The organism is Lysobacter sp. Soil_N_51, from assembly GCF_057655755.1.
This window is the reverse complement of record NZ_JBDGLR010000004.1, coordinates 115,344-173,014: the sequence shown is the minus strand read 5'-3', so window position 1 is coordinate 173,014 and position 57,671 is coordinate 115,344. Positions and strand designations below refer to the sequence as shown.

The 57,671-nt window shown below is 66.5% G+C and carries 42 protein-coding genes and 1 pseudogene (2 of these 43 cut by a window edge); 23 read left to right on the top strand and 20 right to left on the bottom strand.

Annotated features, from left to right (window positions below; genetic code table 11):
- The 4 genes from AC3A4T_RS08500 to AC3A4T_RS08485 form a co-directional block, all read left to right on the top strand.
- Nucleotides 1-169, top strand: partial view of an ABC transporter permease gene (locus tag AC3A4T_RS08500; protein WP_487674984.1) — the 3' portion only. 878 nt of this gene lie to the left of the window's left edge; only the last 169 of its 1,047 coding nucleotides appear in the window; the start codon falls outside the window, past its left edge; the stop codon is at nucleotides 167-169.
- Between the two features lie 109 nt (nucleotides 170-278).
- Nucleotides 279-1,055 carry a DUF4097 family beta strand repeat-containing protein gene (locus AC3A4T_RS08495; RefSeq protein ID WP_487674983.1) on the top strand — a complete coding sequence of 259 codons (777 nt, stop codon included), beginning with the start codon at nucleotides 279-281 and terminating at the stop codon, nucleotides 1,053-1,055.
- A 77-nt stretch (nucleotides 1,056-1,132) separates the two neighbouring features.
- Nucleotides 1,133-1,696 carry a YggN family protein gene (locus AC3A4T_RS08490; protein ID WP_487674982.1) on the top strand — a complete coding sequence of 188 codons (564 nt, stop codon included), beginning with the start codon at nucleotides 1,133-1,135 and terminating at the stop codon, nucleotides 1,694-1,696.
- 86 nt (nucleotides 1,697-1,782) lie between these two features.
- Nucleotides 1,783-2,691, top strand: a complete 909-nt coding sequence (locus AC3A4T_RS08485) for a DUF6708 domain-containing protein (protein WP_487674981.1) — start codon at nucleotides 1,783-1,785, stop codon at nucleotides 2,689-2,691.
- Between the two features lie 87 nt (nucleotides 2,692-2,778).
- Here the strand turns inward: AC3A4T_RS08485 and yiaA are convergent, their stop codons facing one another.
- A complete protein-coding gene (gene yiaA / locus AC3A4T_RS08480; RefSeq protein WP_056113936.1) occupies nucleotides 2,779-3,189 on the bottom strand; it encodes an inner membrane protein YiaA in 411 nt (136 codons plus the stop codon).
- Between the two features lie 336 nt (nucleotides 3,190-3,525).
- Entirely contained in the window at nucleotides 3,526-4,266 is a 741-nt protein-coding gene (locus AC3A4T_RS08475; protein WP_487674980.1) for a FadR/GntR family transcriptional regulator, read from the bottom strand.
- Nucleotides 4,267-4,586: 320 nt separating this feature from the next.
- Here AC3A4T_RS08475 and AC3A4T_RS08470 point away from each other — a divergent pair, with 320 nt between their 5' ends.
- Nucleotides 4,587-6,803 (top strand): alpha-galactosidase, encoded by a 2,217-nt coding sequence (locus AC3A4T_RS08470; RefSeq protein WP_487674979.1) that lies wholly within the window; start codon nucleotides 4,587-4,589, stop codon nucleotides 6,801-6,803.
- A gap of 112 nt (nucleotides 6,804-6,915) precedes the next feature.
- Here the strand turns inward: AC3A4T_RS08470 and AC3A4T_RS08465 are convergent, their stop codons facing one another.
- The 11 genes from AC3A4T_RS08465 to AC3A4T_RS08415 all read right to left on the bottom strand — a co-directional run bounded on the left by AC3A4T_RS08465 (nucleotide 6,916) and on the right by AC3A4T_RS08415 (nucleotide 23,317).
- Entirely contained in the window at nucleotides 6,916-7,743 is an 828-nt protein-coding gene (locus tag AC3A4T_RS08465) for an aldose 1-epimerase (protein WP_487674978.1), read from the bottom strand.
- Nucleotides 7,744-7,994: 251 nt separating this feature from the next.
- Nucleotides 7,995-9,557 (bottom strand): sodium:solute symporter family transporter, encoded by a 1,563-nt coding sequence (locus AC3A4T_RS08460; protein ID WP_487674977.1) that lies wholly within the window; start codon nucleotides 9,555-9,557, stop codon nucleotides 7,995-7,997.
- Between the two features lie 112 nt (nucleotides 9,558-9,669).
- Nucleotides 9,670-10,554, bottom strand: a complete 885-nt coding sequence (locus AC3A4T_RS08455; protein WP_487674976.1) for a 2-dehydro-3-deoxygalactonokinase — start codon at nucleotides 10,552-10,554, stop codon at nucleotides 9,670-9,672.
- On the bottom strand, nucleotides 10,551-11,480 hold the full coding sequence (locus tag AC3A4T_RS08450; protein WP_487674975.1) for an SMP-30/gluconolactonase/LRE family protein: 930 nt from the start codon (nucleotides 11,478-11,480) through the stop codon (nucleotides 10,551-10,553). Before AC3A4T_RS08450 ends, AC3A4T_RS08455 begins: the two co-directional genes overlap by 4 nt.
- 17 nt (nucleotides 11,481-11,497) lie before the next feature.
- The gene (gene dgoD, locus AC3A4T_RS08445) at nucleotides 11,498-12,646 is read right to left on the bottom strand and encodes a galactonate dehydratase (protein ID WP_487674974.1); all 1,149 of its coding nucleotides are present in this window, start codon (nucleotides 12,644-12,646) and stop codon (nucleotides 11,498-11,500) included.
- Nucleotides 12,643-13,275 (bottom strand): 2-dehydro-3-deoxy-6-phosphogalactonate aldolase, encoded by a 633-nt coding sequence (locus tag AC3A4T_RS08440; protein ID WP_487674973.1) that lies wholly within the window; start codon nucleotides 13,273-13,275, stop codon nucleotides 12,643-12,645. The genes dgoD and AC3A4T_RS08440 overlap by 4 nt, the downstream gene beginning before the upstream one ends.
- A gap of 11 nt (nucleotides 13,276-13,286) precedes the next feature.
- Nucleotides 13,287-14,066: an SDR family oxidoreductase gene (locus AC3A4T_RS08435; RefSeq protein ID WP_487674972.1), complete on the bottom strand. Its 780-nt coding sequence runs from the start codon at nucleotides 14,064-14,066 to the stop codon at nucleotides 13,287-13,289.
- On the bottom strand, nucleotides 14,063-17,278 hold the full coding sequence (locus AC3A4T_RS08430) for a glycoside hydrolase family 2 TIM barrel-domain containing protein (RefSeq protein WP_487674971.1): 3,216 nt from the start codon (nucleotides 17,276-17,278) through the stop codon (nucleotides 14,063-14,065). Before AC3A4T_RS08430 ends, AC3A4T_RS08435 begins: the two co-directional genes overlap by 4 nt.
- Nucleotides 17,278-20,022, bottom strand: a complete 2,745-nt coding sequence (locus AC3A4T_RS08425; RefSeq protein WP_487674970.1) for a TonB-dependent receptor — start codon at nucleotides 20,020-20,022, stop codon at nucleotides 17,278-17,280. The genes AC3A4T_RS08430 and AC3A4T_RS08425 overlap by 1 nt, the downstream gene beginning before the upstream one ends.
- A 1,060-nt stretch (nucleotides 20,023-21,082) precedes the next feature.
- A complete protein-coding gene (locus AC3A4T_RS08420; protein ID WP_487674969.1) occupies nucleotides 21,083-21,262 on the bottom strand; it encodes a hypothetical protein in 180 nt (59 codons plus the stop codon).
- A gap of 564 nt (nucleotides 21,263-21,826) precedes the next feature.
- Complete coding sequence (locus AC3A4T_RS08415) at nucleotides 21,827-23,317, bottom strand: class II fumarate hydratase (RefSeq protein ID WP_487674968.1); 1,491 nt, start codon at nucleotides 23,315-23,317, stop codon at nucleotides 21,827-21,829.
- A 374-nt stretch (nucleotides 23,318-23,691) separates the two neighbouring features.
- Between AC3A4T_RS08415 and purB the strand changes: the two genes are divergently transcribed.
- The 3 genes from purB (at nucleotide 23,692) to AC3A4T_RS08400 (ending at nucleotide 26,735) form a co-directional block, all read left to right on the top strand.
- On the top strand, nucleotides 23,692-25,068 hold the full coding sequence (gene purB, locus AC3A4T_RS08410) for an adenylosuccinate lyase (protein ID WP_056113902.1): 1,377 nt from the start codon (nucleotides 23,692-23,694) through the stop codon (nucleotides 25,066-25,068).
- Between the two features lie 255 nt (nucleotides 25,069-25,323).
- A complete protein-coding gene (bla, locus tag AC3A4T_RS08405) occupies nucleotides 25,324-26,268 on the top strand; it encodes a subclass B3 metallo-beta-lactamase (RefSeq protein ID WP_487674967.1) in 945 nt (314 codons plus the stop codon).
- A 68-nt stretch (nucleotides 26,269-26,336) separates the two neighbouring features.
- Nucleotides 26,337-26,735: a VOC family protein gene (locus AC3A4T_RS08400; RefSeq protein WP_487674966.1), complete on the top strand. Its 399-nt coding sequence runs from the start codon at nucleotides 26,337-26,339 to the stop codon at nucleotides 26,733-26,735.
- Between the two features lie 13 nt (nucleotides 26,736-26,748).
- Here the strand turns inward: AC3A4T_RS08400 and AC3A4T_RS08395 are convergent, their stop codons facing one another.
- Nucleotides 26,749-27,429: a YoaK family protein gene (locus tag AC3A4T_RS08395; RefSeq protein WP_487674965.1), complete on the bottom strand. Its 681-nt coding sequence runs from the start codon at nucleotides 27,427-27,429 to the stop codon at nucleotides 26,749-26,751.
- A gap of 253 nt (nucleotides 27,430-27,682) precedes the next feature.
- On the opposite strand from AC3A4T_RS08395, the gene AC3A4T_RS08390 reads away from it, so the two are divergent.
- The 9 genes from AC3A4T_RS08390 (at nucleotide 27,683) to AC3A4T_RS08350 (ending at nucleotide 39,489) form a co-directional block, all read left to right on the top strand.
- Nucleotides 27,683-28,954 (top strand): JmjC domain-containing protein, encoded by a 1,272-nt coding sequence (locus tag AC3A4T_RS08390; protein WP_487674964.1) that lies wholly within the window; start codon nucleotides 27,683-27,685, stop codon nucleotides 28,952-28,954.
- Nucleotides 28,951-29,853 (top strand): GNAT family N-acetyltransferase, encoded by a 903-nt coding sequence (locus tag AC3A4T_RS08385; protein ID WP_487674963.1) that lies wholly within the window; start codon nucleotides 28,951-28,953, stop codon nucleotides 29,851-29,853. Before AC3A4T_RS08390 ends, AC3A4T_RS08385 begins: the two co-directional genes overlap by 4 nt.
- Before the next feature lie 477 nt (nucleotides 29,854-30,330).
- Nucleotides 30,331-33,165: a 2-oxoglutarate dehydrogenase E1 component gene (locus AC3A4T_RS08380; RefSeq protein WP_487674962.1), complete on the top strand. Its 2,835-nt coding sequence runs from the start codon at nucleotides 30,331-30,333 to the stop codon at nucleotides 33,163-33,165.
- 66 nt (nucleotides 33,166-33,231) lie between these two features.
- Nucleotides 33,232-34,446 carry a dihydrolipoyllysine-residue succinyltransferase gene (gene sucB / locus AC3A4T_RS08375; RefSeq protein ID WP_487674961.1) on the top strand — a complete coding sequence of 405 codons (1,215 nt, stop codon included), beginning with the start codon at nucleotides 33,232-33,234 and terminating at the stop codon, nucleotides 34,444-34,446.
- A 184-nt stretch (nucleotides 34,447-34,630) separates the two neighbouring features.
- Nucleotides 34,631-36,055 (top strand): dihydrolipoyl dehydrogenase, encoded by a 1,425-nt coding sequence (gene lpdA / locus AC3A4T_RS08370; RefSeq protein WP_487674960.1) that lies wholly within the window; start codon nucleotides 34,631-34,633, stop codon nucleotides 36,053-36,055.
- 129 nt (nucleotides 36,056-36,184) lie between these two features.
- Nucleotides 36,185-36,778: an LOG family protein gene (locus AC3A4T_RS08365; RefSeq protein WP_487674959.1), complete on the top strand. Its 594-nt coding sequence runs from the start codon at nucleotides 36,185-36,187 to the stop codon at nucleotides 36,776-36,778.
- Nucleotides 36,779-36,913: 135 nt separating this feature from the next.
- On the top strand, nucleotides 36,914-37,900 hold the full coding sequence (locus AC3A4T_RS08360; protein WP_487674958.1) for a hypothetical protein: 987 nt from the start codon (nucleotides 36,914-36,916) through the stop codon (nucleotides 37,898-37,900).
- Between the two features lie 164 nt (nucleotides 37,901-38,064).
- Nucleotides 38,065-39,057: a YhdH/YhfP family quinone oxidoreductase gene (locus tag AC3A4T_RS08355; RefSeq protein WP_487674957.1), complete on the top strand. Its 993-nt coding sequence runs from the start codon at nucleotides 38,065-38,067 to the stop codon at nucleotides 39,055-39,057.
- Nucleotides 39,058-39,117: 60 nt separating this feature from the next.
- Entirely contained in the window at nucleotides 39,118-39,489 is a 372-nt protein-coding gene (locus AC3A4T_RS08350; protein ID WP_036104242.1) for a response regulator, read from the top strand.
- A gap of 719 nt (nucleotides 39,490-40,208) precedes the next feature.
- Here the strand turns inward: AC3A4T_RS08350 and AC3A4T_RS08345 are convergent.
- A complete protein-coding gene (locus AC3A4T_RS08345) occupies nucleotides 40,209-41,117 on the bottom strand; it encodes a DnaJ C-terminal domain-containing protein (protein WP_483589160.1) in 909 nt (302 codons plus the stop codon).
- Between the two features lie 161 nt (nucleotides 41,118-41,278).
- Here AC3A4T_RS08345 and AC3A4T_RS08340 point away from each other — a divergent pair, with 161 nt between their 5' ends.
- Together AC3A4T_RS08340 and AC3A4T_RS08335 are read left to right on the top strand one after the other, a co-directional pair.
- A complete protein-coding gene (locus AC3A4T_RS08340; protein WP_487674956.1) occupies nucleotides 41,279-41,755 on the top strand; it encodes a redoxin family protein in 477 nt (158 codons plus the stop codon).
- Between the two features lie 82 nt (nucleotides 41,756-41,837).
- Nucleotides 41,838-42,074 (top strand): annotated as a pseudogene (locus AC3A4T_RS08335) (ferritin-like domain-containing protein); the annotation flags it as partial.
- A gap of 103 nt (nucleotides 42,075-42,177) precedes the next feature.
- On the opposite strand, the gene AC3A4T_RS08330 reads toward AC3A4T_RS08335, so the two are convergent.
- Nucleotides 42,178-43,230: an adenosine deaminase gene (locus tag AC3A4T_RS08330; RefSeq protein WP_487674955.1), complete on the bottom strand. Its 1,053-nt coding sequence runs from the start codon at nucleotides 43,228-43,230 to the stop codon at nucleotides 42,178-42,180.
- Nucleotides 43,231-43,451: 221 nt separating this feature from the next.
- Between AC3A4T_RS08330 and AC3A4T_RS08325 the strand changes: the two genes are divergently transcribed.
- A complete protein-coding gene (locus AC3A4T_RS08325) occupies nucleotides 43,452-44,111 on the top strand; it encodes a site-2 protease family protein (RefSeq protein ID WP_487674954.1) in 660 nt (219 codons plus the stop codon).
- 48 nt (nucleotides 44,112-44,159) lie between these two features.
- On the opposite strand, the gene pbpC is transcribed toward AC3A4T_RS08325, so the two are convergent.
- From pbpC to AC3A4T_RS08305, 4 genes are all read right to left on the bottom strand, one after another.
- The gene (gene pbpC, locus AC3A4T_RS08320; RefSeq protein WP_487675191.1) at nucleotides 44,160-46,553 is read right to left on the bottom strand and encodes a penicillin-binding protein 1C; all 2,394 of its coding nucleotides are present in this window, start codon (nucleotides 46,551-46,553) and stop codon (nucleotides 44,160-44,162) included.
- Nucleotides 46,554-46,728: 175 nt separating this feature from the next.
- Nucleotides 46,729-47,733 (bottom strand): hypothetical protein, encoded by a 1,005-nt coding sequence (locus tag AC3A4T_RS08315; protein WP_487674953.1) that lies wholly within the window; start codon nucleotides 47,731-47,733, stop codon nucleotides 46,729-46,731.
- 110 nt (nucleotides 47,734-47,843) lie between these two features.
- Complete coding sequence (locus tag AC3A4T_RS08310) at nucleotides 47,844-48,938, bottom strand: hypothetical protein (RefSeq protein WP_487674952.1); 1,095 nt, start codon at nucleotides 48,936-48,938, stop codon at nucleotides 47,844-47,846.
- Entirely contained in the window at nucleotides 48,935-53,848 is a 4,914-nt protein-coding gene (locus tag AC3A4T_RS08305) for an alpha-2-macroglobulin family protein (RefSeq protein WP_487675190.1), read from the bottom strand. The genes AC3A4T_RS08310 and AC3A4T_RS08305 overlap by 4 nt, the downstream gene beginning before the upstream one ends.
- 246 nt (nucleotides 53,849-54,094) lie before the next feature.
- On the opposite strand from AC3A4T_RS08305, the gene AC3A4T_RS08300 reads away from it, so the two are divergent.
- The 3 genes from AC3A4T_RS08300 to AC3A4T_RS08290 all read left to right on the top strand — a co-directional run.
- A complete protein-coding gene (locus AC3A4T_RS08300) occupies nucleotides 54,095-54,478 on the top strand; it encodes a hypothetical protein (protein ID WP_487674951.1) in 384 nt (127 codons plus the stop codon).
- 458 nt (nucleotides 54,479-54,936) lie between these two features.
- Nucleotides 54,937-56,853 (top strand): M4 family metallopeptidase, encoded by a 1,917-nt coding sequence (locus AC3A4T_RS08295; protein ID WP_487674950.1) that lies wholly within the window; start codon nucleotides 54,937-54,939, stop codon nucleotides 56,851-56,853.
- Between the two features lie 737 nt (nucleotides 56,854-57,590).
- On the top strand, nucleotides 57,591-57,671 hold the beginning of the coding sequence (locus AC3A4T_RS08290) for a M4 family metallopeptidase (protein WP_487674949.1). Its footprint extends 1,812 nt past the window's final position; only the first 81 of its 1,893 coding nucleotides appear in the window; it begins with the start codon at nucleotides 57,591-57,593; the stop codon falls past the right edge of the window.

Sequence of the window (57,671 nt, the reverse complement as noted above, 5' to 3'; positions counted from 1 at the left end):
CGCCCAGCGCGCCGCCGTCGACGGGCCGCAGGCACTGACCCAGTCGTCGATCGACTTCACCACCAACCTGCATGCCCTGACCACCATCGACTTGTGGGTCGGCGCGGCGATCGGCGCGGCGATGGTCTACGGCGCGATCCGCCTGCGCCGCTGGCGCGACGAAGGCTGATCCGATGTCCCCGCCCGTCGCTGCGATCACGGCGGCGGGCGGGAGATCGATTGCAACCATCACCGCTTCGCGCGCATCAAGACCTCGACCCTTTCATTCGGAGCACACGATGCGACACGCCCTTCTTCTGCCGGCCACCCTGCTGCTCGCCGCCGCGGCGGTACTGCCGCTCGCCGCCCAGGCCGGCGAACGCTGCGAACATTCGCAGCCGCGCAATCTGCAACTGGACCTGGCCGGGGTCAAAGCGGTGGTGTTCGAGATCGGCTCCGACGATCTGGTCGTCACCGGCGCGCCCGGCGCCCGCGCCGCGGTCACTGGCCGCGCCTGCGCCTCGGACGCCTCCGACCTGGACGGCATGACTCTGATCCAGCAGCGCGTCGGCGACAAGCTGGTGGTCCGCGCCGAACATCGCTACGGCATCAACTTCGGCTTCAACGGCTACCGCTACATGAAGCTGCAGGCCAGCCTGCCCGACAGCATGCGCGTCCAGCTCAAGCTCGGTTCCGGCGACGCCCGGATCGACAACGTGGCCGGGCTGAGCATCGACCTGGGCTCGGGCGATGTCGAAGCGCGCAACGTGCGTGGCGTGACCACCGCCGACATCGGCTCGGGCGATGTCGATCTCGAACGCATCGGCTCGCTGCAGGTGATCTCGGTCGGTTCGGGCGATCTCAAGGCCAAGCACATCGGCGGCGGCGCCAAGCTCGGTTCGATCGGTTCGGGCGATGTCGAACTGAGCCAGGTCGGCGGCTCGGTCGAGCTCGACCGCCTGGGCTCGGGCGACCTGGTCGTCGACGACGTGCGCGGCGATCTGACCGTGCGCAAGGTCGGCAGCGGCTCGGTCGATCACCGCGGCGTCAGCGGCCGCGTCGACGTGGACAAGTGAAGACGTAAACAAGTGATTTCGCGCGCGGTGTCGTGCCGCGCGCTTTCTTCCTCCGCACCACCTCTCGGGATTCCGCCATGAAGGCCATGAACGCTTCGATGTCGCCGCTGTTGCCGGGCCTGCTCGCCGTAGCGCTCGCGGTGGCGTCCGCCGCCGGTTGTTCGCCGGCGCCGACCGCGCCGGCCGACGTGCAAGGCTCGCCGCTGGGCTTTCTCAAGATCGACGACCAGCAGGTGCAATTGCGCAACGGCGATGCGGTGGCGCGGATCGCCGCCGACGGCGCGCTCAGCATCGACGGTCGCGCGATCGCCCTGACCGCCCCGCAACAGGCGCTGAGCAAGAGCTACTACACCCACGCCACGGCGATCGGCCTGGAAGGCGCGGCGATGGGCAAGGCCGGCGCGCAACTGGCCGGCAAGGCCGTCAGTGGCGCGATCGAAGCCGCGTTCAAGGGCGGCGATCCCGATCAGGTCGGCAAGGACGTCGACGCGCAGACCGCGGAGCTGGAGAAGAAAGCCCAGGCCATGTGCATGCACGTCGCCGAGTTGCACACCACGCAACAGGCCCTCGCCGCCAGTCTGCCCGCGTTCCAACCGTTCGCGCGTCTCGACGCGACCACGTCGTTGGATTGTCAGAAGTAGTAACCGCCCCGCTCCATTCGCCTTGCGGCGATCGCGACCGAGCCGAATACTGCACGCCATTCGGTGTGGACAAGGATCGATCGGCCATGGAGCGAACGCAGGGACGGCTGTTGCCGCCGGTGGAGTATTGGTACGAGGATCAGCCGCGCGGCGACGCACCGCCGCGCGACGGGCTTTCGGCCAACGGCAATCTCCGCCATATCGACGCCAACTATCTGGAGCTGTCGCGCACCGAGGTCCTGATCAGGGGCCTGGGGATTTTCGGCGGCTGCTTCGCGCTGTGTATTTTTGCCTACGGCCTGTTTCCGGGCTCGTGGCGCGACTGGACCGTGTGGGACATCGCGCTGTCGATCGCCTCCCTCGGCGTGGTCGCACTCGCGGTGTTTTGCGTTCGCCTGGACACCACGGTGCCTTCCGACACGCCGGTGCGCTTCAATCGCGCCCGCGGCAAGATCTACATTTACGAATTCGCCTGGAAGGCCAATCCCTTCGTGCGCTGGCCGCAAACCATCAAGGTTTTCGACTGGGCCGACACCCACGCCGAAATCACCCGCCAGGCCGGAAACAGCGTGCGTTACGCGTTGTTTCTGAGCCACTGCAAGCCGGGCACGCTGGAGGTCGTCGACCGCATTCAACTCGGCGGTCAGAGCATCGACGAAGCCGATATGCGGCGCATGTGGGATTACTGCCGCGCCTACATGGAGCACGGCCCAGACAACCTGCCGCCGCAGACGCCGCGGCTGGACGACGTCAATTTCCGCCGCAGCGCGTTCTTCTTCATGCCGTTCCTCGATCCGAGCGCGGAAGGTGCCGCTTATCGCCAGCAGATGCATGTGCTCGAATGGATCGCCAGCCTTGCGTTGATGCTGCCGATGTTCTGGCTGTTGCTGCCGCTTGGCCTGATGCGCTACCTCGCCGTGCGCCTGGCGCCCAGGCCGCAATGGCCGGCGGAACTGGACGCGCAATCGCGCGGCGCGCCGACGGCGGCCGCGTGACTGTTTGCCAAGCACGCGCCTGACAGGCGTCGGCCGCGGCGACACCGCGATCCGCCGCGGATCGCGGCGCAGGCCAGCCGCCGCGACTTACTCGTACTCGTCGGCCGTGCCGCTGTCGCGGGTGTTCTTCTGCACCGCGATCGCCGCGAACAGGCTCAACGCATAGGCCATGCCGTAGAAGCCTTTCTCGCTCAGGCTGATGCCGGCGTTCCACAGGCCGATGCACAGCAGCACCAGTGCGCTCATCACCGAGGTCCAGGCCAGACCGTAGTAGATATTGGTGACCGGGATGCCTTCCATCCGGTCGCGCACCGCCTTCTGCACCGACACGGCCGCGAACAGGCCGTACAGCAGCAAGGTCAGGTAATACCCTTTCTCGTTGAGCAGCATCTGCGTGTTCCACAGGCCGACCAGATAGGCCAGCGCGCCCAGCATGAGCGCGGTCCACGAAGCGCCGACAAAAGCCGCGGTGGGCTTATGGGAGATGGCACGGTTCATTTTTGCTTTCCTTGTCGAAAGTAATCGGCTGACGTAAGCCACTCTGCGCCGGCCCATGACGCGGCCGGCTCACCGTGCGAGCGCTCCCAGCTCGCGCGGTCACTATGCCGATTACCGTGATCGCTGTCACCTGCGCATGGCGTTGCCGCCCGCCCTTGAAAAGGCTCGGAACATGCCTCATGCCGGACGATCGATAGCGTGGGTTTCGCCGATTCGGCCGCGCTCCCGGCGCGTCGTCGCTATCGACCGGCCAGGCCGGAATTCGCCGCGATAACGGCTCGACCGAACCGAGACGAGGCCGCGCGCCTTACCGCCGCGCCGCGCATCGCGGCTAGCTCACTTGCCGGATCGGACCGGCGTCTTGGCCACCCGCTTGCGCGGCTTGCCCTGGTCGGCTTCGCGCGCCTGCGCATCGGCGATCAACACCAGCACGTCGTTGATGATGCTCGACATCGTCGCGTGCGCGGCCACCGCATCGCCGGCCTTGATCGCATCGAGCACGCGCCGGTGCGCGGGAATGCTCGCGGTATGGCCCTTGATGCGATTGGTCAGCTGGATCGAGATGCGCAGCGCGGTGTTCACCAGTTCGTGCAGTTGCACGTAGAACGGGTTGCCGGTGGCATCGAGGATGGCGACGTGGAAGGCCACATCGGAGGTCAGATGATCGTCCTCGCCGCGTTCGGCCGCGATCATCCGTTGCAGGCCGCGCTCGATGCCCTCGATGGCCTTGGCGTCGGCGCGACGCGCGGCCAGGGCCGCCGCGGTGGGCTCGATGCCCAACCGCATCTCGGTGAACGACTGCAGCAATTTGTAGGAGAACTTGCGCTCGAGCATCCAGCGCAGCACGTCGGCATCCAGCAGGCTCCAACTGCGCTCGGGCTGGACCACGATGCCGCTGCGCGGGCGCGCCGACAGCATGCCTTTGGAGGTGAGCATCTTGATCGCTTCGCGGGTGACGCCGCGGCTGGTCGAATAGGCCTCGGAAATTTCCGCCTCGGTGGGAAACCCGCTTTCGGCGAAACGGCCCAGCACGATTTCCCTGCCCAATGCATCGAGCAGCTGTTCCGTCAGCGTCATGCGGCCGCTCAACTGCGATCGTCCGGCGGACTCGATAGGAGGCATCTTCCGAAATGCTCGATGGGGGGTGGGTACGATCTTCGCGACGCCGAACCGTTCCGGCAAGCACCCAGGCCTTGTTCGCCGACACGATAGCACGCGGCCCGACATCGGCAGACGCGCTGGCGAAGAGGTTTTGGTTCATCTCGCCTCGCCCTGTTTCGACGCCGACGCTCGTGCGATCCACGGTGCACGCTCTGCATGAGCGCGATCGTCGTGGCCGGGTCGACATCGCTATATTTATATGATAAATACGACAATGGTCAGACGGAGGGGTCTGCATGGGTTCGTTTCTGCTTCGCGCCGCGGTCGGCGCGGCGTTCATCGTGTTGTGCTTACTTCCCGATCCGGCGCGGGCGTCGGTGGGTTTCGATGCGCGGACCCGGGTGTTTCGCCTCGACGGCGGTCAGGTCACCTACGCCTTCGGCATTAACGAGAACGGCCAGTTGCAGGCCGTGCACTGGGGCGGACGGCTCACCGACGGCGACCGGCTCGGCCCGGTCAAGGCGCTGCCCGGCCATGCCAGTTTCGACCTGTCCGCCTCGGTCACGCCGCAGGAATTTCCGGCCCAGGGCGGCGGCATCTACAGCGAGGTCGCGCTCAAGGTCGCGTATGCCGACGGCAACCGCGACACGGTGCTGCGCTATGTATCGCATCGCATCGAAGGCGACGCCCTCGTCATCCGCATGAAGGACATCGCCGCGCCGCTGCAGGTGAGCCTGCGCTACACCATCGATGCCGACACCGGCGTGGTCGGGCGTTCGGCCTCGATCGAGAATCAGGGCGACACGCCGGTGCGCATCGATCAGGCCGCATCGGCTTCCTACACTCTCGCGCCCGAAAACGACTACCGGCTGCATCACCTCACCGGCCGCTGGGCCGGCGAATGGACCCTGCAGCAGCGCCCGGTCACCGAAGGCGCGACCGTACTGGAAAGCCGGCGCGGTTCCACCGGCCAGCAGAACACGCCGTGGTTCGCGATCGGCCGCGACGGCGTGTCCAGCGAAGAAAGCGGGCCGGTGTGGTTCGGCGCGCTGGCGTGGTCGGGATCGTGGCGGATCAGCATCGACAAGGATCAGCTCGGCGCGGTGCGCGTGGTCGGCGGCTACAACCCCTATGATTTTGCCTACCGCCTCGCGCCCGGCGAAACCCTGGATACGCCGGTGTTCTACGCCGGCTATTCCGAGCAAGGCATGGGCGGCGCCTCGCGCCTGATGCATCGTTTCCAGCGCGAACGCATCCTGCCCGGCAACGGCAAGCCGCGGCTGCGTCCGGTGCTCTACAACAGTTGGGAAGCCACCGAGTTCGCGGTCGACGAAGCCGGTCAGATGGCTTTGGCCGAAAAAGCCGCGCGCATCGGCGTTGAACGTTTCGTTATGGACGACGGCTGGTTCGGCGCGCGCAACAGCGACAAGGCCGGACTGGGCGATTGGACGGTCAATCCGAACAAATTCCCGAACGGGCTCAAACCGCTGATCGACAAAGTGCATGGCCTGGGCATGGAGTTCGGGCTGTGGGTCGAGCCGGAAATGGTCAACCCCGACAGCGATCTGTACCGCGCGCATCCGGACTGGGCGATCCAGTTTCCCGGCCGTCCGCTCACGCCGGCGCGCAATCAGCTGGTGCTCAATCTCGCCCGGCGCGATGTGCGCGATCACCTGTTCAAGGTGCTCGACGACCTGGTCACCCGCAACGACATCCAGTTCCTGAAATGGGATTACAACCGCAACTGGTCCGAGCCGGGCTGGTCGCAACTGGCGCCGGAAGACCAGCCCAAGCTCTACGTCGAGTACGTGCGCAACCTGTACTGGATTCTGGCCGAGCTGCGCCGCAAGCATCCGCATTTGGAGATCGAATCGTGTTCCGGCGGCGGCGGCCGCGTCGACATGGGCATCATGGCGTTCACCGATCAGGTGTGGCCGTCGGACAACACCGATCCCTACGACCGGTTGAGCATGCAGGACGGTTTCAGCCACGCCTATGCGCCGGCGGTGATGATGGCCTGGGTGACCGACTCGCCCAACTGGGTCAACAAGCGCGAAACCTCGCTCGACTATCGCTTCCTGTCGTCGATGCAGGGCGGCCTGGGCATCGGCGCCAACCTCAATCATTGGAAGGACGCCGATTTCGCCACGGCCACGCGCATGGTCGAGGCCTACAAGGGCATCCGCCGCACCGTGCAGCAGGGCGATCTGTATCGCTTGCTGTCGCCGTGGGACGGTGGCCGTCGTTCGGCCACGCTGTCGGTTTCGCCCGATCGAAAGCAGGCGGTGTTGTTCGCGTTCTTGCACAGCTCGACCAAGGCGCTGCCGGATCCGGCGATCCGCTTGCGCGGGCTCGATCCGGCCAGGCGCTATCGCATTGCACGCGTGGGCGGTGGCGAGCGGCCTGAATCAGCACCAGCCGAAGCCAGCGGCGCGTACTGGATGGCGCATGGCGTGCCGGTGAGTTTGCGTGGCGATTTTCAGGCGGCCGCGTATGTGTTCGAGGCGAAGTGACAGGCGGTTCGATACGCAACAGCATTCGCGCCTTTGGCGCTCAGGCCCTCACCCCTGCTCTCTCCCGCCGTGCGGGAGAGGGAGTTCGAATGGCGTTGGGGTTTCAATCGCGCTAGCACTCAACAGCGGTAAAACGAAAACGCCGCTGCAGACGCGCTCCGGGCGCCAATGCGGTCATGCCGTGGGCGAGCGCGCCGCCGGGCAGATGAACCGCGTCGATCGCATGATCCACTGGCTCGAAGCAGAAGAAGTCCGCGCTCACCGGCGTGTACAGCACGAAACGGTCGACGTCGCTGTCGATGTCCAAACCCAGTCGGCGACGCGGCCAACGGATGTTCGCCCGGCCCGACCAACCGACGAAACCATGATCGACGCAATCGGCGGGCAGCATGCGCATATCGTCGAATCGCCAGGGTTCGGGAATGTCCGCCAACTCGGTCGGCAGCGGCGTACGGCCATTGTTGAGCCAGATCCGGTCCGCCGGGGCGCGCAGACACGTGTCGGCATCGCGCGGGAAGAACGGGTGCAGCCCCAGTCCGAATGGCAGACTCTTCAGGCCGATGTTGACCACGCTCAGCGACACCTCCAACGCGCGTTCGCGCAGCCGGTAACGCAGGTTTGCGCGATAGCGATAGTCGCGAGCAGAGGTTTCATCCAACGCCAGCAAGGCCTCGTCCGCGGCGGCGTAGGCGACGCGCCAGGCGCGTTGCCAACCGCTGCCGTGAATCGGCCAGGGCTCGTCGTCGCGGTTGCGCGGCAAGTCGATGCGGCGTCCGTCGAAATCGAAGCCATCGTCGGAGATGCGGTTCGACCAAGGCAGCAACGGATAGCAGGCCAACTGGTTGGAGTCAGGAACGACACCCTCCGGCGACGGCGCGAACGCAGTGGTGCGCATCAGCGGCCCCAACTGGCCATCGATGACGGCGTCCAGGCCGAGCAACGCGCCGCCCCACTCGGGCGCGATCCGCGCGCGCAACCCCGCACTGGCCAGCATCATCGCCTGCACCGCCGTGCGCGCGGGTCAGCGCGCGCTGATCCGGCACATCGCGGTCGCATGCGGTGCCAGGGCGCCCATCGACAAACCGTCGCTCGAATGATGTTCGCGGCTGCATGGATCGCGCACAGCGAACGCGGACAGCTTGCTCAAGCGTGTGGATCGCATGCGAATTCTCCCGGGAAGATCGGCCGTGATCACCAGAACACGGCGTACAACACAGCCACTATCACCACCACGACGAGCGAGCCGATGTTGAAACTGGTCGGGGTCCGATAACTCACGTCGTCGGTGCGGATCAGATCGCTGCCGGTCCGCGTCTTGCTCAACAACGAAACCACCACCGCCAGTACCAGCGCGAGCAAGAACACCACGCCGACGCGATTCATGAACGGATAGTCCGGCCACATCACCCGCACCGCGATCGACAACAGCACCGAGCCGATCGCCGCGGCCAGGGCGCCGGCTTCGTTGGCGCGTTTCCAGAACAGGCCCAGCAGGAAGATCACGGTGATGCCCGGGGTGAAATAACCGGTGAAATCCTGGATGTACTGGAAGGCCTGATCGAAACTGCCCAGCAGCGGCTTGGCCGCGAGCATGCCCAGCGCGACCGCGATCAGCGAGGCGATGCGGCCGACCCGAACCAGTTTCGCCTCGTCCTGATCCGGACGTAGCTTGGCGTAGAAATCCAGGGTGAAGATGGTCGCCACCGAATTGATCTTGGACGCCAGCGACGCCATGATCGCCGCGATCAGGGCCGCGAACACCAAGCCCAGCACGCCGGTCGGCAGCAAACCCATCATGGTCGGATACGCTTGATCGGGCTTGCTCAATCCCGGCGCCAACACCACCGCGGCGATGCCCGGAATCACCACGATCACCGGCACCAGCAACTTCAGGAACGCGGCAAACAGCACGCCCTTCTGCGCCTCGGCGATGTCCTTGGCCGCCAGCCCGCGCTGGATGATGTATTGATTGAAGCCCCAGTAGCTGAAATTCATGATCCACAAACCGCCGAGCAACACGCCCAGGCCCGGCAAATCCTTGTAATAGGGATTGTCGCGACTGAGGATCATGTGGAAGCGCTCGGGCTGGACCTCCAGCAGGTGGCGGAAACCAGCGATCACGCCCTGCCCCTCGCCGATGCGGTTCAAGGTCAGCGCGGTGATCATCAAACCGCCGAGCACCAGCAGCGACACTTGCACGATGTCGGTCAGCGCCACCGCCTTGAGCCCGCCGTAGATCTGATACGCCAGGGCGAAACCGCCGAGCAACAGCAAGGCGTAGAGCTGGTCCATGCCGGTGACCTGGCTTACCGCGATCGAACCCAGCCACAGAATCGAGGTGAGGTTGACGAACACGTACAGGATCAGCCAGAACACCGCCATGACGATGCGGATCGTGCGGCCGTACCGGTTCTCCAGAAACTGCGGCATGGTGTAGATGTTGTTGCGCAGAAACACCGGCAGGAAGAACTTGCCGACGATCAGCAAGGTCAACGCGGCCATCCATTCGTAGGACGCGATCGCCAGGCCCAGCGCATAGCCCGAGCCGGACATGCCGATGATCTGCTCGGCGGAGATGTTGGCCGCGATCAGCGAAGCGCCGATCGCCCACCACGGCAGGGACTTGCTGGCCAGGAAATAATCCTGCGCATTCTTGCGGTGCCCCTGTTTCTCGCGCGACACCCACTGCGCCAGCAAGAAGATACCGGCCAGATAACCCAACACGATCACGACATCCAATACCGACAGCATCATTCGCCTCTCTTCCTGGGTCCGGCGATGCGGCGTGCCGGTGATTGACTGCGAAACCACGGGAACCACGAAAAACTAGATTCGCGCGCGGCCACGGTCGCGACGCGATGAATCTTCACTCCATTGGCAGACCGCGCTGTCGCGCGAGCGCGTACAGGCCGCGCGCGGAGACCTGCTCGTCGTGTACCTGCACGCGGTGACCGCGACGGGTCAGCGCGGTCGTGTACGGCTCCAGCAAGGCCGGTGGCGCGATCAGATGCACGGTCTGCGCCGATGCCGGCAGCCGGCGAAGCTCATGGCCGATCAGCAGGCCGGACAGGAACGAGCGCAACGCCGGCGCCGGCAGCACGTCGAACAATCCGTGCGTACGCACCGCGAACAGATGCTCGATCAGATCGCCATCCAGGCCGGCGTGATCCAGTCCTCGCGCGAAGCCCTGCGCATCGTGCGGCCCGGGCTGCATCAAACGGCCGAGGATGCTGTGCTCGCTCAACACCTGAAACAGTTCGCCGGTCATGGCGGTGGAGAAATCGCGGATGCGGCCATCGTCGATACGCAGATGCTTGCAGTGAGTGCCGGCCAGGCAGGCCAGATGCGAACCGGGCCCGAGCCGGTCGAGCAATCCGCAGATCTGAGTCTCCTCGCCGCGCATCACATCGTGGACGCCATCGGCATGAGTCACGCTCAGCCCCGGCGCGATCCACACTTCGCGATCGCGCGGAACCGACGATTCGATCCGGCGCATGCCCTCGGCGATCTCGTCCAGCCCCGCCGGACACGCCACGTAGGCGACCTCGTGCCAGCCCTGGCGGCTGCCGACCATGCCGGCCATCGCCACGACGCGGTCGTCCCAACCTTGCGCGATTTCGTCGAGCACCGCTTCGAAACGACCGGCGGACGCGAGCACGCCTTGATCGGAGCGGCGCGAGTCGATCACCCTTCCCTGCTGATCGAGCCGGAACGCGCGCAGGCTGCTGGTGCCCCAATCGATCGCGATCATCGGTCGTCGAACCTCGCTTCGGCCAACCCGCGCACGCCCGGCATCGAAGCGACGAACAGGCCGCCCGCCTCGGGTTGGAGGCTCAACTCGGCGTCGTCGAGTTCGTCGCTCGCGGTGGTGATGTAGATCCGATCCAGCGCGGGGCCGGCGAAACTCAGGCAGCTGACGTTCGAGGTCGGCACCCGCACACTGCGATCGACATGGCCATCGCGAGCGTAACGCACCACACGCCCGGCGCCCCAATGCGCGCTCCACACCTGACCGTCGCGATCCACCGCCGCGCCGTCCGGAGAAGCCGGCGCGTCCACCCGCGCGAACAGCCGCGGCTCGCCCACCCTCGCCGTCTCGCTGTCGTAGGCCGCGCGCATGATCCGGCCGCTGCGCGAATCGCAGTAGTACAGGCCGCGCCCGTCCAGGTCGAAACACAGGCTGTTGGGAATCGCCACGCCGGGCAAATCCAGCACGCGCAAGCCGTGGCTCAGCGAATACTGATGGAACCGCCCGATCGGCGCGCGCCGCGGATCTTCGTTGAGGGTGCCGAACACGAAACGGCCGTTGCGGTCGGCGCGGCCGTCGTTGATGCGCAGCGTCGGCTGGTCTGCATCGACCGGCACCAGCGCCTGCACGGGGAGTTCCTCGGCGTGCTCGGCCTGACGCGGGTCGGCGAAGTACAGGCCTTTCGCCAAACCGAGCAGCAATCGTCCCGATTCGCACAACGCGAACGATCCCAGGCGATCCGGCAAACGCCACTGCCGGACCTGTCCGAGTTGTGGCCGATAACGCCACAAGCGCGCGGCATGGATATCGGTCCACCACAGCGCCTGCTCGCGTTCGCACCACAGCACGCATTCGCCGAGTCTGCAGCGGCTGTCGACGGCGAGCGTCGCCACGGATTCATGCCCGGACTCGCGCATGGACTCAAGCATCGGCGCAACCATCGCCCTCACCACTCCGCCACGCTGCCGTCGGCGTGGCGCCACAGCGGGTTGCGCCAGTCCGACGCCTCGCGGCTGCGTTCGATCACCCGCGCTTCGTCGATCTCCAGTCCCAGCCCGGGCAACACGAACGGACGCACCGAGCCCTGCTCCATCGCGAAGGCATCCTTGTTGACGATGTAATCGAGCAGTTCGCCATCGGCGTTGTAATGGATGCCGATGCTCTGCTCCTGCAGCACCGCGTTCCAACTGGCGAAGTCCACGTGCAGGCACGCGGCCAGCGCGATCGGTCCCAGCGGGCAATGCGGCGCCAGCGCGACATCGTAGGCTTCGGCCATCGCGGCGATCTTCATGCATTCGCTGATGCCGCCGGCATGCGACAGATCGGGTTGCACGATCGCCAAGCCGCCGGCATGCAGCACGTTCTTGAATTCGAACCGCGAATACATGCGCTCGCCGGCGGCGAGCGGAATGGCGGTCTGCGCGGCCAGGCGCGGATAGTATTCGGCCTGTTCGGCCAGCACCGGTTCTTCGATGAACAACGGCCGGTAGGGTTCGAGTTCGCGGATCAGGGTCTTCGCCATCGGCCAGCCGACGCGACCGTGGAAGTCCAGGCCGAACTCGATGCGGTTGCCGAACACGGCGCGGATCTCGGCGACCTTGGCCACCGCCGCGTCGATCGCGCGGCCGCTGTCGAGCAGGCCGAGCTCCTCGCAGGCATTCATCTTGAACGTATCGAAACCCAAGGCGACGCGATCGTGGATCTGCGCGATGATGTCGGCCGGCCGATCGCCGCCGACCCAGCAATAGGTCTTCATTCGATCGCGCACCAGACCGCCGAGCAGCTGATACACCGGCACGCCCAGGGCCTTGCCCTTGATGTCCCACAAGGCCTGGTCGATGCCGGCGATGGCGCTCATGAACACCGCGCCGCCGCGGTAGAAACCGCCGCGGTACATGCTTTGCCAATGATCGTTGATGCGCGCGGGGTCCTGGCCGATCAGCAGTTCGCCGAGTTCGGCGACGGCGGCTTCGACGGTACGCGCGCGACCTTCCACCACCGGTTCGCCCCAACCAACGAGGCCTTCGTCGGTCTCGATCTTGAGGAACATCCAGCGCGGGGCGACGCGGTAAGTGCTGAGTCGGGTGATTTTCAAGGGCGCGCGCTCTGGTAGGCATCGACAAAAAGACCGCCGCGTTCGCGGGTGACCGCGGGCGATTGACCCGGGGTGTACAGATCGCTGCCCAGTCCGGCGCCGACGCAGCCGGCTTGCAGAAAACCGGCGAGGTTGTCCGGCGTGACGCCACCGACCGCGAACACCGGCACCTGCGGCGGCAACACCGCCTTGATCGCGCGCACGTAAGCGGGGCCGAAGTGGCTCGCAGGAAACAGCTTGAGTGCCTGCGCGCCCGCCGCCAGCGCGGCGAAAGCTTCGCTCGGCGTGGCGAAACCGACCGCGCAGCTCAGGCCGCGTTGCACCGCATGGCGGATCACCGCGACATCGGTGTTGGGGGTGACCATCAATCGCGCGCCGGTCGCCGCCAACGCATCCACGTCGGCCAGGTTCAACACGGTGCCTGCGCCGATCAGCGCGCGGTCGCCGGCGACGGCGAGCGCGAGTTCGACGCTGCGCAACCAATCGGGTGAGTTGGTCGGGATCTCGATCAAGCCGATCCCCGCATCGATCAATGCCAGCACATGCGCCTCGACCTCGGCCGGCGCGATGCCGCGCAGGATCGCGATCAAGGGGCGTCGGGCGCTCCAGTCGATGGACGGTTCGGTCATGGGCGAGGTGATCATTCGTGATACAGCTGGGTGCGTCCGCCATCGATGACGATGTCGGTGGCGTTGATGAAACGCGCTTCGTCGCTGGCGAGGAACAAGGCGGTGTAGGCCACCTCGTCGGGTTCACCGATCCGCCGCGGCGGCAGCAGTTCGGTCTGACGGCGACGCGTGGCCTCGGGATCGGGCTGCGATGACAACCAGCGCTCGATGCGATCCGTAAGAATCAGCCCGGGCGAGATCGAATTGAAACGCAGGCCCTGCGCCGCGTACTCCAGTCCCAGCGCTTTGGTCAGCCCGATCAGCGCGTGCTTGGCGACCGGATACGGGAACGCGCCGGGAATGATCTTGTGGCCATGCACCGAAGCGATGTTGACCACCGATCCGCGTCCGTACTCGAGCATGACCGGCAACGCGGCGCGGCTGAAATTCCAGGCACCGCCTAGGTTGATCGCCAGATTGCGCCACCAGTCGTCCGGCGCCAGGGTCAGCGGATCGCTGAACACGTCCACGCCGGCGTTGTTGATGACGACATCGATGGTGCCGAAGGCCTGCGCGGCGCGGTCGACGAAGGCCGCGACCGCATCGGCATCGGCGACATCGCCGGCGACGAACAGTTCGCAGGCCGAGATCTGCCCCGCTGGCGGCGGCGCGCGGTCGTAACCGGCCACGCGCGCGCCATGTTCGACGAACAGGCGCGCGATCGCCGCACCGATGCCGTTGGACGATCCCGAGACCAGGACCGATTTTCCGGCCAGGCGTTGCCCCGGTGCGGAGGAAGTGCGCTCGCTCATCGATTCGCCTCGGTGCCGGCCTGGGCCGGCGTTATGCGGAACTGGTAGCGCGAAGGCGCCACCGGAATACGGTACTGCGAATGCGGCTGGCCGACCTTGCTCCACGAATCGTCGCCGCCGACGCCGATCTGGCGTTCGTCGATCATCAGCGAAACGTGCTCGCGCGCGACGATGTCGCTGCTGTGCGCCTGCCCGATCGGCTTGCGATCCAGATCGGCATACGGAAAGGCCAAGGCATTGACCGACAGCGGCTTGGCCCCGGTCACCCGTATCCCGGCGCCGTCCTCGGCGGTCAGCGCGAGCCAGCGCACGTCGATCTTGTTGCCGGTTTCCTGCGGGCGGATGTAGTCGTGGTTCTGCTCGGCGATCTTGCCGGCATACACGCCGATCTCGGCGCCGGTGTAGCGATCGGCATAGTTCTCGTGCGGGCCGCGGCCGTACCAGCTCAGCTCGGTGATGCGGCTGGGCATGGTGAACATCAGCCCTAGGCGCAAGGGGTCGGGCAAGCCAGCGTACAAAGGCTTGAACTCGCCGCTGACGTCGACCGAACCGTCGCGCGCCATCGCATAGTCGACCGTGTACTGCACATCCGGTGTCGCGGGTTCGCCACCGATATCGAATTCCACCCGCACGCTTGCACTGCCGTCGTCGTCGCGTCGCACCTGGATAGCACGCACTCGACGAGATTCCGACAGTGGCTTCCAGATCTGATGGCTGGCGTAAAGCCCGGTGCCGATGTCGTTATCGGTTGGCGCACGCCAGAAGTTCGGCGCACCGCCTTGCAACAAGGTCTGATCGTTATAGGCGTAGCGCTGGATCAGGCCGGTGGCGCGATCGATGCTGAGTTCGACGCCGGCGGCGCGCAGGATCGCGGTCTGCGCCGTATCACTGACCGCGACTGCGGCACCCGAGCGCGCGACAGACGGCAACGACGGCGGCGGCGACAAGGCGAACTGTTCCCACGCCACCACATGCCCGGCCGGCACCAGCGGCACCGTGCCGGCGCGGGTGCGCGCACGCAGCGTCAGCAGATACTCGGCGCCGGGCCGCTTGCTCAGCGATGGCAGAGCGAAGTCGACCGTCTGGCTGCCGTCGGCGGGCGTGGACAACGCCGGCCCCTTGCCTTCGCGCACGATCCGGCCGTTCTCGCGCAGTTGCCAGTCGAAATCGAAACCGCTCAGGTCGATGAAGTTATGCCGGTTGCGCACGGTGAAGCGGCCGGCCGCGGCGTCCACGGCTTCGAACTGGATCGGCCCGTACACCTTGCTCAACTCGTGCAGATGCGGGTTGGGCGTGCGATCGGGTTGCAGCAGGCCGTCGCCGAATTCGATCGCCTCCGCGCCGGACGGATTGGGGCCGTAATCGGCGCCGTAGGCCCAGTACGCGCGGCCGTCGTCGGTGCGCTTGAGCATGCTCTGGTCGACCCAGTCCCAGATGAAGCCGCCCTGCAGCCGGTCGTGAGCGTAGATCGCATCCCAGTACAGCTTGAGGCCGCCGAGGCTGTTGCCCATCGCATGCGCGTACTCGCACAGGATCAGCGGCTTGCCCGCGAACTCCGGGGCGGTCGCGTAATCGACGATGCGCTCGGCCGGGTCGTACATCGGCGCGTAGAAATCCACGTATGGTTCTGGCAGATGCTGGGCGTAGATGGTGCCGTGGCCGAGATAGCTCACCAACCGCGTCGTGTCATGCGTGTGCAGCCAGTTGGCCGCGTTGGCGAAGTTCGGCCCGGTGCCCGCTTCGTTGCCCAGCGACCAGAAAATGATCGAAGGATGGTTCTTGTCGCGCTCCATCATGCGCTGGACCCGCTCCAGATGCGCGCGCTCCCAGCGCGGGTCGTAGCCCAGTTGGACCTGGTCGCGCGGCCGCATGCCCTCGTCGCCCTTCTGCATGTAGCCGTGCGATTCGATATTGGCCTCGTCCATCACGTACAGGCCGTATTCGTCGGCCAGCGCATACCAAAGCTCGGCGTTGGGGTAATGCGAGGTGCGCACCGCATTGACGTTGTTGAGCTTCATCAACTCGATGTCGCGCCGCATCGACGCTTCCGATATCACGTGGAAGCTGACCGGGTCGTGCTCGTGCCGGTTGACCCCACGGATCTTGATCGGCTTGCCGTTGACCCGCACCAGTCCGCCGGACACTTCGACCGTGCGAAAGCCGATCTTTACCGCGCTGGCCTGCACCAGTCGGCCGCCGGCATCGTGCAGTTCCAGCAGCAAGGTGTATAGATTCGGCGTTTCCGCGGTCCACGGCCGCACGCTTTCGATCGTGCCCGCCAGACTCAAGGTGCGCGGTTTCGACGACGGCTCGACCGCCGCCTCGCGCGTCAGCACGACGCGGTCGCCATCGAGCACACTGGCCTTGACCCGACCCGCCGCGGCCGCGCCGGTGACGCTCAGGTCTAGATTCAATTCGCCGTTGCGATAATTCTTGTCCAAGGTGGTGCGGGCGAAGAAGTCGCGCAACCAAGTGCCAGGCGCGGCGAGCAGATAGACATCGCGCTCGATGCCGCTGACCCGCCAGAAATCCTGATCCTCCAGATAGCTGCCGTCGGACCAGCGATACACCTGGATCGACACGTTGTTGCTGCCGGCGCGCAGATGGCGGGTGATGTCGAACTCGGCCGGCAGCTTGGAGTCTTCGCTGTAACCGACCTGTTTGCCGTTCACCCACACGTAGTACGCCGCGCCGGCCGCGCCGATGTGCAACAGCACCTGGCGCCCGTCCCAACCCTGCGGCACGGTGAAATCGCGCCGGTAAGATCCGACCGAATTGATCGCGTGCGGAATGAAGGGCTGATTGGCCGGAAACGGATACGTGATGTTGTTGTACAGCGGCTGGCCGTAACCCTGCGCCTGCCACATCGACGGCACCGGGATGGTTTTCCAGGCCGATACGTCGAAATCGTCGCGATAAAAATCCAGCGGCCGCTGGTCGACGCTCGGCGCGAACGCGAAGCGCCAATCGCCGTTGAGGTCGAGGAAGTAACGCGAATCGGCGATCTTTCCGGCGCGCGCAAGCGGCACCGACTCGAACGGGAACGAGGTGGCGCGCATCGGTTCGCGATCGATCGCATTGACCTCCGGCCGCTCCCATTCGGCCGCTTGCGTGGACGCTTGCGGCGCGGGTGCCGCCTGCGCGCCCGCCAGAGCGCACAGCGCCAGCAGCATCAGCAAGCCGCGACCGACGTGGCGTATGGGCGTACGCATCACCATGATCCGCGGATGCCGAAGGACAGCGCGCGACCGTTCGCCGCGACCCACTGCGGACGGCTCTCGTAGCGCGAATACGCCGCTTCGGTCTCGTCGTTGACGTTGCTGGCTTCGGCGAACAGCGAGACGTGGTCGTTGAGCTTGAAGTTGGCGCTCAGATCGATCTGCCCATACGGCTTCACCGTGGTCGGCTCGCCCTGCGATCCGCGCACCGCCGACAGGTATTCGTCGCGCCAGTTGTAGGCCGCGCGGAAACCGACCCGGTCCTTTTCGTAGAACACGATCAGATTGCCCGAATTGGCCAGGCCCACCACCGCGAACTGACCGGTGGCGATGGCCGGATCGAAGCTCTGCTTGCTGTCGACGTAGGTGTAGTTGGCCTGCACGCCCAGGCCGTCGAACGGCGCCGGCAGGCGGTCGAAGGTGTACTGGAACGATAACTCCGCACCCTTGACCACGGCGGTATTGGCGTTGACCGGCAGGGTTTCCATGAACGGATAGCCCTGGATCGTGGTCGGCCGGGTCACGTTGGTGACGAAGTTCTCGACCTTCTTGTAGAAGCCGGCCAGACCGAGGTAACTGGTGTCGTTGAAGTACCACTCCGCGCCAAGATCATAATTGCGCGCCTTGTACGGCTTGAGATCGATGTTGCCGGTGTTGATCGATCCCGGGCCCGGCGGACGCACGCCGATGTCTTCGCTGATGCGCAGGCTGGTCAGGGTCGGCCGGGTCAAGGTGTCGGACGCCGACGCGCGCAGCACCACGTTCTCGCGCAGATTGATGCGGAAATTCAGCGACGGCAGCCAGTCGTTGTAGCTGGCGCTGCGCGAGATCGGAATCGGCGGAGTGAAATGTACCTGGGCATTGGTCGGATCGCCCGGCGTGCCGGTGATCGATTCCACCTGCGAGGACACCGCGCGCGAAACCGCATCGGTCTTGACGAAGCGCACGCCGAGGTTGAGCGTCCACGGCATGTCGTGGAAGCTGTTCTCGAAGGTGGCCTGGGCGAACGCCGCGTACGACTTCTCCTCCACCAGCCATTGGCTTTGCGGCACCGGCATCGCCCTGAAGCCGCCGTATTTCTGCAAGGCATCGGCGATGCGCTGAGCACGGCCGGGATCGTTGGGGTCGTAGAATTCGCCGCCGGGCGCGAACTGGTTGTACGCCGCCGGGCTCGACAGGAAGTCGAAGTAGCGCTGCGGATCGAACGTCAGCCATTGGGTCGGCGCGCCGGTGGAAACGCCGTTCACCAGCGAGCCGGCATTGAACACGCTCGCCAGTTCGCTCGGCAGCCGCACCGCATAGCCGCAGTACGCGCAGTTCAGATCGCTGTCGGAGGTGCGCACGGTGACGCTGTCCTTGGTCCGCTTGGAGCCGGAGATGCCGAACTGCAACTGCGACAAGGTGCCTTCGATGAAGTTGCGGGTCAGGCTGACCTTGCCCTCGTACAGCTCGTCGCTGCGGTTGTCGCCTTCGCGGTCGACGAAATGCGCGCGCAGATCCGAGGTGTCGGTGGTCGGCAACAGATTGGAGTAGCTCGGAAACGCGCCGGGATTGAGATTCCAGGTGGGATTCACGCCGACATTGCGCGCGCCCATCACCATGAAATAGCCCTTGCCTCCACTGTTCTCCTCGGCCTTGGAATAGGAGCCGTCGAAGTCCAGCGAGGTCTGCTCGCCGACCTGCCAGGCGACGTTGACGCCGAGCTGCTGGTTGATGGAGTTGCGCGGGCTGGACGAGACGATGTGATCGTTGGCCAGCCCGCCGGTGTCGCGGCGGACGAAGGAGGTGGCGGTGCCGTTGGCATCGACGCTGGCCTGCTGGACGTCGGCGGGGTCCGTGTACAGGCCGAAGGCGTTGACCTTCGAGTCGATCTCGTACTTGGAGTACATGGCGTCCACGCCCACCCGCACGTTTTCGCTCGGCAACCAGTCGATCGCCGCGTTAACGCCGGTGCGGGTGCGCTGTTCCTGATTGACCTTGTATTGCAGGGTGCGCGGCACGGCGACGTTGTTCAAACCGCTCACGCCGTTGATGCCGTTGCTGCCGGTCAGCCAGCCTTCGTCGTCGATCACTTCGCTGGTGTGATCGCGCTGGTAGCGCACCACGCCGAGCAAGGCGCCGAAGGTGCCGTCGGCGTTGGTGTCGCTGATCAGGCCGGAGAACTTCGGCTTGGTCTCGCCCGACAGGCTGTCGCGCACGGCTGACACGCTGCCGGCGACGTGGAAACCCTTATCGTCGAGCGGGCGCCGGGTCTTGATGTTGACCGTCGCGCCGATGCCGCCTTCGCTGAGATTGGCCTGCGAGGTCTTGAACACCTCGGCGGTGCTGATCAGTTCCGACGGCAGCACATCGAAGCTGAATTCGCGCCCGGCGTTCTCGGTCGCCATGGTCCGGCCGTTGAGCAGCACGGTGTTGAATTCCGGGCCGAAGCCGCGCACGGTGATGAAGCGCGATTCGCCGCCGGAGCGGTCCACCGACACGCCGGCGATGCGCTGCAGCGAGTCGGCGACGTTCTGGTCGGGGAACTTGCCCACGTCCTCGGCCGATACCGCGTCGACGGTGCCGATGGCGTCCTGCTTGAGCGCCTGCGATTTCTGGATGCTCGCGCGGGTGCCGCTGACCACCACCGCGCCGAGCGTGGTCGGGTCTTTGTCGGCGCTTTCGGCCGCCGCGGCGGCCGGCGCGTCGGCGGACTGTTGCGCTTGCGCGGCCTGGGCGACGACGGCGGACATCGCCATCGTGACCATCAGCGCGTTGCGGACACGAAGTGCGTTACGAACGGAAACGGTCAGTGCTGATTGATGCATTACCCTGCCCCGGCTGAACAGCGATTTGGCTGTTGTTTGACGATCGACCGGACCTCGCCCCCGCTCGGTCCCTCCCTGCGCGACCGCCCCGGCTGGGCCAGATCGTCGCGCACCTCTATTTGTAGGATAAATAGTATTTATGGGATCAATGCCGATGCAAGCTGCACCGCAGCATGGCGATCGCGCAGGCTCCGGCCGGACCGTAACTCGACGCACGGTCGGCCTGCGAGCACCGGAACAAGGCAATCGGCGCCGATGCAACGCAAATCGACGACTCGACGCTGACGCGGTCATCCGCATGGCTCGCAACGACTGCGCCGCACGCGGCTCGGCTTGGCCGCGATCAGGGCGAGGCTGTAAGCGTTCGCATGGTCGTGACGTCAGATGCGGGCACACACGCCTCGAGCCCGGGCTGGGGCGCGTTCGGCGAGCCGATTGGCTAAAGGCCCAGGTCTGTTTTTGCCAGGAGTGAGTCTGGAGGAGTGAGAAATGAGTGAAGCGGTTGCGTCGCTGCCGCTTTTCGCCCGCCATAGCGAATATCCGGCGCGGTGGGCGTGGCTTACGAGCGTTCCTGAATCACACCGCCCTGCCGGTAACCATGAACTGTGTCGACCGCGCACAGCGATGCCGACCGCCGCTGAAAATGCGCGAGAAATGGGGAATAGAAAACAAGTGACAGCGCGCGCCTGTCGCTGATCCGTCGTGGCGGGCGAATCGGTAAGCGTCACCGCGGAACGATTCAGTCGCTGCGCGTTACCGAGGTGTGCCCGCAAGCGTGGCCCGATGCATACGACGACGTCGGCACTGAATACGTGTGCACGTAAGGGGCGAGACGGGCGGCCGCGGCACCATGTCATCGCGGTGCGGGCCTGCTCAAATTTGCACGCCACCGGCACCGCAGACCGAGGTCTGCGATGGCGGGGCTGTCCGGATCCGCCGACAGGCGGAACCGGTCCCGGGCCAGGCGTGCCCCCGGCCCGGGACGGGTGGATCAGTGCGCCGGCGTGACGCTGGCGACGGCGGCCTGGGCCGCGTCGGCGGCGACCGGTGCGACCTGCGAGGCCACGTCGGCCTTTATGTCATCGCCGATCGGCACGTCCTGCGGCGCGCAGGCGGCACAGGCGAACAGCGACAGGACGGCGGCGTACCGAAAGAAAGTCTTGGACATCATGAGCGAGGCTCCATTGTGATGGCTGACCGGATCGGGGCGATCCGGGGTTCGGGGGAAAACACGTTGCGCGGACGCATCCGGCGGCTCGAGCAACGATGCACATAAAACCGCAAACATAACCCAGGCATTACGGACCGATTACCGCTCAATAACCGCCCATCGCTGCCCGGCGTTCGCGGACCTGCCCGGCGGCCTGGGCCGCCGGATTCGCGATAAACCCGCGTAACGCGGGCCTGTCGCGAAATCCGTCACGCGCGGGAAAGACATCGAAACCCGAAAGTTCCGTGGTGCGCCGCCTGCTTTCGCACGCCGCGCCGCCGCTTTCCCGCCGCAGCGGGAGATTATCGCGCACTAACGCGCGAATATCCCCGAACACGCCCCGAGCATATCCAAGCGCCAGCGCCTGAAAACCCCACCCCGGTCGCGAAACTAAATCCTGGAACAATTCGATCCACCGAGGCCGCGGGCCGCGCCTTCCCCAAGACACGACCGCGACCACGACATCCGGAGCCAGACTCTAATCACACTCTGACATGAATTGAAGCAGGCGACGTTCACTCAGGCTCAACCGCCCCCGCCACCGCCGCCACCGGCCTGGATGCCGCCGCGGGTCAGCCGGGTCGGATCAAGCAAACGGCGTAGTTGTTTTTCCGGCAGCCCGGTGACCTCGATCGCCACCTCCAGCACCGGCCGACCTTCCTTGTAGGCCTGTTTGGCGATCGCCGCGGCCTTCTCGTAACCGATCAGCGGATTGAGCGCGGTGACCAGGATCGGATTGCGGTCGAGCGCGTCGCGCACATGCGCCTCGCGCGCGCGCAAGCCGGCGATCGCGCTGTCGGCGAGCAGGCGCATGGCGTTACCGAGCAGGCGGATCGAATCGAGCAGGTCGTAGGCGATCAGCGGCAGCATCACGTTGAGCTGGAAATTGCCGCTCTGCCCGGCCACGGTGATGGCCGCGTGGTGACCGATCACCTGCGCGCAGACCATCGCCATCGCCTCGGGAATCACCGGGTTTACCTTGCCGGGCATGATCGAACTGCCCGGCTGCAGCGCCGGCAATTCGATCTCGCCCAGGCCGGCCAGCGGGCCGGAATTCATCCAGCGCAGATCGTTGGCGATCTTGGTCAGCGCCACCGCCAGGGCGCTGAGCTGGCCGGACAGTTCGACCGCATCGTCCTGCGCGGCCAGGCCTTCGAACTTGTTCGCCGCCGATTCGAAGCGCGTGCCGGTCGCGGCCGACAGCGCCTTCGCCATCGCCTTGCCGAAACGCGGATCGGCGTTGATGCCGGTGCCGATCGCGGTGCCGCCGATCGGCAGCCGGCGCAGGCGCTTGAGGCTGTCTTCGATGCGCTGCTGCGCCGAATCGAGCTGCGCGGCCCAGGTGTCGAACTCCTGGCCGAACGTCAGCGGCATGGCGTCCATGAGATGGGTCCGCCCGGTCTTGGTGGTCTTGGCCAGTTCCTTCGCGCGGCGCTGAATGGTCTTGCGCAGATGCGCCAGCGACGGCAGCAAGGATTCGACCACCGCCAACTGCGCCGACACCCGGATCGTGGTCGGAATCACGTCGTTCGAGCTCTGGCCCAGGTTGACGTGATCGTTCGGATGGATGGTGTGCTTGCCCGCGCGCGAGGCCAGGGTCGCGATGACCTCGTTGGCGTTCATATTGCTCGAAGTGCCCGAGCCGGTCTGATAGACGTCGATCGGGAAATGCGCGTCGAAGCGGCCGTCGGCGACCTGCGCCGCGGCGGCGCCGATCGCCTTGGCCACGCCGGCTTCGAGCAGGCCGAGCCCACCGTTGACCTGGGCCGCGGCGGCCTTGACCAGCGCCAGCGCACGGATGAATTCACGCGGCATCGGCACGCCCGAGATCGGGAAGTTCTGCACCGCGCGCTGGGTCTGCGCGCCCCACAAGGCGTCGATGGGGACGCTGAGCTCGCCCATGCTGTCGTGTTCGCGGCGGAAACCCGGGGCCGCCGCAGCTTGTGCGGGCTTGGCCGAGGTGCGGGTCGGGGTTTTGCCCGGAGTCTTCGCCGGATTCTTTGATTTGGACGCCATTGCCAACTCCATTGAGTCGTGGGGGAGACGCGCGGCGCAGGGGCCGTGCATCGCATCGAGAGGTCGGGACGCGGCCGAACTTCGCAAGGGCGAAGGCCTGCGCCGTGCTGGCATTACGATTCCGCTGGCGGACGCCATGATCGCCGTGGCCGCACCGCGCGTCGAGTGCACGCCGGCGTTTCGCCCGATCCGGCGAGGTCGGCTTCACGCAGAGCTTCCTGCAGGAGCGGCGTGAGCCGCGACCGCAGAGTGACAAGTTTGCGCCGCGACCCTGCAGCCCCGCGGGCGCGGCTCGCGCCGCTCCTACACGGGGCGCCCGGCACGCCACGGACCGTGGGGTAGAATGGCGGACTGTTTCCTGCCCTGCGTGTGCCATGTCCGCCGACCCCCAGACCGCTCTGCTCGCCCTGTCCCCGCTCGATGGCCGTTACGCCGGCAAGGTCGACGCGCTGCGGCCGATCTTTTCCGAATTCGGCCTGATCAAGGCCCGCGTCAAGGTCGAGGTCGAATGGCTGCTGGCGCTGGCCAACGAGCCGGGCATCGTCGAGCTCAAGCCGTTCTCCGATGCGGCCGCGGCGCGCTTGCGCGCGCTGGCCGACGGGTTGTCGGTCGAGGACGCGGCGCGGGTCAAGGAGATCGAGCGCACCACCAATCACGACGTCAAGGCGGTCGAGTACCTGATCAAGGAACGGCTCAAGGACGACGCCGAACTGGGCCCGGCCCTGGAATTCGTGCATTTCGCCTGCACCAGCGAAGACATCAACAACCTCAGCTACGCGCTGATGCTCAATCAGGCCCGCCAGCACGTGCTGCTGCCGCGGCTGGACGAACTGATCCAGGCCCTGCGCGCGATGGCCCACGCCCACGCCGCGCTGCCGATGCTCTCGCGCACCCACGGCCAGACCGCGTCGCCGACCACGGTCGGCAAGGAACTGGCCAACGTGGTCGCGCGCCTGCAGCGCCAGGGCGAGACCCTGGCCGGCGCGCAGATGCCCGGCAAGATCAACGGCGCGGTCGGCAACTACAACGCTCACGTCTCGGCTTATCCGGACATCGACTGGCCGGTGTTCTGCGAGCGTTTTGTCGCCTCGCTGGGCCTGGACTGGCAGCCCTACACCACCCAGATCGAGCCGCACGACGGCATCGCCGAGCTGTGCGACGCGCAGCGCCGGATCGATACGATCTGCATCGACCTGTGCCGCGACGTGTGGGGCTATATCTCGCTGGGGTATTTCAAGCAGGCGGTCAAGGCCGGCGAAATCGGCAGCTCGACCATGCCGCACAAGGTCAACCCGATCGATTTCGAGAACGCCGAAGGCAACTTCGGCATCGCCAACGCCTTGTTCGAACATTTCGCCGCCAAGCTGCCGATCAGCCGCTGGCAGCGCGACCTGACCGACTCGACCGTGCTGCGCGCGCTCGGCACCGCGTTCGGCCACGCCCTGATCGGCATCGACGCGCTGATGCGTGGCCTGGGCAAGCTCAGCGTCAATCCCGAGCGCCTGGCCGCCGACCTCGACGCGTCCTGGGAAGTGCTGGCCGAAGCGGTGCAGACGGTGATGCGCCGTCACGGCCTGCCGAACCCGTACGAACAGCTCAAGGCGCTGACCCGCGGCCAGGGCATCAACGAAGCCTCGATGCGCGAGTTCATCGCCTCGCTGGAGCTGCCGGCCGAGGACAAGCAGCGGTTGCTGGCGATGACCCCGGGCAGCTACACCGGCCTGGCCGAGCGGTTGGCGCGCGAGATCTGATCCGGCGCGCGCGATTTACGCCGCTTCGCAGGTGAGTTACGTCCTGTAGGAGCGGCGTAAGCCGCGACCGCGAAAACCCAACTACGACGAAACCTGCGTCGTGGCCGCAGTGCCGCAGTCGCGGCTTACGCCGCTCCTACCGTCGCTCCGACGCAGAAACAAAAATTCCTCTTTCTGCTGCCACAATTTCTTTTTGCTTCGCGGGGCATCCGAATCGGAGATAGTGATCGCCACTGTTCCGCAAGGATTCCGCACATGCGTTTTCGCACCAGCGTGTTAGCCGCTTCGCTCGTTTCATCGCTTCTCGCCGCCTGCGCAAGCGCGCCGCGCGCCGACAAGGCCCTCATCGCCACGGTCGCCGCGCCCGCGCCCTGCTCCGCCGATCCGAGCTGGGACGAGCCGACCGCGCCGCGCCACATCTACGCCAACACCTGGTACGTGGGCACCTGCGCGATCAGCGCGATCCTCATCACCTCCGACGCCGGCCACATCCTCATCGACGGCGTCACCGACCAGGCCGCGCCACAAATCGAGGCCAACATCCGCGCGCTCGGTTTCGAGCCGAAGGACGTGCGTTACATCGTCAGTTCGCACGAACACCTCGATCATGTCGGCGGCATCGCCCGCCTGCAACGCGACACCGGCGCGCGCGTGGTCGCGCGCGAACCCGCCGCGACCGCGCTGGAACGCGGCCACAGCGATCGCAGCGATCCGCAATTCCTGAGCGTGGCGAAGTTTCCGCCGGTCGCGTCGGTGCAGCGCATCGACGACGGCGAAACTCTGCGCGTCGGGGCGGTCGTGCTGACCGCCCACGCCACGCCCGGCCATACCGCTGGCGGCACCAGTTGGACCTGGTCCTCGTGCGACGGCGGGATCTGCCGCGCGATGGTCTATGCCGACAGCGTCACTGCGTTCTCGGACAAGGTGTATCGCTACAGCGAAAACGCCGAGATGGTCGCGGCCTTCCGCGACAGCCTGACGAGCATCGCCGGACTGCCCTGCGAGATCCTGCTGACGCCGCATCCGAGCGCGAGCCGATTGCTCGAGCGCCTGGATCCGGCCTCCGGCATCGCCCTGGTCGATACCGGCGCCTGCCGCGCCTATGCCGCGATCGGCACCGAGAAGCTCGAGGCGCGCCTGAGCAAGGAACGGGCCGAGCGGCCCGCCCCGAGCCCGAAAGAACCTGCGCCCGGCCGCTGAAGCGCATCGCCACGCGGCCTTAGCGCGGCCCACGCGACACTCCGATCCCGAGCCCCCGGAGCGTGACGATGCAGCAGCTGATCAATATCGACGTCCCCGATCTCGACGCGGCGACGCGTTTCTACACCCAGGCGTTCGGCTTGCACGTCGGGCGCAGACTGGGCGCGGAGGTGATCGAATTGCTCGGCGGACAGGCGCCGATCTATCTATTGCGCAAACCCGAGGGCTCCGCGGCCGCGGGCGACGACATCCGCCGCTACGCGCGGCATTGGTCGCCGCTGCATCTGGATGTGGTGGTCGACGACCTCGACGCGGCCTTACGCAGCGCATTGAGCGCCGGTGCGCGTCAGGAAGGTGCGGTCCGCGAAGCGAACTGGGGCCGGATCGTGCAGATCGCCGATCCGTTCGGGCATGGCTGGTGCCTGCTGCAGTTTCTGGGACGCGGCTACGACGAGATCGGCGACTGAAACTCGCCCGGCCTCATCCGCCTCGCACAGGCCTGCGCAGCGCCCAGTGCCGATACAGCGCGTACGACACCCCAGTGATGCCGGTCAGCATCGCCGGGACATACAAGGCCCGATAACTCCACGCCTGAAACAGCACCGCGCCGATTGCACCGCCGGCCAGGAAGCCACAGATCACCACCAGGCACAGCCACACCCGTCGCGTGCCGACCGGCAATCCGCGCAACCAATGGCCGAGCGCGACGCCGACGTCGGTGAACAAACCGGTCAGATGGGTGGTTCGGATCAACGCGCCGCTGTAAGTCGTGGCCATCGCGTTCTGCAGACCGCAGGCGACTGCGGCGAGCATCACCCCGGCATGCACGTCGCGCTCCATCAGCGGCACCGCCGCGAACAGACAGGCCGCTTCCACGGCGAGCACCACGCCATAACGACGGCCCAGCCTCAAGGTGCTGTCCTGGATGATCAGGCCGCTCAGCACCGCGCCGAACACGAACGACAACCCGACCAGAGCCAGATCGACCGCCACCCGGCCCTGGCCGTGAGCGAGCGCGATCCCGAGCAAGCTCGTGGTGCCGGTCAGATGAGTGACCGCCTGATGCTCATAGCCGAGATAGCCGATGGCATTGATCATGCCGGCGATCGCGGCCAGGCAGGCCGTGCCGATCCAGACCCACCGCGGCAGTACGATTCCCATTGCGTCCCCCTGGTTGTCGGCAGTCTAGCCGCCACGGTCGGCGTTCGAGCCTTGGCGCCTCCCTCGCTCGGATTGGACCAACACACCAAAGTCCGTCCACAAAGGCCGAACAGCGACGAGTCGCGATCACCGCGCCGGCCGATTCAAAGCGGCCGAACCGACCGGTTCGGTGACGCACGCGCCTCACCACGCATCGTCACATCGGCGACAATGCGGTTATCCGCGCGATCCGAGCGCGATCCGATCTGTACCCATGGCAAAGAAACCCGTCGCAAGCCCCGCCCGCAGCCAGACCTCCGCTCCGGCGATCGAGGTCGACGCCGCCGCCCATCCGCCGCTGGGCATGAGCCCGGCCGTGTTCCTGCGCGACTACTGGCAAAAGCGCCCGCTGCTGATCCGCAACGCCTTCCCCGGCCTGCAATCGCCGATCCAGCCCGAGGACCTGGCCGGTCTGGCCTGCGAGGAAGGCGTGCTGGCGCGGGTGATCGAGCACGATCGCGACAACGATGTGTATGCATTGCGGCACGGGCCGTTCGAAGAATCGTTTTTCCCCGGCCTGCCGCGACAGGACTGGACGCTGTTGGTGCAGGACGTCGACAAATGGGACGCCGACGTCGCCGCGCTGCTGCCGGCGTTCGATTTCCTGCCGCGCTGGCGCATCGACGACATCATGGTCTCGTTCGCCGCGCCGGGCGGTTCGGTCGGCGCGCACGTCGACCAGTACGACGTGTTCCTGCTGCAGGCCCAGGGCCACCGGCGCTGGCAGATCGACGCGCGGCCCGATGCGCCGCAGGACTTCCGCCCCGACGCCGACCTGAAACTGCTGCGCGAATTCGACCCCAGCCACGACTGGGTGCTCGGCCCCGGCGACATGCTGTACCTGCCGCCGGGCGTGCCGCACCACGGCGTCGCCGAAGACGCCTGCCTGACCTTCTCGGTCGGCATGCGCGCGCCGTCGGCGGCCGAGCTGATGGGCGATTACATCGACACCCTGGCCGGCGAGGCCGACGACAGCCTGCGCTACCGCGACCCCGACCTGAGCCCGCCGCGCGATCCCAACGAGATCGACGCAACCGCGATGGGCCGGGTGGTCGAGGCCTTGAACGCGATGCGCATGAACGACCCTGATCGCCTCGGCGACTGGTTCGGCCGCTTCATTACTGTGTACCGCGCCGCGGGCGAGGTCAGCGCCAGCAATGAGGAGGCGCGCTCGCGGATCGAGATCGAATGGGACCTGGAACGCGGCGCCTCGCTGTGGCGGCACCCGTGGTCGCGGATGGCCTGGCGCAAGGCCCATGCCAAGGGCCAGGCCGCGCGGCTGTACGTCAGCGGCCAGGAATTCGCCCTGCCCGCGCGCGATGCCCAGGCCATCGCCGCGGCGGTGGAGATCGATGCCGAAGCCTATTCGGCGCTGTCGCAGACCGGCCGCGCCTGCGTGCAGGAACTGATCGCCGGCGGCCATTACCGCCTCGGCCTGGACGATGACGGCGACGACGACAGCGAGGACGCGGGAGACGAGGCATGAGCGCGGGGTTCCAGGTGGTCGCGGTGGTCGATTACGCCGCCGCCCTGCCTTCGCTGCGGCAGGTGCGCGAGACCGTGTTCGTGCAGGAACAGAACGTCCCGGCCGAACTGGAACTCGACGCCCACGACCCGTTATGCCAGCACGTGCTGGCCTTCGCCGACGACGGCAGCCCGATCGGCACCGGCCGGCTGACCCCGGACCGGCGCATCGGCCGCATGGCCGTGCTCGCCGCGTGGCGCGGCCGCGGCGTCGGCGAGGCCTTGCTCGCGGCGTTGCTACGACGCGCCGGCGAGCTGGGTTGGCGCGAAATCACCCTGCACGCGCAGTTGCCGGCGCAGCGGCTCTACGCGCGTCACGGTTTCCTGCCCTACGGCGAACGCTTCTTCGAAGCCGGGATCGAACACCAATCGATGAGGTTATTGCTGGGCGCGGCCAACCCGGTCGAAACCCGCGACGCCGCCCTGGCGGCCATGCTCGGGGTGATCGCCGGCGCCCGCCGCGGCCTGTCGATCTACAGCCGCGAGCTCGACCCGGGCCTGCTCGACCGCACCGACATCACCACCGCGCTGCGCCGGTTCGCCACCGGCGGCGGCGTCACCCGCATCGTGCTGCACGACCCGGCCGCGCCGCAGCGCGCCCTGGCGCCGTTGATCGGCCTGGCCCAGCGCCTGCCGAGCGCGTTCTTGTTCCGCGCGATCGAGGAGCCGGTCGACCAGACCTATGCCTCGGCCTATGCCGTCAACGACCGCGACGGCTGGTACTACCGCACCCTGGGCAACCGTTTCGACGGCGAGACCCGGCTCGACGGCGGGCCGCGCGCGCGCCAGCTGCGCGCCCACTTCGATCCGGTGTGGGAACGCGCGCGGCCGTGCAGCGAGTATCGCGCGCTGGGCATCTGAGCAACCGAAGCCGGCCAACCTCAGCTCCCGCGCATGAACAAGGCCGCCTGCAACGGACAGGGCCACTTTCGCGAAAACGACCTCGACCTCGACGGCCCATATCGCCCCGCGTGCGGCCACGGCATCGCGGAACGGCCCGTTTCGACGCACGGCCCGCCGCAGAAAACCTCCGCGGCCTGGTCGAGAGATATCGTTTTCATCGACATGCCTCAAGGCTCGCAGACCCGCCCACCCCAGCCTTGGCGCTTGAAACGCCGCCGCCCCGGCCCAAGACCTGAGCGGCATTGCCGGAACGGTCCGAATCGCGCTTATCGGCCCCGCGATCGACGAAATCGAACCGAATCGGCCACTTAGACATAAGTAGTTATGCCGCTGGGCTTAACACTACCGCTATAATTCTCAGCCTTGTCCGCGCCCAGCGCCTCCGTGCGCCCGCGCGACGCCACTTCCGCCCCCAAGAGTTTCCCGATAGCCATCGTGGACAGCCTCCTCAAGCAGTTTTCGCAATCCTCGCAACTCGGCGCCAACGCCGCCTTCATCGAAGACCTGTACGAGCAGTACCTGGTCGATCCCGACAGCGTCGGGGCCAAGTGGAAAAGCTACTTCGACGGCTTCAAGGGCCGCGAAGCCGGCGATGTTCCGCATTCGGCCGCGATCGAGAGCATCGCCCAGGCCGGCAAAGCCGCCGCCCGCGGCGCGATCGCCTCCCCGGCCGGCGGAACGAGCGGCAGCGACGAACGCGAACGCGCCGTCGGCAAGGTCATCACCGCCTACCGTTCGCGCGGCCACCTGGCCGCCGACATCGACCCGCTGGGCCTGCTGCAAAAGCCCGACGCGCCGGACCTGGCGCTGGGCTTCCACCGCCTGTCCGAGAGCGACCAGTCGGTCGAGTTCTCGACCGGCGGCGTGGCCGGCCAGGAGCGCATGAAGCTCGGCGACCTGCTCGCCCTGCTCAAGGCCACCTACACCGGCCCGATCGGCGCGGAGTTCATGCACATCGCCGACGCCGAACAGCGCCGCTGGATGTACGAGCGCCTGGAAACCGCCGCTGGCAAGTACGGCCGCAGCGTCGAGGACAAGAAGCGCATCCTCGAACGGCTGACCGCCGCAGATGGCCTGGAGCGTTACCTGGGCACCAAGTACGTCGGCCAGAAGCGCTTCTCGCTGGAAGGCGGCGACGCGCTGATCCCGCTGATGGACGTGACCATCCGCCGCGCCGGCGAACAGGGCGTGCAGGACGTGATCATCGGCATGGCCCACCGCGGCCGCCTCAACGTCCTGGTCAACACCCTGGGCAAGCCGCCGCGCAAGCTGTTCGACGAGTTCGAAGGCAAGTTCGAGCACGACGAGCACGCCCACACCGGCGACGTGAAGTACCACATGGGCTTCAGCGCCGACGTCGCCACGCCCGGCGGCCCGGTCCATCTGGCGCTGGCGTTCAACCCCTCGCATCTTGAGATCGTCAATCCGGTGGTCGCCGGCAGCGTGCGTTCGCGCCAGACCCGCCGCGGCGACAAGGGCCGCGCCCAGGTGCTGCCGATCCTGCTGCACGGCGACGCCGCGTTCGCCGGTCAAGGCGTGGGCATGGAGCTGTTCCAGATGTCGCAGGCGCGCGGGTTCGCGGTCGGCGGCACGGTCCATATCGTCATCAACAACCAGGTCGGCTTCACCACCAGCGAGCGCCAGGACGCCCGGTCCACGCTGTACTGCACCGACGTGGCCAAGATGGTCGGCGCGCCGATCCTGCACGTGAACTCCGATCACCCCGAAGCGGTGGTGTTCTGCGCCGAGCTGGCGCTGGACTTCCGTCAGCGCTTCGGCCGCGACGTGGTCATCGACCTGGTCTGCTACCGCCGCCACGGCCACAACGAGGCCGACGAGCCGGCGGCGACCCAGCCGCTGATGTACCAGGTGATCCGCAAGCACAAGACCCCGCGCGAGCTCTACGCCGAGCAACTGGTCGGCGAAGGCACGCTCAAGGCCGAAGAAGCCCAGGCGCTGGTCGACCAGTACCGCGACAAGCTCGACGCCGGCGCGGTCACCACCGAGCTGGTCGAGGTCAAGCCCGACGAATTCACCATCGACTGGTCCAAGTACCTCTCGGGCAAGCTCAGCGATCCGGTCGACACGACCTTCGATCGCAGCAAGCTCGACGCGCTCGCGACCCAGATCAACGCGGTCGCCGACAGCGTCAAGCTGCACCCGCGCGTGGCCAAGATCTACGAGGACCGCCGCAAGATGGCCGCCGGCGAACTGCCGGGCGACTGGGGCTTCGCCGAGAACCTGGCCTACGCCAGCCTGATCAGCGAAGGCTACAAGCTGCGCCTGGTCGGCCAGGACAGCGGCCGCGGCACCTTCTTCCACCGTCACGCGATCCAGCACGAGCAGACCAGCGACGAGTACATCCTGCCGCTGCGTCAGCTGGTCAAGAACCCGTCGGACGTGACCATCATCGACTCGCTGCTCAGCGAAGAAGCGGTGATGGCGTTCGAATACGGCTATTCGACCGCCGATCCCATGACCCTGGACATCTGGGAAGCGCAGTTCGGCGATTTCGCCAACGGCGCCCAGGTCGTGATCGACCAGTTCCTGTCCTCCGGCGAAGCCAAGTGGGGCCGTCTGTGCGGCCTGGTGCTGCTGCTGCCGCACGGCTACGAAGGCCAGGGCCCCGAGCACAGCTCGGCGCGCCTGGAGCGCTTCCTGCAGCTGTGCGCGCTGGAGAACATGCTGGTCTGCGTGCCTACCACCCCGGCCCAGGCTTACCACATGATTCGCCGGCAGATGCGCATGAGCACGCGCAAGCCGCTGGTGGTGATGACGCCCAAGTCGCTGCTGCGCCACAAGCTCGCGGTGTCGAGTCTGGACGAACTGGCCGACGGCGAGTTCCAGCACCTGATTCCGGACGCCGCGGCCAACGTCAAGAAGGTCAAGCGCGTGGTGCTGTGCTCGGGCAAGGTCTATTACGACCTGTACGAGCAGGCGCAGAAGGACGGCCTCGACAACGTGGCGATCGTGCGCATCGAACAGCTGTATCCGTTCCCACGCGAAGCCCTCGCCGCCGAGCTCAAGCGTTTCGGCGCGGCCGCCGACGTGGTGTGGTGCCAGGAAGAGCCGCAGAACCAGGGCGCCTGGTACCAGATCCGCCATCACCTGACCGCCTGCCTGGGCCCGAAGCAAGCGCTGCACTACGCCGGACGCGCGCGTTCGCCGTCGCCGGCCGCCGGTCACCTGGCCGACCACATCGCCGAGCAGACCAAGCTGGTCGCCGACGCGCTGGTCAATTCGCTGCACGGAGAGTCCAGCGCCGAATAAGGCGCTGGTTCTTCGCGACCCCTACTTACGCATACCCACATTCAAGCACTCCAGGATGCCTGCCCCATGAGCACCGAGATCAAAGTCCCCGTACTGCCCGAGTCGGTCTCCGACGCCACCATCGCCACCTGGCATAAGAAAGTCGGCGATGCGGTCAAGCGCGACGAGAATCTGGTCGACCTGGAAACCGATAAGGTCGTGCTCGAAGTGCCCTCGCCGGTCGACGGCGTGCTCAAGGAAATCAAGTTCGAGGAAGGCGCGACCGTGACCAGCTCGCAGCTGATCGCGATCGTCGAAGCCGGCGCCGCCGCCAGCGCGCCCGCCGCCGAAGCCGCTCCGGCCGCGGCCAAGGTCGACGCGACCCCGGCCGCCGGCGCGCAGCCGATCACGCCCAAGGCCGAGGCGCCGAAGGCCGCCGCCCCGAGCTCCAACGACCAGCTGCCCCCGGGCGCGCGTTTCACCGCGAACAAGGAAGGCATCGACGCCTCGCAGGTCGAAGGCACCGGCCGCAAGGGCGCGGTGACCAAGGAAGACATCCTCAATTACGCCAAGAACGGCGGCGTCGGCAATGCCGCCGGCGCGCGTCCGGAAGAGCGCGTGCCGATGACCCGCATGCGCGCGCGCATCGCCGAGCGCCTGATGCAGTCGAAGAACTCGATCGCGATGCTGACCTCGTTCAACGAAGTCAACCTCGGCAAGGTCATGGCCATGCGCAAGGAGCTGGGCGAGTCGTTCGAGAAGGCCAACGGCGTCAAGCTGGGCTTCATGAGCTTCTTCGCCAAGGCCGCGGCCAACGCGCTGCAGCGCCATCCGGTGGTCAACGCCTCGGTCGACGGCAACGACGTGGTCTATCACGGCTACGCCGACATCTCGATCGCGGTGTCGACCGAGAAGGGCCTGGTCACGCCGGTGCTGCGCAATGTCGAGCGCATGGGCTTCGCCGACGTCGAGAAGGCCATCGGCGACTACGCCAAGAAGGCGCGCGACGGCAAGCTGGCGCTGGAAGACCTGCAGGGCGGCACCTTCACCATCACCAACGGCGGCACCTTCGGCTCGCTGATGTCGACCCCGATCGTCAACCCGCCGCAGTCGGCCATCCTCGGCATGCACGCGATCAAGGAACGCGCGATCGTCGAGAACGGCGCCGTGGTCGCCGCGCCGATGATGTACATCGCGCTGAGCTACGACCACCGCATCATCGACGGCAAGGACGCGGTGCTGTTCCTGGTCGACATCAAGAACCAGCTTGAGAACCCGCATCGCATGTTGCTGGGCATGTAATGCCCAGCCGGGATTTGGGATTGGGGATTTGGGATTCGCAAGGGCAACAGCGTCCTGCGAATTCCTTCCCAGGCCCGAGCTCCCGGCGCTTCTGCGGCAACCTTCGCGGGACCCGGGATTCGCGGCGCTGATGCGCCTTGACCGAATCCCGAATCCCCAATCCCGAATCCCGTGAGCGAATGAAATGAGCGAACAATTCGACGTAGTCGTCATCGGCGCCGGCCCCGCCGGCTATCACGCCGCCATCCGCGCCGCCCAGCTCGGTCTGAAGACCGCCTGCATCGACGCGGCGCTCGGCAAGGACGGCAAGCCCGCCCTCGGTGGCACCTGCCTGCGCGTGGGCTGCATTCCGTCCAAGGCGCTGCTCGACAGCTCGCGCCAGTTCTGGAACCTGCAGCATCTGTTCGGCGAACACGGCATCAGCGCCGACAACGCCAAGATCGACGTCGCCACCATGGTCGGTCGCAAGGACAAGATCGTGAAGCAGTTCACCGGCGGCATCGCGATGCTGTTCAAGGCGAACAAGATCACCCCGTACTACGGCTTCGGCGTCCTGCACCCGGGCAACGTGGTCAAGGTCAAGCAGCACGACGGTTCCGAGGTCGAGCTCAAGGGCACCAACGTCATCATCGCCGCCGGTTCGGATTCGATCGAACTGCCGTTCGCGAAGTTCGACGGCGACAAGATCGTCGACAACGTCGGCGCGCTGGATTTCACCGAAGTGCCCAAGCGTCTTGGCGTGATCGGCGCCGGCGTGATCGGCCTGGAACTGGGCAGCGTGTGGAAGCGCCTGGGCTCGGAAGTCACCATTCTCGAAGCGCTGCCCGATTTCCTCGCCGCCGCCGATGCCGAGGTCGCCAAGACCGCGGCCAAGGAATTCAAGAAGCAGGGCCTGGAGATCAAGCTCGGCGCGAAGGTCAGCAAGGCCGACATCCAGAAGGACGGCGTGCACCTGACCTACAACGACGGCAAGTCCGACCAGGAACTGGTCGTCGACAAATTGCTGGTTGCGGTCGGCCGTCGTGCAGCATCGAAGGGGCTCTTGGCCGAAGGCACCGGCGTCAAGCTCAACGAGCGCGGCCAGATCGAAGTCGACGAACACTGCCACACCGGCGTCGACGGCGTGTGGGCGGTCGGCGACTGCGTGCGCGGGCCGATGCTGGCGCACAAGGGCTTCGAGGAAGGCATCGCGGTCGCCGAACTCATCGCCGGCCTGCCGGGCCACGTCAACCTCGACACCGTGCCGTGGGTGATCTACACCGAGCCGGAAATCGCCTGGGTCGGCAAGACCGAGCAGCAGCTCAAGGCCGAGAACATCCCGTACAAGACCGGCAGCTTCCCGTTCGCGGCGATCGGCCGCGCGGTGGCGATGGGCGAGCCGGCCGGCTTCGTCAAGGTCATCGCGCACGCCGAGACCGATCGCGTGCTGGGCCTGCACCTGGTCGGCGTCGGCGTGTCCGAACTCGTCCACGAAGGCGTGCTGACCATGGAGTTCAACGGCTCCGCCGACGACCTCGCGCGCATCTGCCACGCCCATCCGACCCTGTCGGAAGCGATCCACGACGCGGCGATGGCGGTCGACAAGCGGGCGATTCACAAGGCCAATTAAGGCCGGGATTCGGGATTCGGGATTCGGGATTCGCAATAGCGGCCCGACCTCTCTCCCTTTCCCAAGCAGACGCCAGGCCCCGCCTGGCGTTTTGCTTTTACCAATCTCTAATCTCGAATGACCAATCCCATGCGAAGCATCTGCATCTACTGCGGCTCCAACGCCGGCGCCAAGCCGATCTATACCGAACGCGCGATGGCGCTCGGCAATCGCCTGGCCAAGGACGGCATCGCCCTGGTCTACGGCGGCGGCAACGTCGGCCTGATGGGCGTGGTCGCCGATGCCGTGCTCGAGGGCGGCGGCGAAGTGATCGGGGTGATCCCCGAGCAACTGGTCAACTGGGAAGTCGCCCATCGCGGCCTGAGCAAGCTGGAAATCGTCGGCTCGATGCACGAGCGCAAGGCGCGCATGTTCGACCTGGCCGACGGCTTCGTCGCCCTGCCCGGCGGCTTCGGCACGCTCGACGAAATGTTCGAGATGCTGACCTGGCGCCAGCTCGGCATCGGCAACAAGCCCTGCGCGTTTCTCGACATCGACGGCTTCTATGCGCCGCTGATGACGATGCTCGATCGCATGGTCGCCGAGCGCTTCGTGCATGCCGATCAGCGCAACGACCTGTGGCACGGCGACGACATCGACGCGATGCTCGGCTGGATGCAGGGCTACACCCCGGCCGCGGCCTCGAAGTGGCTGGACGAGAAGCGCCGCAACGCCTTGCGCTGACGCTGCGACCGACGGCGGCGTTCGCGCCGTCGCTACCGATGCGTTCGATCATGAGTTACGCATCCGCGATCGGCGCCCTCGGCAGTTCGCCGGGCGACCCCGTATAGTCGGCCCAACCCCAGAAAGGATTCGAGGATGGCCCTCACCACCCGCCGCGGATTGCTGGCCGCCTGCCTCGTCCTGGCGTTGTTGCCGACCGCCTCGCTGGCGGCCGAGCCGTCCAGACCGGCCGCGCGCGGCGGCGACTGCGACCTGGCCAAGGAACTGCCCGCCGATGCCGACGCGCGCAGCCGCCGCATCGCCTGCGACATCCCGCTCAAGTACCAGAGCGACGTGCTGATCGCCGAGAACGTCGGCAGCCTGATCCGCCGCCACGACATGGCCGCATGGCTGACCAGCGACGAGTTGCTCAAGATCGGCGCCTTGAAGGATTTCCCCGGTTCGCCCAAGGGCTGGTTGACCGACGACCGGGGCGACCACGTCGACGTGAACTACTTCAGCCAGGACGGCGACACGCTGATCTCGTTCGCGCAGTCCAGCCTGCACATGCAGCCGTTCGGCGTGCGCGACACCAAGCGCCTGGACCCGCCGCGTCCGGCCAACCCACGCGAACAAAAACTGATGGCCGCGCAGACCCTGGCGCGCACGCAGAAGCCGTTGTACTGCAGCGACATTCCGCCCAACCTGGTCGTGTTCGACGTCGAAGAAAATCACAAGCCGCAGATCTTCGTGTTCATGATGCCGCCGTGGCAGGACGACGACGTGCCGATGGGCGGCTACACCATGTTCCGCATGGACCAAAGCGGCGAACGCATCCTCGACCGCTACGAGCAAACACGCAGCTGCCTCAACTACGACGGCAAGCAATTGAAGAAGGCCGAGGCGTTCTACGTCAGCCACCTGACCTCGGCCGCGCCGACCATGTTCCACGTGTTCATGAGCCTGCAATACCGCAAGCCGCTGATCGTGTTCACCACCCAGAACCAGTTGCTGTGGAAGGTCGAACTGGGCCGCATCCACCTGCTCGACAGCGACGACAAGGAATACAAGCGCGCCCGGAAATGGTCCAAGCGGATCAAGTCCGAGCGCGAGGTGGTGCCTACTTCCAGCGATATTGGTTGAAGGCCGGGATTCGGGATTCGGGATTCGGGATTGGCAAAATCAAGGTGCAGTCGCACTGGCAACTCCGCCGCCCGCTGTGCTTTCACTAATCCCAAATCCCGAATCCCGAATCCCGAATCCCGGCCCTCAGCTATCATCGCGCCGTACACCACGAGTCCGCGCCGATGACCACGCCCAGCACCTTCAACGCCTTCCGCATCCACAACGACGCCGCCGGTTACCGCAGCGGCATCGAGCAGGTAACGCTGGACGATCTCGCGCCGGGCGAGGTGGTGATCAAGACCGCGTTCTCCTCGGTCAACTTCAAGGACGCGTTGGCCGGCACCGGTGAAGGCAAGATCCTGCGCAGATTTCCGCTGGTCGGCGGCATCGACGTCGCCGGGCATGTGGTCGCCTCGCGCGATGCGGGCTTCAAGGAAGGCGATGCGGTCCTGGTCACCGGTTGCGGCCTCAGCGAGACCCGCGACGGCGGCTACAGCGAGTACGCGCGCCTGCAGGCGCAGTGGGCGATCCCGCTGCCGGCCGGCCTGAGCCTGCGCGAGAGCATGATCCTCGGCACCGCCGGCTTCACCGCCGCGCTCGCGCTGCATCGCCTGCTCGACAACCGGCAGACGCCCGAGCACGGCCCGCTCGCGGTCACCGGCGCCACCGGCGGCGTGGGCTCGCTGGCGCTGGACATCTTCAGCCGCGCCGGGTTCGACGTGCATGCGATCAGCGGCAAGGCCGATCAGGCCGATTATCTGCGCTCGATCGGCGCCAGCCAGGTGCTCGACCGCGACGCGCTGGCGACCGCGCGGCCGATGGAATCGGTGCGCTTCGGCGGCGGCCTCGACAACGTCGGCGGGCCGATGCTGGCCAGCCTGCTCGCGCAGACCGCGCCCTACGGCAACGTCGCCACCGCCGGCCTGGCCGCCAGCGCGGAACTGGACAGCACGGTCATGCCGTTCATCATCCGCGGCGTGTCCCTGCTCGGGATCGCCTCGGCCGGCACCGCGCGCGACATCCGCGACCGCGTCTGGCAGCGCCTGGGCAGCGACTGGAAACCCGCGCACTTGGACCGGATATGCACCCGCGAGGTCGGTTTGGCACAGTTGCCGCAGGTGTTTGGTGGCATGCTGGCAGGCGGTTCGGTGGGCCGAACCCTGGTCGTGATCTAGTTGGCATTGCAGCCGCGCGCCGCGTCGCTACAATCGGCCGCAGATCCTTGGGGGAAACACATGGCGCGTATTTTGATCGTCGACGATTCGCCGTCCCAGTTGATGGGCATCCGTCGCATCGTCGAGAAATTGGGGCACGAAGCACTGACCGCGGAAGACGGCGCCGCCGGCGTCGAGGCGGCCAAGCGCGAGCTGCCCGACATGATCCTGATGGACGTGGTCATGCCGAACCTCAACGGCTTCCAGGCCACCCGCTCGATCTGCCGCGAGGCGACGACCAAGCACATCCCGATCGTGCTGGTCACGACCAAGGACCAGGACACCGACCGCGTCTGGGGCATGCGCCAGGGCGCCAAGGCCTACATCACCAAGCCGTTCAGCGAGACCGACCTGTCCGAGATCATCGGCCAGTTGTTGCCTTCGGCGGGCTGAATGGGCGGCGCGGGCGATCCGCGCGGCTTTGGGTAGAGACGATCCCGGCTTCGGCCGGGATTATTTTTGCGTGGTGAAGTCTCTGGGTCCCCGCCTTCGCGGGGATGACGAGCAAGAGCAAGTGCCGCGCAGTGCGCGGCTTTATCAGCGCTCTGTACTGAGCGACATACTTTCTAGCCGTCATTCCCGCGAACGCGGGAATCCAGGGCTTCACCGAAGCATGACTCTGAAGTCTCTGGATCCCCGCCTTCGCGGGGATGACAGGCAAGAGCAAGTGCCGCACAGTGCGCGGCTTTATCAGCGCTCTGTACTGAGCGACATAATTTCCAGCCGTCATTCCCGCGAACGCGGGAATCCAGTGACTTTGATGCGGGCGTAGTACAGGTGTATCTGAGATTCGTCGCGATCCACACTGCATCGCGACGAGAGCGAAAGTCGCTGGATTCCCGCGTTCGCGGGAATGACGAACTGAAAGGTCACGGCAGTCGCGGAAGATCCCAGCCTTCGCGGGAATGACGAACTGGGAGGCCAGAGCAGTGGCCAAGCACTTGAATCAAGTGGGAATCAGGCAGGCATCAGCGTCAAACGGCCTGTGCACCAGAGCGATGCAGTCACGACCACCAACATGACTCGACCGCCCATCAACCGCAGATCACTACACGACGACGCACGAACGATTTACCCGCGCATCGCGCCCACCGCCACCGCACCCGCCACCCTCACTCCCGCCGCCAATCCTCACCAAACGCCACCCGCATCGTCTCGTACGCCTCATGCTGCGCATCGGTCTGCGGCCGCGGCGCCAATACTTCGAGTTCGACGATCTGGTCGCCCGCCGGGGTACCCGGCAGGCCGCGACCACGCAGACGCAATTTGCGGCCGGCTTCGGAATTGGCGGGAATCTTCAGGTCGACCGGCCCGCCCAGGGTCGGCACGCTGATCGTCGCGCCCAGCGCCGCTTCCCACGGCGCCAGCGGCAGCACGTGGATCACGTTGCGGCCGTCCACTTCGAACTGCGGATGCGCGGCGTATTCGATCTCCAGCAACAGATCGCCGTGCGTGCCCTGCCCCGCGAGCCGGATCAGCTGGCCCGGGCGGATGCCCTTGGGCACGCGCACGTCCAGGGTCTTGTTGTTGACCGAAATGCGGACGCTGCCGCCTTCGTGGACCAGTTCCAGCGAGATCGCCAGCTTGGCGCGGGTGTCGCCGCGCGGCGGCGCCGGACGCGCGCCAGGGTTGCCACCGAAGCCGCCACCGGCGGAGCGCCCGCGACCGAACAGGTTCTCGAAGAAGTCGCTGAAGCCTCCGCCCGCGCCGCCGCCGGCGAAGATTTCCTCGAAATCCGGATTGCCGCCGCCATAGCCGCCACCGAAGCCGCCTGGAGGCGCCTGCACCTCGTCGCCCGGCCGATAACCGCGCGCGCGCAGTTGATCGTAGGCGGTGCGCTTCTGCGGATCGCGCAAGGCCTCGTAGGCTTCGTTGACCGCCTTGAATTTTTCCTCCGCGCCGGCCTCCTTGCTGACGTCGGGATGGTATTTGCGCGCAAGCCGGCGATACGCCGTCTTGATCTCGGCTTCGCCCGCGCTGGGCTCCAGGCCCAAAGTTTCGTAGTAATCCTTGAACTGCATCGATCGCTCCGGCGGCGTCGCGCGGCCGCGGCGCTGTCCGCCCAGCCCGCCTTGACGCATCATTAACCCGACAGCATGGCGACTATGACCGCGATTTCAAGTCGTTGACGCGGTGTTTAGACCCGCCTGCCTAGACTCGCACCCACTATCAGGAGAACCCCATGAGCATCCAGGTCGGCGAACGCCTGCCCGAAGTCGTACTCAAGCGCATCAACGAGGGCATCGAAGCGGTCGATACCCGGGCCCTGTTCGACGGCCGCAAGGCGGTGTTGTTCGCGGTGCCCGGCGCCTTCACCCCGACCTGCTCGGAAAAGCACCTGCCCGGCTTCGTCCAGCATTTCGAGGACTTCCGCGCCAAGGGCATCGAAGTGGCCTGCCTGGCGGTCAACGACCCGTTCGTGATGCAGGCCTGGGCGCAGAGCCAGCACGTGCCCGAGGGCATGATCATGCTATCCGACGGCAACGGCGACCTGACCCGCGCGCTCGGCCTGGAACTCGACGCCAGCGCCTACGGCATGGGCACCCGCGCCAAGCGCTTCGCGCTGTATGCCGACGACGGCGTGGTCGAGCAACTGCACGTCGAAGAACCCGGCGAGTACCGCGTGTCCTCGGCCGAGTACATGCTCGAACAGGTCTGATCGCCACGACCGCCGCGGGCCCGGAACGCATCCGGGCCCGCTTCTTTCCACGCATCACGCAAGCCTGAGGCTGCCTGCCCTTCCCCCGACTGCCAGGAAGCGCTCGCAGGCCGAATACGTCGAAGGCGGCGACCTGCGCGACATGGTCAAGGAGGATCTGGTCGCCGAACGCATCGCGATCGACAGCTACCGCGAAATCATCAATTTCATCGGCGACAAGGACACCACCACCAAGCGCATGATGGAAAGCATCCTGGCGCAGGAAGAAGAGCACGCCGACGAACTGGCCGACATGCTCGATGGTTGGACCGGCCGCTGAGCGACGCATCCAGTCGCATCCGGATGCATCAAAAAACAACCCCGCCGAACGCGGGGTTGTTTGTTTGCGCGGATGACAGGCACGGCCCGTAACCGCTTGCGGATCAGAACGTGGCGAACGCCTGATCGAGCCGATCCATGTAAGCGCGCTTGGCCGAGGCCTCGATAAAGCTGCCCTCGAAGCTGTTGGCCGCGAGCTGCCACGCCTGTTGCGCGCCCAGGCCGGTGGCGGCGAAGGTCTCGGTGAAGTTCTGGTTGACGTAACCGCCGAAGTAGGCCGGATCGTCGGAATTGACCGTCGCCACCAGGCCGGCGTCGAGCAACGCGCCGAGGTTGTGCTGGCGCAGGTCCGGGAACACGCACAGTTTCAGGTTCGACAACGGACACACGGTCAGCGGGATGCGGTCCTGCGCGAGCCGCTGCATCAGCGCCGGGTCCTTGACGCTCTGCACGCCGTGATCGATGCGCTCGACCTTGAGCACGTCGAGCGCGCTCCACACGTAGGCCGGCGGCCCTTCTTCGCCGGCATGCGCGACCAGGCGCAGGCCCAGTTCGCGGCAGCGCGCGAACACTCGCGCGAATTTCTCCGGCGGATGGCCCAGCTCGCTCGAATCCAGGCCCACGCCGATGAACTTGTCGCGCAAGGGCAGCGCCTGTTCCAGCGTTTCGAACGCCTCGCTCTCGCTGAGATGGCGCAGGAAACACAGGATCAACAGCGCGCTGACGCCCAACTGCGCCTGCGCATCCACGCAGGCACGGTGCAGGCCGTTGATGACCGTCTCGACCGCCACGCCGCGCGCGGTGTGGGTCTGCGGATCGAAGAACATCTCTGTATGCACGACGTTGTCGGCGGCGGCGCGCTGCAGATAGGCCCAGGCCATGTCGTAGAAGTCCTGCTCGGTGAGCAGCACGCTGGCGCCGGCGTAGTAGATATCGAGAAAGCTTTGCAGATTGCTGAAGGCATAGGCCTTGCGCAGCGCTTCGACATCGGCGTACGGCACGCTGACGCCGTTGCGCCGGGCCAGGGCGAAAATCAGCTCGGGTTCCAGCGAGCCTTCGATATGCATGTGCAGCTCGGCCTTGGGCATGCGGCGCAGCAGCTCGGGCAGACGCTGCGCATCAATGCGGGCGAAGTCATGGATGGTGCTGGTGGCCACTGGAGTCTCCCTGTCGGCGCTTGATGTACCGCGAATCGGAGGAAAAGCGCCCGATTCCGGCATTGCGGCGGCCATTGTCGCAGGCCGGGCCGTCTGTTGCGCCGATGTATAGCACGCGGCCCCGTGCTGCTTGTCGGGCAATGTCCGATCCACGCCTGCGGCGCTCGCAAGCTCGCGCTACCATGCCGCGGTGGACCCGACCCCATCGCTTGTGAATGCCGATGCCGACCGACCGTAGCGAGCCGACCTTGTTCCGCCTGTTCGGCGCGCCGGTGAGCTTTCACTGGTCGGTGCTGCTGATCGTGCTGCTGGCGCTGTTGTTCAGTCGCGATCCGGCCACGGTGATGAGCGGCATCGTCGCTTATCTGTCACTGATCGTCGCCCACGAGGCCGGCCACGCCTGGGTCGCGCGGCACAACCGCCTGCGGGTGCACGCGCTGCGGATTTTTCCGCTGCACGGCGTATGCGATTACGAGACCGCGCGCACGCCCGGCCAGGAGATCGCGGTCGCCTGGGGCGGCGTCGGCGCGCAGATGCTGCTGTTCGCGCTGGCGATCGCCTTGTCACTGCTGAGCCCGCACCTGGCCGAACCGCTGCGCTCGCCGCTGGGCGCGGTGGTGCTGGTGTGGGGGCCGATGAACCTGTTGAACGCGATCCTCAACCTGCTGCCGATCGCGCCGCTGGACGGTCGCACTGCCTGGGGCGTGCTGCCGTGGGCGTTGCAGCGGTTGCGCCGCAAAGGCGCGGATCGCAAGCGGCCGGTGAAACCCGCGCCATCGGCAAGCGCATCGCCAAAAAATGCGCCGACGAACAAGGCAACGTCGAAGAGCGGTACCGGCGACAAAGTCGTATCGCTGGACGAACGGCGCAAACAGCGCTGAGCCAAACGTCTTATCGCGCTGGCGCACGATCGCCGCAACGATCGCCGCTCACCGCAACACCCGGAACCTGATCCGCGACCACGCACCGGTATCAGCCAAAGCGGTCAAGGTGTGATCGCCGACCTCGCCGAAATCATGATCGAAACGCGCGCGGCCCTGCGATTCGCCGATCAGCCGGCCGTCGAGCAGCCAGCGCACCCGCGCGTCGCTGCCGAGCGCACGCAGCGACAACCGCAGCGGCGTCGCATTGCCCGGCGCGCGCGCCAGGGTGGCCAGATCGTCGATGCCTTCGATGCGCAGCTCTTCGGTCGCGTCGCGGCCATCGTCGATGCAGTCGGGCGACAAGGCCGGCAAGCGCGCGGCCTTGCGCGTATCGGCGGCGAGCCAGGGCGACGCCAGCGCCGGCCAGCGCGCCAGTTCCAGCGCCTTGCGTTCGTGCGGCTTGGCGCAATCGGCCGACACTCGAAAGCCGCTGCGCGCATCGATCTCGTAGCGCTCGACCCCGGCATTCCACAGCCGCGCGTCGCGCTCGGCCAGGGTCGGCGGCACCGAGCCGTCGAGGGTCCAGGCCTGCATGCGCCGATGGCATAGCTGCGGCGCGCTCGGGTCTGGCGGCAGGCCGAGCGGCCAGCACACCTCGATCTGTTCGACATTGGCCGGCTGCGGCCGCGGTGTCGCGTCGCCGCGCTGGCGCGGCAGACTGTCGATCACTTCGAACAGCAGCGGCAGCGCGGTCACCGCGCCGTACTGACCCGGCAGCGGCGTACCGTCGGGCCGGCCGACCCAGACCCCGACCGTGTAGCGCCGCGTGCTGCCCAAGGCCCAGGCATCGCGGAACCCGTAACTGGTGCCGGTCTTCCAGGCCACGCGCGGGCGGCCGCTCGCGTCGAGCGTTTGCTCGACGCTGCCCGGGCGCGGATTGGCTTCGAGAATCTCGCGCACGATCCAGGCCGCGCCCGGCGACATCAGCCGCCGTTCCAGCACCGGCGCATCGGGTTGATAGCGCACGCGCCCGGCGACGCCGTCGCGATTGAACGCGGCGTAGGCGCCAACCAGATCTTCCAATCGCGCGCCGGTGCCGCCGAGAATCATCGCCAGGTTCGGCTGCGCGCCGCGCGGCCATTGCAGGTCGATGCCGGCGTGGGCGAGCCGCGCCGAGAACCGCACCGGGCCGACCCGATCGAGCAGATCCACCGCGGGCACGTTGAGCGACAGCCGCAACGCAGTCGCCGCGCCCACCGGGCCGTTGAAGGCGGCATCGAAATTGCCCGGCCGGTAGCCGTGGAAGGATTGCGGCGCGTCGACGAACAGACTTTCCGAATGGATCAGGCCGTCGTCGAGCGCGAGACCGTACAAGAACGGCTTGAGGGTCGAACCCGGCGAACGCCAGGCCTGGACCATGTCGACATGACCCAGGCGCGCGGCGTCGCCGAAGGTCACCGAACCCACGTAGGCGCGCGCTTCCAGGCTGGCATTGTCGACCACCAGCAGCGCCGCCGAGGTGCGTTCGGGCAAGCTGGAAAAATACGCCGCGACCCGATCCTCCAAGGTGCGCTGCAATGGCAGGTCGATGGTCGACAGCACCCGCGCCGTCTTTGGATCGGCGAAGCGCAGGCGCTGCGCCAGCAAGGGCGCGTAGCGCGGCGGTTGCAACGAGCGCGCGACCACCGGTTCGACCCGCGCATCCTCGACCTGCGCGCGCGACCACACGCCCAGCGCGGCCATGCGCGCGAGCACCTTGTCGCGGGCGACACGCGCGCGTTCGGGCTCGCGATCCGGACGCAGCCGGCTCGGTGATTGCGGCAATACCGTCAGCAACGCGGCCTCGGCATGCGACAGACGCGACGAGGGCTTGCCCAGATAGGCCCAGCTTGCCGCTTCGACGCCTTCGACGGTGCCGCCGAACGGCGCGCGGTTGAGGTACAGGGCGAGGATCTGCGGCTTGCTAAGATGCACTTCGAGCTGCACCGCGCGCAGCATCTGCCGCGATTTCGACCACAGGCTGCGCCGGTTCTGTCCCGGCTGCGCGTCGAGAATGCGCGCGACCTGCATGGTCAAGGTCGATCCGCCCGACACCACCCGCCCGCTGCGCAGCCATTGCCCGGCCGCGCGCAGCATCGCCACCGGGTTGATGCCCGGATGCTTCCAGAACCAGCGGTCTTCGTAATTCAACAGCGCCTGCAGATACAGCGGCGAAACCTTGGCCGCATCGACCGGATACCGCCACACGCCGTCGCGATCGGCGAACGCGCGCAGCGGCGTGCCGTCGCGCGCGACCACCACCGCGCCGGCATCGCGCGGTTTCGGCAACGGCAAGGGAAACGCCAGATCGAGCAGCATCGCCACGATCGCCAGCAGCAACAGCGCTAGCAACGCTTTCAGGCCGCGGCGACGCCAACGCGGCCCGCCCATCGGCGCGGGCGCGGCATGGCGCGCGGCCATGGCGACGTCAGGCGATGAAGAGGACGGCATGCGGCGCTCGCTGCGTTCCGCGACCGGTTCGGCTCAGGCCCTCGCGGGCCCGGGCGCGAATGCGATCGCGTGGTGGGTCGATGGATCGATCGCGAATGTCCGCCTGCATGAGGCGTCCATCCGCGGCGATGCGAATCGACATCGATCAGCCGGCGGTATTCATCGCGACGATCTTCAACTGGCCTTCGATGAGCAACAGCACCAGGTTCTGGCCGCCGTCGCCCTCGGCCATGCCCAGGTCGACGCGCGCATCGATGATGCGGTTGTCGTTGCTCTCTTCGCGGTCTTCCTCCGGATCGGGCTGCACCACCAGGCCGTAGGTGATGCCGCCCTTGCCCGGCGAGCTCGACGAGGTCGAACCGCTGGGATCGGTCTTGAGCGGCCGGCCCTGCAGGTCGGCGATCGCATCGGCGTACAGGTCGGCGCGGTCGTTCGGGAACAGGTCGGTGTAGTACTTCTCGGCCATCGCGCGGTCGATCTTGCCGCCGGCCGCCTTGGCCGCCTTTTCCAGTTCGGTGTCGTAGACCGGCCAGTTCGACGCTTCCAGCGGGAAGGTCATCGCATCGAGCACGACCTTCTTGTCGCGCGCGCGGAACGCGGCGCCGAGCGGCTTGAGATCGGCGAGCACGCGCTGCGGCATGGTCTGGTGTTCGGCCTGGACGACGGTCTTGCCGTTCCACTGGTACACGTAATAGTCGGTGGCCTTGGGCCGCGCCGCCGAGCAGATGTCGATCTGATGCAGGTACAGCTTGCCGGCTTCGATCTTGTCGAGCTGCGGGCAGAAATCCGGCATGTCGGATTCCGGCAGCGCCTGCGGGCCGCCGGGACGGGTCATCAGCACGACCAGTTTCTGCGACGCGGCCATGGTGGCGTCCGGGGTGCCGGTGCCGTACAGCACGGCGACGTCGTCCTGGCCGTCCTGATCGATGTCGCCGACCAGTTCGCTATAGCCCAGGCGTTCGAATTGCGGCTCGATCTTGCGCAGCGCGGCGAAGGCGCGCTCGGCGGTCTGCTTCGGATCGGACGGCGCGGCCGCGGCGGGCGGCGGCGTCGCGGTCGCGCCGGTCTGCGCCGCGGCGGCGGCCTTGTCGCCGGATTGGCAGGCGGCCAGGGCCAGCATCAGCAGGGACGGCATCAGGGTCTTGCGCATGTTCACTCCTTGAAAAGTTCGGGGTTCGGGGGCGACCCTGGTTACTACTGTGATTCGAGATTGGGGATTCGGGATTCGTCAACGGCGCCGCGTCGGACGCGGGCGCGGCTTCAACGTTCCTCGTCCATGTCGAAGACGCCGTGTTCGGACAGGTACAGATCGCCATCGATCAGGTTGAACTTGACTTGATGACCGCTGCGCGTGCCCGGGTCCGGCCAGCGCACCAACACGCTCGCATCGAGAACGTAAGTGTAGCCGTCGGACTCGACCATGGAATTGCCGTCGCCGGGCTCCAGATCGATATACAGGGCGCGTTCGTCCGATTTGCCCTTGCCCGGCGTCGCCAGCGTCGCCTTGCGTCCGTGCTCGCCGTCGTCGCGGAATTCGACGTGGCTGAGCATGCCGACGGTGTCGGTGAAGCCACGGCGCAGCGCGGCATCGGCGAAGATCTGCTCGGGCGCGGCGCGCGGCTTGTCGCGTTCGGTCGGCGCGATGGGCGCGGGACCGTCGCGCAGATGGCGGTCGACCTCGTTCTTGCGCTGGGCCAGCAGCGCTTCGCGCAGTTGCTGCAGGCGCATGACCACGCGCTGCTCGGCGTTCTGCTCGGACACCTGACGCAATCGCTTGCGCGGGGCGTCCCATTCGAAGGTGTAGTAAGCGATGGTCTTCGGGAACGGCACGATGCACGCTTCCAGCGCATCGGCCAGCAGCTGGCCGCCGACGATCTCGCGCACCACCGGGCAGCCCGAGAACGCCTCGGTGGCCTCGGGCTGCACCTGCAGACCGCCGTCGCGAGCGAGCAGCACATAGATGCTCTTGGCGACATGGCGCATCGCGCCCTCGTCGCCGACGCCGTACTCGACCACCACGTCGTCGCGGCCGTCGCGGTCGAGATCGCCGGTGGTGTAGTTGACCTCGAAACGGTCGAAGCCGGGATCGGCCTTGCGCATCGCCGCTTCGGCCTGCTCCAGCAAGGGATTGGAAACCGGCGGCGTGTCGTGCGGCGTGGTGCCGCCCCAGTTGAGCGCGGGATCGGTGGCGTTGGCGGGCGCGGTGGCGGCCGGTGTCTGGGTCTTGTCGACACCCTCGCCTTCACCGCCCTTGCCTTTGTCGACACAGCCCACCGCCGACAGCAGCACCGCCGCCAGCACCGCGATGCGCGCGGCGGGAAGCGCGAAGCTTCCCGCCCTGCTGATCGAACTCACGGCTGACGCACCGACAGGCTAGCCGGCGAGGCCTTGCCGACGCCTCGCATCTCCGGACGGTACATGTCCTCGACCAGCGACGGCGGCACGGTGTACGTACCCGGCGTCACCGCGCGCACCAGATAGAACACCCGCGCGGTCTGGTTCTGACCGAGCTTGAGCGCGGCCACGTAGCGATCGTCGCGGAACTCCTCGTGCTTGACCTCGGCGGCGCTGGAACGCTCGGACAGTTCGATCCCGTCGACCACCACGCCGGCCCATTGCTTGGCGTCGCCGAGATTGAAGTTCTCGATTTCCAGGCCGGCCGGCAACAGATCGGTCAACAAGGCATCGGGCATCGCGCTGTGCGCCTTGATCGTGACCTGCACGATCAGCGCCTCGCCCTCGACCAGACTGCCGCCCGACCAGTCCTTGCCCTCGGTGGTGTAGAACTTGCGGCTCACTTCGATCTGCGAGGCGTCGGCGGCCGGCGCGGTGCGCGGCACGCCGGCGACTTCCAGGCTCGCGTACAGCGGCGGCTGGCCGTTCGGGGTGAAGCTCACCCCGCTCGCCAGCGCGGCGAAGTCGAACACGCGGCCGATCAGCTTGGCCGGATCGGCATCGGTCGACGCGCCGGCAATGGTCCAGCGGCCGGAGATCTGCTTGCCCTGGTCGGCCATCAACGCCTTGCCCAGACGCGCCAGCGCGACCTGCTCCTGCGTGCTCAGATACAGCCAGCCGCTGTTGCGGCGCGCGTCGAGGTCGCGACCCATCGACACGGTGCGCGCGTCGTACTCGGGCTGCGACAGCTTGTGCTCGTGCACCAGCGCGATCATCAACGCGTCGTCGCGCAGACGGCTGCCATAGTCGCCCAGGTACGGCGGGCGCTGCGAGGGATCGCGGGCGAAGCCTTCCTTGATCGCCTTGCCGCCGCGCGACTTATCGCCCTGCAACGACAGCGCCAGGCCCAGATGCACCAGTGGCAGGCCGGTCAGGCTCTGCTTGCGATCGTTGTCGTACAGCGCGCGCAAGGTTCCGAGCGGAGCGCGGTTGACCCGCGCCAGCACATAGCCGGCATGCGCCTGGTAGGCGAACTTGAGGTGTTCGCGGCGATCGTAGCCGTAGAACGAGGCATTGCCCGAAAGCAGATCCTCGTTGAGCACCTTGAGCGCCTTCTGCAGCATGCCGTCGGGCACGGCGAAACCGGCGTCGCGCGCATCGAGCAGGAATTCGACCACGTACGGCGTCAGCGCCGGATTGACCGAATCGCCGTCGCTGTCGCCGCCCCACATCGAGAAGTGACCCGAAGCGATCTGCATCGCCGCCAGCCGCCCGAACGCGCCTTCCATGCGGGTGCGGCGTTGCTTGGCGTCGATGCCCTTGACCCCGAGCATCTTGGCCGTGGCTTCGTCGAGTTCCAGCGCGGCATAGCCCTTGCTGGTGGTCTGCTCGGCGCAGCCGTACGGGTATTCCAGCGCGCCTTGCAATGCACTGGCGAACGGAATCGGCGGCAACGCGCTGACCACCATGCGCGCGTTGACCGAATCGGGCATCAGGCCGTCGGCGAAATCGGTGCCGAGCTGGATCGCGCCGAGTTCGTCTAGCACCCGCGTGCGCGAACGCAGCACCGACGGCCACGCCGGACGCACCGGCACGTCGTAGCGGCGATCGACCTTGTAACCGTTGCCGTCGACCCGCACCCGCACCTGCGCGGTGGTGTAGCCCTCGCGCGCCACGATCGGGAAGGTCAAGGTCTTCTTGGCTTCAACACCGAGCGTGAGCGTGTGCTCGCCGTCGCTCAGCGACAGCGGGCCGATGCCCTCGACCTTGACCGCGAACTCGCCGGGCTTGCCGGTAAAGTTCTGCACGTCCAGGGTCACGTTGCTCTTGTCGCCGGGCGCGAGCACGCGCGGCGTGCTGGCCTCGGCGAGCACCGGCGCGCGCACGATGGTTTCGGCGTCCTTGTTGCCGTAGCTGCCGCCGGAGTACACCAGTGCCGAGACCCGCAAGGTGCCGTTGAAATCCGGCACCGCCAGCTTGATCCGGGCGATGCCCTGGGCGTCGAGCTTCACCGGCCCGGCGAACAGATCCACCGTCTGCACCCGCGCGGTCGGACGCCGCGCCTGCGGCAGCGCCTGCAAGGCCATGTCGCCGCCGAAGCGGATCTTGGCGACATCGCCTTCGTAGCTTTCGATCACCCGCCCGTACACGTCGTAGGCATCGACCCCGAGCCGGCGCTGAGCGAAGAAATGCGCGGCCGCGTCCGGCACCGGGAAACGGGTGATGTTGAGAATGCCGACGTCGACCGCGGACACAGTCACGTACGCGTCCTTGCCGGCCAGTTGCGGCGCGCTGACCGTGACCGGCAAATCCTGCTCGGGCTTCATCAGCTTGGGCACGTTGATGCCGACCGCGACCTTGCGTTCGCGCCGGTCCATCGGCACGTGCGCCACGCCGACCGCGCGCGCCGGAGTGATCTTGCTCGGCGCACTGCCGCCGCGGAACACCAGCGCGGTCACGTAGACGTCGTGGCGTTCCCAGTCGGCGGTGACCGGAATCTTGAACTTGCTGCCGGCCTTCACCTCGATCGCCTGCACGTACAGCATGCGGTCGGCCTCGACCATCAGCAGGCCGGAGCCTTCGTGCGGCGGGGTCAGGGTTACTTCCAGCGTGTCGCCGGCCTTGTACGCGGTCTTGTCGAGCGCGAGCTTGACCTTGTCGGGACGCGCGTCGAGGCCGCGGTTCTGATCATCCCAGCTCCAGCCGGCGCGGAACGGATAGCGGCTGGTGAGCTTGGTCGCCGGGTCGTACACATCGACCCGGTACTCGCCCCACTTGACCGCGAAATTCAGTTTAGCGGGGGCGGTGCCGACATCGACGTTGCGCACTTCGACGTCTTCGAAGCGGCGGGTGAAGTCGTAATCCCAGCCGCCGTCGTCGGCGTAATTCCAGTGGTAGTCGCGATGTTCGCGCACCAGGGTCACGCGCAGGCCGGTGGCGGGACGCGGCTTGCCGTCGCTGCCGACGCGGGTGATTTCGAAGCCTGCGTTGCTGTCGGCGTCGCTGCCGTCCTTGTCGTCGAACAACGGACGCACGCCGACCAGCGCATCGGCCGGCCACAGCACCCGCTTGACGCTGCGGTTGACGCTGCGCCCGCCGGTTTCGAACACGCTGCCGGTGACGATCGCGGCGATCGGAGTGACCGGCTTGGCTTCGTCGGGCAACGCGATGTCCTGGGTCAGCTTGCCGTCCTCGCCCAGGGTGGTGTCGACCACGTCCTTGGCTTCCTTCGGCAAGCTCAGAGTCGGGTCGCCGAAGAAATAACCCGGCAACTGCTCCAGCGGATGCTGCTCAACCATCACCGCGAGCTTGGCGGTGAAACGATTGCCCGCGGCCGGCGCACCGTACAGATAGGCCGCGTCGACGCCGAGCTTGAACGGCTGCCCGGGCTTGAGCACCGGTTGCGCGGTCAGGTCCAGCTTCAGCCGCTCGGGCAGGAACTCTTCGATCCGCAGGGTCATGCCCTGCACCGCTTCCTTGCTGCTCGGATCGGTGCGGAACTCGACCCGCCAACGGCCGGTCGCGGCATCGGCCGGAATCACCTGCGCATGGCGCACATAGCCCTGCGCATCGGGTTGCAGGCGGGTTTCCAGGAAGGTCTTGCCGTCGGGCTGGACATAGCGCGCGAACACCGGCTGCAGCGCCTTGCCCTTGGTGTCGATCGGCTTGCCGTCCTGATCGCGCAGCAGCGCCGACAGCCGCACCGTCTCGCCGGGGCGATACAGATCGCGACCCGACCAGGCGAACACGTCGAACCAGGCCTGCTCGCGGCCGGCAACCGCGAATTCGGACAGATCCAGCGCCGGCTGGTTGAACGGCAGCATGGTGACGTCGCTGCCCTTCTTGGCGATCAGCACCTGCGCCGCGTCGAGCTTGTACGGCAGCATCGCGTTGCCGTTGCCGTCGGTCTCGCCCTTGAGCACCGGCTCGCCTTCGGCGTTGAGCACCTTGAGCTCGACCCCGCTGACCGCGCCGCCCTTTTCCAGCGAGGCGACATGCACGAACAGCTTGTCCTTGTAGGCGCGCGCGTGCAGGCCGAGGTCGCTGACGGTGAAGAACGCGGTCTCGAACTCGTCCTTGAACTGGCCGGCGCGCTTCATCACCGCGAAGTACAGGCCGGGTTCCTGCAGCTCCTTGATGTCCTGCAGCGGCAGATAGGTCAGCACGCGTTCGTTGGGCTTGCCGCCGAGCACGAAGCGATTGACGTAGACCGGTTCGGCCAGCTTCGACAACGGCTTCTTGTCGTCCCAGTCGCGTTCCAGGTCCCAACTGCCCTTGCGTCCGCCACGCTGGTACTCGGCGAAGAACTTCGGCAGTTCCTTTTCCTTGACCCGCAGGAATTCGACGTCGACCTCGGCCACGTTGATCGACACCACCGGCAGGCCGCGGCTGTCGCGCGCCGGCAGCACACTGCCCTGCGAGGCGAACCCGACCACCGGGTCGAGCGGGCCGGTATAGACCTGCTTGGTGACCGGCTGGGCGATACGGTCGCCGGCCGCGGCGGTGAGGCCGGGCTTGATCGTGACCGTGTAGTCCTTGCTCGCTTCCACATGCGGGAAGCGCAAAATCTTGCCGCCGTCGTCGAGCACCCAGCTACCCTGCACCGCCGCACCGTTCTTGTCGGTCACCGCGAGCAGTTCGTCGAAGCTCTGGGTGCCGACCAGCGGCTGGCTGAATTCCAGGGCGATGGCGAGCTCGTCGCCGCGCTTGCTGTCGGGATAGGCCGCGACCAGGGCGAAGCCCTTGACCGCCTCGCGCTTGGCGACGATGGCTTCGCCGCTGACCTCGGGCAACTGCCCGGTGGTGTCGCGCTTGCAGCCGGTGACCACGAGGGTGGCCGCCACCAGCACGCCGACCAGCGCGCGCGCCAGCCATCGCGGCGCGGAAGCGGCCGGCTTCGCGGCAGGCGTGCTTGCAGCGGGCGAGTTCGGAGCAGTCGTGCCCACGGCGGGCCGGCTCGAGTCAGGGGTATCCAAGATCGCAGTTCCATCCAGGGGGTGCGCGCGCTTCATGCGTATCTCTCCGAAAACTGCGACGAGTATAGAACGAGCTTGTGTGATCCACGACCGACTTGGGCGTGTATTGCGTTTGCCTGTCCGGGCGCGATGCGTGGCGGCGTGGCCACACTGCGAATCCGTCGCCGACGATTCCCGTGCGCTTGCGGCAACCCGCTGATCGCCGCGACCGCCGCGGGCCCAACGCCGATCGTCGGCGGCGCACGGTTCGTCGATTCCGGCAACCTTCTTGCCGACGCCGTGGCCGCGCCCATGGATCTCGCCGTCGCCGTCGCCCGGCAACGCCCGGCCGGCGGCATTCCTATATCGGGCAAATCATCGGCCGCGCATCGGTGCGGCTCAGTTGCTTTCGCTTTCAAGCACCGCGAATATCCGCGCCGTCAATTCGTTCGCCCAATCGCAATCGCATATTCGAAAAGAACTGAATCACATCGCGACCGATCGCCCGCCAATAAACATGCTTGGATTACAGAAAATCGTGAGTAAATACCGATAAATAATCGAAATCCGTCGTTCGCCGAAACCGCAAACAGCAATATGCGCACTTTAAGCACCGCCGCGGCACATCCATTATATTGTTCAAGCACAACGACTTGCGGCATTATTGCTGCAACGCATCAAGTTCCTTGAAACTGTATTACAAAACCAGCCGAAACCAATGACATCGATTACTTCGATGCGGGGGCGCGATTTTTCAGATATTTAGAATCCAGCCCGGTCGGCAGCCGAAACCGACCCAGTTTGCATTTTCTGTGTGAACCGCATCCGCGCCGTTGACGCTTTCGCGATCGCGCTTCCACGGTCCCTGCGCCGCGCCGCAACCCGTGCCGCGGCGTTCGCGCCGGACACCGGCCGCATGCGTCCACGCGTCGTCTCCCACCGACGCCGCCTGGTTCCGTGCCTCGTGTCTGCCCGGCCTTATCAATGCTTCGGGGAACCCACCTATGAATCGCAATCTGTCCATCCTGGCGGTCGCCATCTCGCTCGCTTCGGCCGCCGGCGCCGTCACCGCCGCGCAACGCGTGGACCTGCATGCCAAGGACGTCGCCAAGCTCAATCAGCAGTATCGCTCCGCCGTCGCCGCCTCCGGCGCGGCGGTCAAGGCGAACGTGCGTCATGCCGAACTGATCGCGCTCGACGCTCAGTCGTCGCTGCATCAGCTCAAGAGCAGCCGGGATGCCGACGGCAGCCGCAACTACCGTTACCAGCAGACCTTCCGCGGCGTGCCGGTGTTCGGCGAGCATGTGGTGGTGCGCGAAGACGCCAACGGCAATGTGCGCAGCCTGTTCGGCCGCTCGATCGAAGGCCTCGCCGCCGAACTGCCCGATGTCGCGCCCAAGCTCAGCGGCGCGCAGGCGTTGAATCTGGCCAAGCGCGCCGCGCTCGGCAAGCGCGTGGGGCAGATGCGCATCGAGAACGAAAGCAGCCAGCGCATGATCTATATCGACGACAACGGCGTGGCGCACATGAGCTATGTCGTATCGTTCTTCGCCGATACCGCCAAGGGCGAGCCGACCCGTCCGTACGTGATCGTCGACGCCGACAGCGGCAAGGTGCTCAAGCAGTGGGAAGGCCTGACTCACGCGCTGGTCGGCACCGGCCCGGGCGGCAATACCAAGATCGGCCAGTACGAATACGGCACCCAGTTCGCCAAACTCGACGTGCAGCAAAACGGCAGCACCTGCGTCATGGACAACGAGTTCGTCAAATCCGTGGACCTGGCCGGCGCGACCAGCGCATCGGGCAAGTCGCCGTTCTCGTACACCTGCCCGCGCAATACCTTCAAGACCGTCAATGGCGGCTTCTCGCCGATCAACGACGCGCACTTTTTCGGCAAGGTCATCTACGACATGTACAACAGCTACGTCGGCATGGCGCCGTTGACGTTCAAGCTGACCATGGCCGTGCACTACGGCACCCGGCACGACAATGCCTACTGGAACGGCACCACCATGCTGTTCGGCGACGGCGACACCCTGTTCTACCCGCTGGTGAGCCTGGATGTGTCGGGGCACGAGGTCTCCCATGGCTTCACCGAGCAGCAGTCCGCCCTGATCTACTCCGGCCAATCGGGCGCCATCAACGAAGCCTATTCGGACATCGCCGGCGAGGCGGGCGAATTCTTCATGAACGGCAGCAACGACTTCATGGTCGGCGCGCAGATCAAGAAGGGCACTGGCGCGCTGCGCTACATGGACGATCCGACCCGCGACGGCCGTTCGATCGGTCACGCCAGCAACTTCACCCCCGGCATGAACGTTCACCTTTCTTCCGGCGTCTACAACAAGGCCTTCTACACGCTGGCCAAGACCGCCGGTTGGGACACGGTCAAGGCGTTCAAGATCTTCGCCAAGGCCAATAAGGACTACTGGACGCCGAGTAGCGATTACAACAGCGGCGCCTGCGGCGTCGAACAGGCCGCCACCGATCTGGGCTACACCGTGGCCGACGTGTCCGCCGCGTTCCTCGTGGTCGGCGTGGATTGCCCCGGCGGTCCCGGCCCGGGCCCGGGTCCGGGCACGCAGACCTACAGCAACGGCACCGATGTGGCGATCCGCGACAACGCCACCGTGGAAAGCCCGATCGCCGTGTCCGGCCGGACCGGCAATGCGCCGAGCAATGCAAGCGTGTCGGTCAACATCATCCATACCTACAAGCAGGACCTGAAGGTCGACCTGGTTGCGCCGGACGGCTCGCTCTACAACATCCACAACCGCACCGGCGGCAGCGCCGACAACGTCGCCGGCACCTTCACCTTCAATCTGTCGAGCGAAACGCTCAACGGCACCTGGAAGCTACGGGTCAACGACGACGCCGCCGGCGATGTCGGCCGCATCGACACCTGGAGCATCACGTTCTGATTGGCGCGCAACAAATCCGGTCGCAGCCAGACTCGAAAAACCCCGGCCAAGGCCGGGGTTTTCTTTTCCGGGCGCCGAAACCTCGTTCGCCGAGCGGCGGCCTTATGCAAAAACATAATAAATACGTATTTGCGAGTGCGCTCGCAGAACCGTGCGTGCATGGGTCACAGGTGGGACTGGAATTTCCATAACGCGCTAAAAAACCGGAAACGCCGCGGTTCATGCATGAATCAAGCAGCCATCTGACACGCGGCCAGCACCCGGACGACCGCCTTCGAACGGCCTTCGACGGGTATATCCAACGCAATATGTGATCGATTACCCCACCCCGACGACGCAGGAATCTGCTGCATCGCAGCAATAATCCTGAAACATTATTACGCTCCGAAATTTCGTGACGCGCAAACGTGAAAGCGTTTCAAGCCTGATCGTAGAACGATCTCAGACGAAATCATTTGTCGCCGCGATCCGCGCACGTCGCATTCGAGGTGTGACCGGCGTCAGTCGCGTTGACTCGACTTTTTGGCACGGCCAGCGTGCCACCGCCGTGCTACGCGTCAGCACGGTATCCGCACGGAGTTCGACTACGCGAACGTCTTCGGGCACGGAATGCCCCCAGGCCGGACGCGCGAACGACGGGGGAGCGGATGTACGAGCACTGAGAGCCGGCCGCGAACGCGGCCACCATCCACACTCGTTTGGGGGTAATACCAGTGAATCGCAATGAATCGCCGTCCATGCACGCTCTGTCCTTCGCCCTGTCGCTCGCCCTCGTCTCCGGCGCTGCCGGCGCCGCGCAGCGCGTAGACCTGCACGGT

What these genes read in the sequence shown, in the direction of transcription:
- AC3A4T_RS08400 (WP_487674966.1), top strand. Translation starts at nt 26,337, where the DNA reads ATGCAGCAGCTGATCAATATCGACGTCCCCGATCTCGACGCGGCGACG.
- AC3A4T_RS08385 (WP_487674963.1), top strand. Translation starts at nt 28,951, where the DNA reads ATGAGCGCGGGGTTCCAGGTGGTCGCGGTGGTCGATTACGCCGCCGCC.
- AC3A4T_RS08495 (WP_487674983.1), top strand. Translation starts at nt 279, where the DNA reads ATGCGACACGCCCTTCTTCTGCCGGCCACCCTGCTGCTCGCCGCCGCG.
- bla (WP_487674967.1), top strand. Translation starts at nt 25,324, where the DNA reads ATGCGTTTTCGCACCAGCGTGTTAGCCGCTTCGCTCGTTTCATCGCTT.
- AC3A4T_RS08345 (WP_483589160.1), bottom strand. Translation starts at nt 41,117, where the DNA reads ATGCAGTTCAAGGATTACTACGAAACTTTGGGCCTGGAGCCCAGCGCG.
- AC3A4T_RS08350 (WP_036104242.1), top strand. Translation starts at nt 39,118, where the DNA reads ATGGCGCGTATTTTGATCGTCGACGATTCGCCGTCCCAGTTGATGGGC.
- AC3A4T_RS08430 (WP_487674971.1), bottom strand. Translation starts at nt 17,278, where the DNA reads ATGCGTACGCCCATACGCCACGTCGGTCGCGGCTTGCTGATGCTGCTG.
- AC3A4T_RS08360 (WP_487674958.1), top strand. Translation starts at nt 36,914, where the DNA reads ATGGCCCTCACCACCCGCCGCGGATTGCTGGCCGCCTGCCTCGTCCTG.
- sucB (WP_487674961.1), top strand. Translation starts at nt 33,232, where the DNA reads ATGAGCACCGAGATCAAAGTCCCCGTACTGCCCGAGTCGGTCTCCGAC.
- AC3A4T_RS08415 (WP_487674968.1), bottom strand. Translation starts at nt 23,317, where the DNA reads ATGGCGTCCAAATCAAAGAATCCGGCGAAGACTCCGGGCAAAACCCCG.
- AC3A4T_RS08395 (WP_487674965.1), bottom strand. Translation starts at nt 27,429, where the DNA reads ATGGGAATCGTACTGCCGCGGTGGGTCTGGATCGGCACGGCCTGCCTG.
- AC3A4T_RS08315 (WP_487674953.1), bottom strand. Translation starts at nt 47,733, where the DNA reads ATGCGCAAGACCCTGATGCCGTCCCTGCTGATGCTGGCCCTGGCCGCC.
- AC3A4T_RS08490 (WP_487674982.1), top strand. Translation starts at nt 1,133, where the DNA reads ATGAAGGCCATGAACGCTTCGATGTCGCCGCTGTTGCCGGGCCTGCTC.
- AC3A4T_RS08470 (WP_487674979.1), top strand. Translation starts at nt 4,587, where the DNA reads ATGGGTTCGTTTCTGCTTCGCGCCGCGGTCGGCGCGGCGTTCATCGTG.
- AC3A4T_RS08365 (WP_487674959.1), top strand. Translation starts at nt 36,185, where the DNA reads ATGCGAAGCATCTGCATCTACTGCGGCTCCAACGCCGGCGCCAAGCCG.
- lpdA (WP_487674960.1), top strand. Translation starts at nt 34,631, where the DNA reads ATGAGCGAACAATTCGACGTAGTCGTCATCGGCGCCGGCCCCGCCGGC.
- AC3A4T_RS08450 (WP_487674975.1), bottom strand. Translation starts at nt 11,480, where the DNA reads ATGCTTGAGTCCATGCGCGAGTCCGGGCATGAATCCGTGGCGACGCTC.
- AC3A4T_RS08475 (WP_487674980.1), bottom strand. Translation starts at nt 4,266, where the DNA reads ATGACGCTGACGGAACAGCTGCTCGATGCATTGGGCAGGGAAATCGTG.
- AC3A4T_RS08325 (WP_487674954.1), top strand. Translation starts at nt 43,452, where the DNA reads ATGCCGACCGACCGTAGCGAGCCGACCTTGTTCCGCCTGTTCGGCGCG.
- AC3A4T_RS08420 (WP_487674969.1), bottom strand. Translation starts at nt 21,262, where the DNA reads ATGATGTCCAAGACTTTCTTTCGGTACGCCGCCGTCCTGTCGCTGTTC.
- AC3A4T_RS08435 (WP_487674972.1), bottom strand. Translation starts at nt 14,066, where the DNA reads ATGAGCGAGCGCACTTCCTCCGCACCGGGGCAACGCCTGGCCGGAAAA.
- AC3A4T_RS08460 (WP_487674977.1), bottom strand. Translation starts at nt 9,557, where the DNA reads ATGATGCTGTCGGTATTGGATGTCGTGATCGTGTTGGGTTATCTGGCC.
- AC3A4T_RS08440 (WP_487674973.1), bottom strand. Translation starts at nt 13,275, where the DNA reads ATGACCGAACCGTCCATCGACTGGAGCGCCCGACGCCCCTTGATCGCG.
- purB (WP_056113902.1), top strand. Translation starts at nt 23,692, where the DNA reads ATGTCCGCCGACCCCCAGACCGCTCTGCTCGCCCTGTCCCCGCTCGAT.
- AC3A4T_RS08390 (WP_487674964.1), top strand. Translation starts at nt 27,683, where the DNA reads ATGGCAAAGAAACCCGTCGCAAGCCCCGCCCGCAGCCAGACCTCCGCT.
- AC3A4T_RS08295 (WP_487674950.1), top strand. Translation starts at nt 54,937, where the DNA reads ATGAATCGCAATCTGTCCATCCTGGCGGTCGCCATCTCGCTCGCTTCG.
- AC3A4T_RS08340 (WP_487674956.1), top strand. Translation starts at nt 41,279, where the DNA reads ATGAGCATCCAGGTCGGCGAACGCCTGCCCGAAGTCGTACTCAAGCGC.
- pbpC (WP_487675191.1), bottom strand. Translation starts at nt 46,553, where the DNA reads ATGGCCGCGCGCCATGCCGCGCCCGCGCCGATGGGCGGGCCGCGTTGG.
- AC3A4T_RS08455 (WP_487674976.1), bottom strand. Translation starts at nt 10,554, where the DNA reads ATGATCGCGATCGATTGGGGCACCAGCAGCCTGCGCGCGTTCCGGCTC.
- AC3A4T_RS08425 (WP_487674970.1), bottom strand. Translation starts at nt 20,022, where the DNA reads ATGGCGATGTCCGCCGTCGTCGCCCAGGCCGCGCAAGCGCAACAGTCC.
- AC3A4T_RS08485 (WP_487674981.1), top strand. Translation starts at nt 1,783, where the DNA reads ATGGAGCGAACGCAGGGACGGCTGTTGCCGCCGGTGGAGTATTGGTAC.
- AC3A4T_RS08355 (WP_487674957.1), top strand. Translation starts at nt 38,065, where the DNA reads ATGACCACGCCCAGCACCTTCAACGCCTTCCGCATCCACAACGACGCC.
- yiaA (WP_056113936.1), bottom strand. Translation starts at nt 3,189, where the DNA reads ATGAACCGTGCCATCTCCCATAAGCCCACCGCGGCTTTTGTCGGCGCT.